Origin of the sequence: Novosphingobium sp. G106 (assembly GCF_019075875.1) — a bacterium.
GTDB lineage: Bacteria > Pseudomonadota > Alphaproteobacteria > Sphingomonadales > Sphingomonadaceae > Novosphingobium.
Map to the genome: position 1 here is coordinate 1,872,465 of NZ_JAHOOZ010000001.1, position 56,356 is coordinate 1,928,820.

At 63.1% G+C, this 56,356-nt stretch carries 53 protein-coding genes and 2 pseudogenes (2 of these 55 only partly in view); 20 read left to right on the forward strand and 35 right to left on the reverse strand.

Translation table 11 applies throughout. From position 1 onward, the window contains the following. The 4 genes from KRR38_RS09000 to KRR38_RS09015 form a co-directional block, all read right to left on the reverse strand. Positions 1-2,245, reverse strand: partial view of a TonB-dependent receptor gene (locus KRR38_RS09000; protein WP_217400701.1) — the 5' portion only. 230 nt of this gene lie to the left of the window's left edge; only the first 2,245 of its 2,475 coding nucleotides appear in the window; the start codon lies at positions 2,243-2,245; the stop codon falls past the left edge of the window. A gap of 457 nt (positions 2,246-2,702) precedes the next feature. Beyond that, positions 2,703-3,479: an SDR family NAD(P)-dependent oxidoreductase gene (locus KRR38_RS09005; RefSeq protein ID WP_217400703.1), complete on the reverse strand. Its 777-nt coding sequence runs from the start codon at positions 3,477-3,479 to the stop codon at positions 2,703-2,705. Positions 3,480-3,636: 157 nt separating this feature from the next. Then, on the reverse strand, positions 3,637-3,894 hold the full coding sequence (locus KRR38_RS35925; protein WP_254514709.1) for a response regulator transcription factor: 258 nt from the start codon (positions 3,892-3,894) through the stop codon (positions 3,637-3,639). A 197-nt stretch (positions 3,895-4,091) separates the two neighbouring features. Continuing rightward, positions 4,092-4,982: a phasin family protein gene (locus KRR38_RS09015; RefSeq protein WP_217400707.1), complete on the reverse strand. Its 891-nt coding sequence runs from the start codon at positions 4,980-4,982 to the stop codon at positions 4,092-4,094. Between the two features lie 29 nt (positions 4,983-5,011). On the opposite strand from KRR38_RS09015, the gene KRR38_RS09020 reads away from it, so the two are divergent. Continuing rightward, on the forward strand, positions 5,012-5,167 hold the full coding sequence (locus KRR38_RS09020) for a hypothetical protein (protein WP_217400709.1): 156 nt from the start codon (positions 5,012-5,014) through the stop codon (positions 5,165-5,167). Between the two features lie 320 nt (positions 5,168-5,487). Here the strand turns inward: KRR38_RS09020 and KRR38_RS09025 are convergent, their stop codons facing one another. Both KRR38_RS09025 and xth read right to left on the reverse strand, forming a co-directional pair. Continuing rightward, entirely contained in the window at positions 5,488-6,051 is a 564-nt protein-coding gene (locus tag KRR38_RS09025) for a GNAT family N-acetyltransferase (protein ID WP_217400711.1), read from the reverse strand. 236 nt (positions 6,052-6,287) lie between these two features. Then, a complete protein-coding gene (gene xth / locus KRR38_RS09030; RefSeq protein WP_217400713.1) occupies positions 6,288-7,106 on the reverse strand; it encodes an exodeoxyribonuclease III in 819 nt (272 codons plus the stop codon). Positions 7,107-7,280: 174 nt separating this feature from the next. Here xth and KRR38_RS09035 point away from each other — a divergent pair, with 174 nt between their 5' ends. From KRR38_RS09035 to KRR38_RS09045, 3 genes are read left to right on the forward strand one after another with little or no spacing between them, the layout of a single operon-like run. Beyond that, on the forward strand, positions 7,281-7,457 hold the full coding sequence (locus tag KRR38_RS09035) for a DUF3606 domain-containing protein (protein ID WP_217400715.1): 177 nt from the start codon (positions 7,281-7,283) through the stop codon (positions 7,455-7,457). Between the two features lie 42 nt (positions 7,458-7,499). Further along, the gene (gene dinB, locus KRR38_RS09040; RefSeq protein ID WP_375293415.1) at positions 7,500-8,606 is read left to right on the forward strand and encodes a DNA polymerase IV; all 1,107 of its coding nucleotides are present in this window, start codon (positions 7,500-7,502) and stop codon (positions 8,604-8,606) included. After that, positions 8,606-9,901, forward strand: a complete 1,296-nt coding sequence (locus tag KRR38_RS09045) for a DUF763 domain-containing protein (protein WP_217400725.1) — start codon at positions 8,606-8,608, stop codon at positions 9,899-9,901. Before dinB ends, KRR38_RS09045 begins: the two co-directional genes overlap by 1 nt. On the opposite strand, the gene KRR38_RS09050 is transcribed toward KRR38_RS09045, so the two are convergent. Then, positions 9,898-10,398 (reverse strand): alpha/beta fold hydrolase, encoded by a 501-nt coding sequence (locus tag KRR38_RS09050; protein WP_254514712.1) that lies wholly within the window; start codon positions 10,396-10,398, stop codon positions 9,898-9,900. The genes KRR38_RS09045 and KRR38_RS09050 overlap by 4 nt on opposite strands. Here KRR38_RS09050 and KRR38_RS09055 point away from each other — a divergent pair. After that, the gene (locus KRR38_RS09055; RefSeq protein WP_217400735.1) at positions 10,375-11,532 is read left to right on the forward strand and encodes an IS110 family transposase; all 1,158 of its coding nucleotides are present in this window, start codon (positions 10,375-10,377) and stop codon (positions 11,530-11,532) included. The genes KRR38_RS09050 and KRR38_RS09055 overlap by 24 nt on opposite strands. 255 nt (positions 11,533-11,787) lie before the next feature. On the opposite strand, the gene KRR38_RS09060 is transcribed toward KRR38_RS09055, so the two are convergent. The 6 genes and pseudogenes from KRR38_RS09060 to KRR38_RS09085 form a co-directional block, all read right to left on the reverse strand. Next, positions 11,788-12,312 carry an alpha/beta fold hydrolase gene (locus tag KRR38_RS09060; protein WP_217400737.1) on the reverse strand — a complete coding sequence of 175 codons (525 nt, stop codon included), beginning with the start codon at positions 12,310-12,312 and terminating at the stop codon, positions 11,788-11,790. Continuing rightward, a complete protein-coding gene (locus tag KRR38_RS09065; RefSeq protein ID WP_217400739.1) occupies positions 12,309-12,584 on the reverse strand; it encodes a hypothetical protein in 276 nt (91 codons plus the stop codon). Before KRR38_RS09065 ends, KRR38_RS09060 begins: the two co-directional genes overlap by 4 nt. A gap of 13 nt (positions 12,585-12,597) precedes the next feature. Further along, positions 12,598-15,871 (reverse strand): annotated as a pseudogene (locus tag KRR38_RS09070) (error-prone DNA polymerase). Beyond that, a complete protein-coding gene (locus KRR38_RS09075) occupies positions 15,871-17,700 on the reverse strand; it encodes a DUF6504 family protein (protein WP_217400741.1) in 1,830 nt (609 codons plus the stop codon). The pseudogene KRR38_RS09070 and the gene KRR38_RS09075 overlap by 1 nt, the downstream one beginning before the upstream one ends. Next, positions 17,618-18,394 carry an ImuA family protein gene (locus tag KRR38_RS09080; protein WP_217400743.1) on the reverse strand — a complete coding sequence of 259 codons (777 nt, stop codon included), beginning with the start codon at positions 18,392-18,394 and terminating at the stop codon, positions 17,618-17,620. Before KRR38_RS09080 ends, KRR38_RS09075 begins: the two co-directional genes overlap by 83 nt. Before the next feature lie 70 nt (positions 18,395-18,464). Beyond that, positions 18,465-19,097 (reverse strand): SOS response-associated peptidase family protein, encoded by a 633-nt coding sequence (locus KRR38_RS09085; protein WP_217400745.1) that lies wholly within the window; start codon positions 19,095-19,097, stop codon positions 18,465-18,467. Positions 19,098-19,153: 56 nt separating this feature from the next. Between KRR38_RS09085 and KRR38_RS09090 the strand changes: the two genes are divergently transcribed. Further along, positions 19,154-19,687, forward strand: coding sequence for an SOS response-associated peptidase family protein (locus KRR38_RS09090; RefSeq protein WP_254514713.1), 534 nt, complete (start codon positions 19,154-19,156; stop codon positions 19,685-19,687). A 208-nt stretch (positions 19,688-19,895) separates the two neighbouring features. On the opposite strand, the gene KRR38_RS09095 is transcribed toward KRR38_RS09090, so the two are convergent. Both KRR38_RS09095 and KRR38_RS09100 read right to left on the reverse strand, forming a co-directional pair. Then, the gene (locus KRR38_RS09095) at positions 19,896-20,891 is read right to left on the reverse strand and encodes a TonB-dependent receptor (RefSeq protein ID WP_217400747.1); all 996 of its coding nucleotides are present in this window, start codon (positions 20,889-20,891) and stop codon (positions 19,896-19,898) included. Continuing rightward, positions 20,842-22,056 (reverse strand): TonB-dependent receptor, encoded by a 1,215-nt coding sequence (locus KRR38_RS09100; protein ID WP_217400749.1) that lies wholly within the window; start codon positions 22,054-22,056, stop codon positions 20,842-20,844. The genes KRR38_RS09095 and KRR38_RS09100 overlap by 50 nt, the downstream gene beginning before the upstream one ends. Before the next feature lie 697 nt (positions 22,057-22,753). Between KRR38_RS09100 and KRR38_RS09105 the strand changes: the two genes are divergently transcribed. Next, entirely contained in the window at positions 22,754-25,225 is a 2,472-nt protein-coding gene (locus KRR38_RS09105) for a TonB-dependent receptor (protein WP_217400751.1), read from the forward strand. A gap of 216 nt (positions 25,226-25,441) precedes the next feature. Here the strand turns inward: KRR38_RS09105 and KRR38_RS09110 are convergent, their stop codons facing one another. Together KRR38_RS09110 and KRR38_RS09115 are read right to left on the reverse strand one after the other, a co-directional pair. Then, complete coding sequence (locus tag KRR38_RS09110) at positions 25,442-26,311, reverse strand: ThuA domain-containing protein (protein ID WP_217400753.1); 870 nt, start codon at positions 26,309-26,311, stop codon at positions 25,442-25,444. Continuing rightward, positions 26,308-26,682, reverse strand: coding sequence for a hypothetical protein (locus KRR38_RS09115; RefSeq protein ID WP_217400755.1), 375 nt, complete (start codon positions 26,680-26,682; stop codon positions 26,308-26,310). Before KRR38_RS09115 ends, KRR38_RS09110 begins: the two co-directional genes overlap by 4 nt. Positions 26,683-26,794: 112 nt before the next feature. Here KRR38_RS09115 and KRR38_RS09120 point away from each other — a divergent pair, with 112 nt between their 5' ends. The 3 genes from KRR38_RS09120 (at position 26,795) to KRR38_RS09130 (ending at position 29,457) form a co-directional block, all read left to right on the forward strand. Beyond that, positions 26,795-27,208 (forward strand): gluconate 2-dehydrogenase subunit 3 family protein, encoded by a 414-nt coding sequence (locus tag KRR38_RS09120; protein ID WP_309141003.1) that lies wholly within the window; start codon positions 26,795-26,797, stop codon positions 27,206-27,208. 12 nt (positions 27,209-27,220) lie between these two features. Beyond that, complete coding sequence (locus KRR38_RS09125) at positions 27,221-28,906, forward strand: GMC oxidoreductase (RefSeq protein ID WP_217400759.1); 1,686 nt, start codon at positions 27,221-27,223, stop codon at positions 28,904-28,906. A gap of 362 nt (positions 28,907-29,268) precedes the next feature. Next, positions 29,269-29,457 (forward strand): hypothetical protein, encoded by a 189-nt coding sequence (locus tag KRR38_RS09130; protein WP_217400761.1) that lies wholly within the window; start codon positions 29,269-29,271, stop codon positions 29,455-29,457. A gap of 30 nt (positions 29,458-29,487) precedes the next feature. Here the strand turns inward: KRR38_RS09130 and KRR38_RS09135 are convergent, their stop codons facing one another. The 3 genes from KRR38_RS09135 to KRR38_RS09145 form a co-directional block, all read right to left on the reverse strand. After that, a complete protein-coding gene (locus KRR38_RS09135) occupies positions 29,488-29,787 on the reverse strand; it encodes a DUF1153 domain-containing protein (RefSeq protein WP_217400763.1) in 300 nt (99 codons plus the stop codon). Positions 29,788-29,900: 113 nt separating this feature from the next. Beyond that, positions 29,901-30,281 carry an EthD domain-containing protein gene (locus tag KRR38_RS09140; protein WP_217400765.1) on the reverse strand — a complete coding sequence of 127 codons (381 nt, stop codon included), beginning with the start codon at positions 30,279-30,281 and terminating at the stop codon, positions 29,901-29,903. 101 nt (positions 30,282-30,382) lie between these two features. Continuing rightward, positions 30,383-31,573, reverse strand: coding sequence for an acyl-CoA dehydrogenase family protein (locus tag KRR38_RS09145; RefSeq protein ID WP_217400767.1), 1,191 nt, complete (start codon positions 31,571-31,573; stop codon positions 30,383-30,385). 106 nt (positions 31,574-31,679) lie between these two features. On the opposite strand from KRR38_RS09145, the gene KRR38_RS09150 reads away from it, so the two are divergent. The 3 genes from KRR38_RS09150 to KRR38_RS36995 are packed head-to-tail and all read left to right on the forward strand — an operon-like array spanning position 31,680 to position 33,970. Then, positions 31,680-32,663, forward strand: coding sequence for a phosphotransferase family protein (locus KRR38_RS09150; protein ID WP_217400768.1), 984 nt, complete (start codon positions 31,680-31,682; stop codon positions 32,661-32,663). 10 nt (positions 32,664-32,673) lie between these two features. Then, a complete protein-coding gene (locus tag KRR38_RS09155; protein WP_217400770.1) occupies positions 32,674-33,831 on the forward strand; it encodes a hypothetical protein in 1,158 nt (385 codons plus the stop codon). Positions 33,832-33,838: 7 nt separating this feature from the next. Next, a complete protein-coding gene (locus KRR38_RS36995) occupies positions 33,839-33,970 on the forward strand; it encodes a hypothetical protein (RefSeq protein ID WP_256449409.1) in 132 nt (43 codons plus the stop codon). A gap of 213 nt (positions 33,971-34,183) precedes the next feature. Here the strand turns inward: KRR38_RS36995 and KRR38_RS09160 are convergent, their stop codons facing one another. From KRR38_RS09160 to KRR38_RS09170, 3 genes are all read right to left on the reverse strand, one after another. Then, positions 34,184-35,113, reverse strand: a complete 930-nt coding sequence (locus tag KRR38_RS09160; RefSeq protein ID WP_217400772.1) for an alpha/beta hydrolase — start codon at positions 35,111-35,113, stop codon at positions 34,184-34,186. A gap of 184 nt (positions 35,114-35,297) precedes the next feature. Beyond that, positions 35,298-35,405 (reverse strand): SDR family oxidoreductase, encoded by a 108-nt coding sequence (locus KRR38_RS37715; RefSeq protein WP_217407180.1) that lies wholly within the window; start codon positions 35,403-35,405, stop codon positions 35,298-35,300. Further along, a complete protein-coding gene (locus KRR38_RS09170) occupies positions 35,395-36,060 on the reverse strand; it encodes an SDR family NAD(P)-dependent oxidoreductase (RefSeq protein ID WP_217400774.1) in 666 nt (221 codons plus the stop codon). The genes KRR38_RS37715 and KRR38_RS09170 overlap by 11 nt, the downstream gene beginning before the upstream one ends. 435 nt (positions 36,061-36,495) lie before the next feature. Between KRR38_RS09170 and KRR38_RS09175 the strand changes: the two genes are divergently transcribed. After that, on the forward strand, positions 36,496-37,713 hold the full coding sequence (locus tag KRR38_RS09175; RefSeq protein ID WP_217400776.1) for an LLM class flavin-dependent oxidoreductase: 1,218 nt from the start codon (positions 36,496-36,498) through the stop codon (positions 37,711-37,713). A 9-nt stretch (positions 37,714-37,722) separates the two neighbouring features. Continuing rightward, positions 37,723-38,517: an SDR family NAD(P)-dependent oxidoreductase gene (locus KRR38_RS09180; RefSeq protein ID WP_217400778.1), complete on the forward strand. Its 795-nt coding sequence runs from the start codon at positions 37,723-37,725 to the stop codon at positions 38,515-38,517. Between the two features lie 47 nt (positions 38,518-38,564). Here KRR38_RS09180 and KRR38_RS09185 read toward each other — a convergent pair whose 3' ends face one another. The 3 genes from KRR38_RS09185 to KRR38_RS09195 form a co-directional block, all read right to left on the reverse strand. Beyond that, entirely contained in the window at positions 38,565-39,389 is an 825-nt protein-coding gene (locus tag KRR38_RS09185) for an IclR family transcriptional regulator (RefSeq protein ID WP_217400780.1), read from the reverse strand. 187 nt (positions 39,390-39,576) lie between these two features. Further along, positions 39,577-41,385 carry an acyclic terpene utilization AtuA family protein gene (locus KRR38_RS09190; protein ID WP_217400782.1) on the reverse strand — a complete coding sequence of 603 codons (1,809 nt, stop codon included), beginning with the start codon at positions 41,383-41,385 and terminating at the stop codon, positions 39,577-39,579. Next, complete coding sequence (locus tag KRR38_RS09195) at positions 41,382-42,824, reverse strand: FAD-binding oxidoreductase (RefSeq protein ID WP_217400783.1); 1,443 nt, start codon at positions 42,822-42,824, stop codon at positions 41,382-41,384. Before KRR38_RS09195 ends, KRR38_RS09190 begins: the two co-directional genes overlap by 4 nt. A 107-nt stretch (positions 42,825-42,931) precedes the next feature. On the opposite strand from KRR38_RS09195, the pseudogene KRR38_RS37720 reads away from it, so the two are divergent. Beyond that, positions 42,932-43,270: pseudogene (locus KRR38_RS37720) on the forward strand (aldolase/citrate lyase family protein); the annotation flags it as partial. A gap of 28 nt (positions 43,271-43,298) precedes the next feature. Beyond that, a complete protein-coding gene (locus KRR38_RS09205; RefSeq protein ID WP_256449410.1) occupies positions 43,299-43,679 on the forward strand; it encodes an aldolase/citrate lyase family protein in 381 nt (126 codons plus the stop codon). Between the two features lie 34 nt (positions 43,680-43,713). Here KRR38_RS09205 and KRR38_RS09210 read toward each other — a convergent pair whose 3' ends face one another. Genes KRR38_RS09210 through KRR38_RS09235 form a run of 6 tightly spaced genes read right to left on the reverse strand, consistent with a single transcriptional unit; the run spans position 43,714 to position 49,271 of the window. After that, complete coding sequence (locus KRR38_RS09210) at positions 43,714-44,823, reverse strand: NAD-dependent epimerase/dehydratase family protein (protein ID WP_217400788.1); 1,110 nt, start codon at positions 44,821-44,823, stop codon at positions 43,714-43,716. Beyond that, a complete protein-coding gene (locus KRR38_RS09215) occupies positions 44,820-46,637 on the reverse strand; it encodes an NAD(P)/FAD-dependent oxidoreductase (RefSeq protein ID WP_217400790.1) in 1,818 nt (605 codons plus the stop codon). The genes KRR38_RS09210 and KRR38_RS09215 overlap by 4 nt, the downstream gene beginning before the upstream one ends. Continuing rightward, on the reverse strand, positions 46,634-47,539 hold the full coding sequence (locus tag KRR38_RS09220) for an SDR family NAD(P)-dependent oxidoreductase (protein WP_309141004.1): 906 nt from the start codon (positions 47,537-47,539) through the stop codon (positions 46,634-46,636). The genes KRR38_RS09215 and KRR38_RS09220 overlap by 4 nt, the downstream gene beginning before the upstream one ends. A gap of 29 nt (positions 47,540-47,568) precedes the next feature. After that, positions 47,569-47,943: a nuclear transport factor 2 family protein gene (locus KRR38_RS09225; protein ID WP_217400794.1), complete on the reverse strand. Its 375-nt coding sequence runs from the start codon at positions 47,941-47,943 to the stop codon at positions 47,569-47,571. Positions 47,944-47,945: 2 nt separating this feature from the next. After that, positions 47,946-48,740, reverse strand: coding sequence for a phytanoyl-CoA dioxygenase family protein (locus tag KRR38_RS09230; RefSeq protein ID WP_217400796.1), 795 nt, complete (start codon positions 48,738-48,740; stop codon positions 47,946-47,948). A 9-nt stretch (positions 48,741-48,749) separates the two neighbouring features. Continuing rightward, positions 48,750-49,271 carry a hypothetical protein gene (locus KRR38_RS09235; protein ID WP_217400798.1) on the reverse strand — a complete coding sequence of 174 codons (522 nt, stop codon included), beginning with the start codon at positions 49,269-49,271 and terminating at the stop codon, positions 48,750-48,752. A gap of 501 nt (positions 49,272-49,772) precedes the next feature. Here KRR38_RS09235 and KRR38_RS35930 point away from each other — a divergent pair. Continuing rightward, positions 49,773-51,395 carry an alpha/beta fold hydrolase gene (locus tag KRR38_RS35930; RefSeq protein ID WP_254515229.1) on the forward strand — a complete coding sequence of 541 codons (1,623 nt, stop codon included), beginning with the start codon at positions 49,773-49,775 and terminating at the stop codon, positions 51,393-51,395. Between the two features lie 131 nt (positions 51,396-51,526). Here KRR38_RS35930 and KRR38_RS09250 read toward each other — a convergent pair whose 3' ends face one another. Continuing rightward, positions 51,527-51,937, reverse strand: a complete 411-nt coding sequence (locus tag KRR38_RS09250) for a VOC family protein (RefSeq protein WP_217400800.1) — start codon at positions 51,935-51,937, stop codon at positions 51,527-51,529. Then, positions 51,934-52,374, reverse strand: a complete 441-nt coding sequence (locus KRR38_RS09255; protein WP_217400802.1) for a nuclear transport factor 2 family protein — start codon at positions 52,372-52,374, stop codon at positions 51,934-51,936. The genes KRR38_RS09250 and KRR38_RS09255 overlap by 4 nt, the downstream gene beginning before the upstream one ends. A 185-nt stretch (positions 52,375-52,559) precedes the next feature. Here KRR38_RS09255 and KRR38_RS09260 point away from each other — a divergent pair, with 185 nt between their 5' ends. Beyond that, a complete protein-coding gene (locus KRR38_RS09260; protein WP_217400804.1) occupies positions 52,560-53,717 on the forward strand; it encodes an epoxide hydrolase family protein in 1,158 nt (385 codons plus the stop codon). A 65-nt stretch (positions 53,718-53,782) separates the two neighbouring features. Further along, positions 53,783-54,997: a cytochrome P450 gene (locus KRR38_RS09265; RefSeq protein ID WP_217400806.1), complete on the forward strand. Its 1,215-nt coding sequence runs from the start codon at positions 53,783-53,785 to the stop codon at positions 54,995-54,997. A gap of 194 nt (positions 54,998-55,191) precedes the next feature. Here the strand turns inward: KRR38_RS09265 and KRR38_RS09270 are convergent, their stop codons facing one another. Further along, positions 55,192-56,356, reverse strand: partial view of a thiamine pyrophosphate-dependent enzyme gene (locus KRR38_RS09270; protein WP_217400807.1) — the 3' portion only. 860 nt of this gene lie beyond the right edge of the window; the window shows 1,165 of its 2,025 coding nt (coding positions 861-2,025); the start codon falls outside the window, past its right edge — the gene reads right to left on this strand; its stop codon occupies positions 55,192-55,194.

The window sequence follows — 56,356 nt, forward strand, 5'->3', positions numbered from 1 at the left end:
CGGCGAGGAGCGCCGTATTATCCGGCGTATAGCTGGGATTAGCCGTGTGCTTGGCGACGTAGTTCGGATCGCCGCCCCAGACCGAAGGGTCCGTCACGACATAGCTGGTCGTATATTTGAGGTTTGCGGCAAAGCGCAGACCGCCATCCTTGTTGGGTATGTTGAAGTCGAAACCGACGAATCCCGAGAAGTCGGGAGCCCGCGGCATCTGGAGGCCCGACAGGTCCTGCGCCACGCTTGCGACATTAATGAAGGTCTTGAGGGGATTGCTGTTGGTGTTGAAGCCAACCTGGTTGGGATTAACTCCGGTCCCGGTATAAATGAAACCGTCGCCATAGCGCGCGTGCAGCCAGGTCCCGCCCATTCTGATCTTGAAATTATCAGTTATATCGTAGTCGAAATTGGCTTCCGCGCCGTAGATCTTCGCCTTTGGCGCGTTCTGCAATGTCACGACGGTCAGGGCGCCGATGAAGGTCACCGAGCTTACCTGGAGGTTCTTGTAGTCGTAATAGAATCCGGACAGGTCGTAGTGGAAACGGCCGCCTCCGGATTTCAGGCCGATTTCATAGGCATTGATCGTTTCCTGCTTGGCATCGCGCCAGAGAGCGGGATTGTCGTTGGGCAAGGTCGAGTTCCACTCTCCGCCGCGGAAGCCTTGCGAGTAGCTGGCATAGATATTTGTGTGCGGAGCGATCTCGTAGCGGATCGAGGCGCGCGGCGTGAACTTGTTGTAGGTCGAACTGCGCGCAGTGGTAGCGATGGTATAGGGCGTCGAGGTGATGCCGCCTATGGGAACGATCGCGCCTCCCACGAGACAGCCGCCGGTGGTGGTGCAGTAATTGTCTTTAACCGCCGACACGTCCTGCGTCTCACTGCTGTAACGTCCGCCCAAGTTGATGCTGAGCTTGTCGGTCGCGTGAAAGGTGACGTCGGCAAAGACCGCCCAGGCCTTCTTCGTGCGGAAGAATCCCGAGTGCGATGACTTGCGGTAGTCGGACAACGGGACAATCGTCGTCGCGGGATCGGGGTAAGTGAACGGCGCGTAGCTCGCCGGTCCGAGATAGACCACGTTGTCACGCCCGGGCTGATAGTCCGTTTTGATGTTGTAGTAGTTTCCGCCAACGATGAGGTCGACGTTCTTTATCGCGTTGATGTTGTAGTCGACGGATTCCTGCCAGGTCCGATCCCGCACGACAGAATCGATGTAGAGATCGGGGACATAGTTACCGTTGGAATCGTAAATGGTCTCGTTGTTGCCGGCTGTGTAACCGGTGATCGAACGCAGCGTTCCGATACCGGTATCGAGACTGAGGTTTAGGTAGCCCTCGTGCTGCTTGAAATCGAGGACGATGGCATCGCCCGCGACCTCGCCGAGGCCTCTCGGCCGCGTATTGCGACCGGGCACGGTGTAGCTGTTGGCCACGTTCTCGATCGGCGTGAAAAATACGCCGCGAGGATCATTGGCGCGCGTGAAGTTGTAGCCGGCGGTCGCGGTGAAGCTGTCAGTGAGCTCGGCCTTGACCTTGGCACGAACCGATTCCTGCTCCAGTCCCAGCGTGCGCCCGTCGAACTGGCCCGGTGTCGTGCGGCTGGCCTTCTTGTAGTAGCCGTCGGTCTTGCGGAACGTGCCCGCCAGGCTGACGCCAATACGATCGCTCAGCGGACCGGCGACATAGCCTCGCGCACGCTTGTCGTCGAAGCGGCCGTAGCCTGCCTCGATATTGCCTGCCCAATCGCGGCCCGGGTCGATCGTATCGATGAGGATCGCACCGCCGGTCGCGTTGCGTCCGTAGAGCGTGCCCTGCGGCCCCTTGAGGATCTGGATGCTCTGGACGTTTGGCAGATCCATGTTGAGGATCTGAGGCGTGGTCTGATAGAGACCGTCCACGAACAGCGCGACGTTGTTCTCGTACGCGCCGGCGTTCGTCGTAGTGACGCCGCGGATCGCGGGCTGCGGATAAGAACCGCTGTTGTTGACCTGAAAACCCGTCGTGACATTCGCAAGGTCGCGGACAGAATTAACGCCGACACTGCTCAGCGTTTCCTGCGGGATGACTGCCACGGACATAGGCACATCCTCGAGCGCTTCGGAGCGGCGCTGCGCGGTAACGATGATCGTGTTGCTATCCACGCTGGCGTCCGCCGAAGCCTGCGCAAAAGCAGGATTGGCCGCGAAGCACAAGGCAAGCCCCGTTCCGGCGAGCAGGGCCCAGCCGCGGGTTCGATTGCTAATTTGATATGTCATATTACCCTCCCATTTATTTATGTGCTTCAAGCGGTTGCCGGTCGCTTCCCGGCCACTTCAAACGCCGCCTTGCAAACCCTCATTTGCTCGCGAATGCCCCCCGGCCCGAAGACCAAAAGACGTGATCGAAGACGCCAACGCGGCAATCGCCACCATTCCCCGCGCGTGCAGCAGCCTCTCGGAGCGGTCTATTACAACCTTCACATTATTGCAATCGCTCACGTGCATTCCATAAATCGCCATTCATCGCTGGCTTGACCCGTACGCACAGACAGGTTCGACGAAAGAATTCGCCGGCGCTTCATCGCCTCGAGTGATGGCGCACCTGCCCGGTGCAGACCTCCCGGCGATGCCCGCCGCCAACAGGCAAACGCCCGTGATTGATTTGGCTGATGAAAGCGTCTCAAGCCTCGGGCGCGGTCTTGATCCGCCGGGCTGGAAGGCCTTGGCGCCGCGCCTAGCCGCGGAGCTTGCGCTGCCTGATCCGTTCCGGCGCATTCGGCTGCCCCGTGTGTGCCGTCACCCCGCCATCGGCAGCCAGGATCGCGCCGGTCACGTAGGACGCGTCATCCGACGCAAGAAAGGCTGCCACTGCCGCCATTTCCTCAGGCCGTCCCGATCGTCCCAGAGGCACGCGGTCGAGCCAGAAAGCACGATCGATCGGGTCGGCGACTGCGGGCGCCGCCATTTCGGTTTCGATGAGACCGGGGCACAGCGCATTCACCCGGATCCCGTCGCGCGCGCAATCGAGCGCCAACGAGCGGGTGTAGTTGATGACAGCTCCTTTCGAAGCATTGTAGGCCCCCATGGCGAAGTCGCCGAGCAGTCCGGAAATCGAGGCGACATTGATGATCGCCCCGCCGCCGCCGTCGCGCATTACCGGAATTGCGGCCTTGCAGGTCAGGAAGATGGCTCGCGTATTGATCGCAAACACCCTTTCCCAGACCTCTTCTTCCAAGTCCGGAGTTTCGCCGAGCGACCCGATGCCCGCATTATTGATCAGAATGTCGAGCCGCCCCCATTTCTCGCGGGCCGCGGAGACGACCGCTGCGACATCGGCCGAATTGGTCACGTCGGTCGTCAGGAAGGCGATATGCTCTCCAGTCTGGTCAGGCGCGTTCACATCCGCGACCATCACTTTAGCGCCCTCTGACACCAGCCGGGCGACCATGGCGGCACCGATACCGCGCGAGCCGCCCGTCACGATCGCGACCTTGCCTTCGAACCTTGCCATCTGCGCTCTCCCTTCGGCCGCCGACCGAAGGTCGCCGCTTCACTGCATAGCCCCGGGAGCGCGCTAAATGGAATAGGCTTCGTGCATTCCTTTCATGCTCGCCCCCCTCAGCGAAAGCGAGTGCCTCAGCCAAGATGCGCTTGCCGGGCGGCGACACCTATTCTTCGATTGATGGGGAGGCCGCCAGCAAGAAGTTTGAACGCGGCAGCAGGGCCAAACCAATGGCAATAGCCACCATGTGCGTGCGGTTGCGCGCCCGTAGCTTCAACCGCATCGTGTCGAGATGGCTTTCGACGGTGCGCGGCGCGATCTTGAACCTTTGCGCCACTTCTTTCGCTGAACTCCCAAGTGCGATCAGCTCCAGAATCTGCAGCTCGCGGCTCGTCAAAGGCGGACACGATTCGATCGAGCTCAAAGGCTGCCCCGCTGAATGGCTATGGATCGATGCAGCGGGCCCCTTCCCTCTCCATCTTCGGTAACGCTGTTTGACTGCCAGGTCGCTCGGCGATCGGGTAGAGACCGCTCGTTCCCGCCTGGAACGGGAGCTTACCAGGATCGACATCGGTGAAGCTGGCAGGTGCCCGCCAGCCTCACCGATGCGAGAGAGACGCGTTACTTCGCCGGACGCAAAGTGGCAGCGACCTGCGTGAAACGCGCGGCCACTGGCGCCGCCGAATCCTTAGCCACCTTCACGATCGCCTCGCGGTTCTTCGACGAGAACTTCAGAAGCTCGCGGACATTTCGCGTCAGGATCTGCGTGTTGAACGCCAAAAGTCCAGCGGGTGAGCGCAGCGCCGAAAGCTCCTTGGCATCGGCTTTCAATATTCCGAACGCCGCGCGCCCATCGGCTACGCAGCCCGTCGCGAGTTCGGCAAGGCCGCCGCCGAGGATCTTGCCCGATTGGGCGATCGCCGCGGCATTGCCTTTCGTGAGCGCCGCGACCTGTCCCAGCGAGCCGACGGTCTTTTCAAAAGTACCTTCGACTGCCTTCTCGACCTTTGTCGTTACTTTCTTCTTGGCAGCCGGCTGCGCCGGCGGATCGATAATGTCGCCGAGGCGATGGGCCGGAGCGGTGGCAGCTGCTGGCTTGGCCTTTGTAGCGCGGCTCTTTGCCAGCGTCTTCGTCCGGGAAAGCGGGCTCGGCTTCGCAGTTTTGGCGGGAACCTCCGCTACCCCTGATTTAACCTTCTTCTGAGCCGTGCGAGGCGCAGGAGATTTGGCGGTCCCGGCCTTTTGCCTGGGCAGCTTCACGGACGCGGCAGCCGCGCTCTTCCGCGCTACTGCCTGTGCCTTTGCAGTGGACACATCGGTCGACGCGCCCGAAGGCGCTTTTTCAGCAGTCGCGCCAGGAACGGGCGAGACGTCCTTGCCCGCAACTTTCTCGCTGACGGGCTCCGGCGAACCGGCGGCCGCAACGCCCTCCTGGACCAGCGCATCGCTCGCGGGAGCGACTTCATCCAATGATTTGGCCGAATTGAAATTCATTTCACTGCGTTCGGTCATCTCGATCTCCTAAGCCGGCTGATTCGCCGATGTATGCTGCACTGCACAAAACATCGAGCGGCGGCGCAGTCAACAAAATGCTGCATTGCAACATGAAACCTTTAATATGCAGCGCGCTGGTCATCGAAGGCATGGCCCGCAACCGCGAGAGCGATAAAACGCTCATGGTCTCGAAGAAGATCTGATATCAGATAATTCTTCCAAGTCGTTTATATTGATGGCTTTTATGCGACCGATAGCTGGGGATTCTGAGGATGGCCGATTGCGGCAGGCCGCAGCAATTGCCTGTTGCGTTGCCGGTTTCTTACCTGAAATGTGAGCCGTTATCGACCGGCATTCCGTATTCTTGCGCACTCGCACGAAGATTGATTTGAGCGCGGATCGCAGATCCCTAATGCCCGATCATCCCGCAGCCACTGATTTGAGACCCACTCGGACGTGTTTGGGGCATAGATCAAGGAAGCAGGATTCACCTGCGAGGCCGATACCGATCCGACCGGCGACGTCAGAGCTGCTTGGTCTGCCGTGCGAGCGGAGCATTGTCTTCCAGTTCGATGGAAGCGCTGAGGTCCACGAGGAAGGTTTGCGAACTCGGCATTCCGGCGCCGGCCGTAGCCAGACGTGAACGCAGCTCGCTCGTCGGCTTGAAGCCTACCTTCTCGAGAACGTGGGCCGAAGATCCATCGCCGGGAATGTGGCTGGCGATGATCCGGGTATGACCCAAGGTGCGGGCCATGCTCAGCACGGCGCTGATCGCCTCGGTCGCATAGCCATGGCCGTGATGCGCCTTGATGATCCAGTACCCTAGCCCGACCTCGTCGCCATCGGGTCCAAGTCCGATCCCGCCGATCAGTTCGCCGCCGTTGATCCTGGGCAAGGTTATGAAGAAGTGCGGCAGGCGCTTGTCGCTCGGCCGCTCGATGAATCGCTGGGCGTCTTCTGCGGTCAGGGGCCACGGAAGGCCGCTCGCATTGGCCGCAAGGGGCGCCTCATTGATGAGGGTAAGCATTTCCTGCCGATCTTCCGGCCAACATGGTCTGAGGAACAGTCGCGCAGTACGAATGAACATTGTGCCAGCCCTCACCAGTCCGACCTGTGTGCAATAGAGCACGCGCCTGAGACTTCGACTGTTTCGTCCGGCGCTGCAAAACCGGCATAGCTCTAAAGACTTAAAGTCTGACAGGCGCCCTCTATAATGCCAGCAATTGAGCGCACGTAAAGCGCGGTATCAGCCCTCAAGACGAATTTGTCGCCGCCGCCTAACGGCGCGTGGGACTTCAAACGGCAGATGGCGCCGAACTCGGCTCATCCCGACCGCTTTGCGACCTTGGACTGGCGGCGCGCCCGCGGTTTTTCGGCAAGCTCGATCCATACCGGAGCATGGTCGCTCGTCTTTTCCCATCCGCGAACATGGGCGTCGACTTCTGCCGCGACCAAACGGCCTGCAAGCGTGGGGCTCAGCAAAAGGTGATCGATCCTGAGGCCTGCATTCCGGGCATAGGCGTTCCGGAAATAGTCCCAGAACGTGTAGATCGCCTCCCCTGGATGCAGCTCGCGCAGCGCATCGGTCCACCCCTGGTCCAGCAGGCGAAAATAGGCGGCTTTAACCTCGGGCGCGAAGAGCGCGTCGTCCTGCCAGCGTTCGGGTTTGTAGACGTCTAGATCGGTCGGCATGACATTGAAGTCGCCAGCGAGCATGACCGGAAGGCCGGTCTCGATCAGGCCTGCAGCGTGATCGATCAGACGTTCGAACCAGCGCAGCTTGTAGTCGAACTTTGGCCCGGGACGCGGATTGCCATTGGGAAGATAAAGGCCGCCGATGATAATGCCGCCGACGGCGGCCTCGATATAGCGGCTGTGGGTGTCGGCAGCGTCGCCTGGAAGCCCCCGCCGGGTTTCGTGAATCTGGCCGATGCGGCTCAGGATCGCGACTCCGTTCCAGCTCTTCTGACCGTGCCAGATAACGTCGTAGCCAAGGGCCCGGATCGCTCCTTGCGGAAACTTGTCGTCGGGGGCCTTGAGCTCCTGCAGGCACACGACCTCGGGCTGCTCCTCCTCGAGCCAGCGCAGCAGCACCGGGAGGCGCCCATTCACGCCGTTCACGTTGTAGGTCGCTATCTTCATGACCTGCGGTGATGAAACGAGGCATTCGCCATACGGGCAGAAGAGTTTGCGGCAGGACTCGTTCCAGCGCGAATTGGACTCGGTTTGGCTCTGGCGTGCGAGCTTGCGCGCTCCTGCACGAAACCCGACCCAGGAAGGTGCGTTTGGCCATGCATCTGCCAAGGAGAAAAGACTGTGTCGGACAACAAGACGCTTCGCGCTCCGCAGGACGCTTCCCGCATTTCCCTCAGCGAAGATTACGAGGTCGACTACTGGACCGGGAAGTTCGGCGTGAGCCGCGACAAACTTGCGGATGCGGTGAAGGCCGTCGGCAACGGTGCGAAAGCGGTAGAGCGGTATCTCAAGGGCTAATCTTCGTTCCCATTTTGTTCAAAATCCGCTAGCACCATGTCCATGGTGGATTCGGCGCCCCGCAAGATCATCCACGTGGACATGGACGCGTTCTTCGCGTCGGTGGAGCAGCGCGATGATCCTAAGCTCCGCGGACGCCCAGTGGCTGTGGGGTACGGTGCCGCGCGCGGGGTGGTTGCCGCTGCAAGCTACGAGGCTCGCAGGTTTGGCGTGCGATCGGCCCTGCCGTCGGTGACAGCGATGAAGCGCTGCCCCGAGCTCATTTTCGTTCCGCCGCGCTTCGAGGTCTACAAAGCGGTGTCGCGCCAGATCCACGGCATCTTTGCCGACTATACCGATCTCATCCAGCCGCTCTCACTCGACGAAGCTTACCTCGACGTCACCGACAACCGGCGCGATCTTCCGACGGCGTGGCTCACGGCGAGGGAAATCCGAGCGCGGATTTTGGAGGAGACCGGTCTCACGGCTTCGGCCGGCATCTCGTACAACAAGTTCCTGGCAAAGCTCGCCTCGGACCAGCGCAAGCCCAACGGCCAGTTCGCCGTGACACCCGACATGGGCGAGGCGTGGACCCAGGGCCTCCCGGTCTCGCGCTTCCATGGTGTCGGTCCCGTCACTGCGGCCAAAATGCAACGCCTTGGCATCGAGACGGGAGCTGATCTTCGCGCAAAATCGATGGACTTTCTCCAGCAGCATTTCGGCAGCTCGGCCGCCTGGTATTACGAGATCGCACGCGGTATCGACGACCGGCGCGTCAATCCCGACCGGGATCGCAAGTCATCTGGCTCGGAGACGACTTTCGAGCGCGACCTGACGGCAAGCCCGGAAATCGAGAGCGGCGTGCTGGGTCAGGCCGACGAGGTTTGGGCCTGGTGCGAGAAGGCCCAGGCTTTCGGGCGGACGGTCACGGTCAAGGTCAAGTTCGCCGACTTCCAGATCATCACGCGCAGCAAGTCGCTCCCCCAGGTCGTGAGCACCCATGCCGATCTTCGCGGTGCAAGCCTCGCGCTCATTCGGCAGGTCCTCCCTGCCCAGAAGGGTGTTCGGCTCGTCGGCGTCACAGTGTCCAACTTCGAAAAGGCTGCGGCGATCATAGAGCCCGCCCTTCCCCTGTTCGGACAAGCACCCAAACAAGGCGCTGCCGCCTGATGGGACGCCGGGCAGGCAGCGCCGACCTTCCGCTCCATGGCGGCCGCGTGCCGGCTTGGCTCGGACAGCGCATGACCAAGCTTGGCGCGGTCATTACAGAGGCCATCGTCCTGGAATACGGGCGGGACGAGTTCCTGCGCCGCCTTTCCCACCCGTTCTGGTTCCAGTCCTTCGGCGCTGTCATGGGCATGGACTGGCATTCCTCTGGCATTACGACGAGCGTCATCGGGGCGCTCAAGCGCGGTCTCGCACCACTATCCGGAGAGCTTGGTCTTCACGTTTGCGGCGGGCGCGGAAGGCACAGCCGCAAGACGCCTGCGGAGCTCATGGCTGTCGCGGACCGCACCGGCATCGATGGAACGGGCCTCGCGCAAGCGAGCCGGCTCGTCGCCAAAGTCGACAGCGCAGCCGTCCAGGATGGTTTCGATCTCTATCTGCACGGTTTCATCGTCGCCGACGACGGCCGCTGGGTCGTTGTCCAGCAGGGCATGAACGGCGAGCGCAGGCAGGCGCGGCGCTATCACTGGTCGAGTGAAGGCCTCGAGAACTTCATCGATGCGCCCCATGCCGCGATCGACGGCAGGAACCAGGGCGAGATCGTCAATCTGGCCGACCGCCGTGCCGCGTCTTCGCGCGACCGCCAACTCCAACTACTCGCCGATATCGGACCTGGCGGCATTGTGCGCGAGCTCGACCGTCTCGATCCCAGGCGAGCGCCCGACCAGGCTATGCTTCCCCATCTCGTGATGCCAGATCACCACGACGTCCGCCCCGAGAACGTAGTGATGCGCCGCCTGCACGGCGCGCTGGCGGCCGCGGCCGACCGAGGCCCCGAGGATTTCGCCGAGCTCCTGCTCGTACCCGGTGTCGGCGCTCGCACGGTCCGGGCCCTGGCAATGGTTGCCGAAGTCGTTCACGGCACACCGTGCCGCTTTAGCGATCCGGCGCGCTTCTCACTGGCGCATGGCGGCAAGGACCGGCACCCCTACCCTGTGCCGACAAGGGTCTACGACCACACGATTGCCGTCATGAAGTCTGCGGTGGTGAAAGCTAAGCTTGGCCAGGGCGAGGAGCTCGCGGCCCTGAAGCGGCTCGACGAACAGGCCCGGCGGCTCGAGGCTTCCGCCACGGGACCTTCGCTTCCCGACCTCATTGCCGAGGAAATGGCCTATTCGCAGAGCTATGGCGGGCGCAGCGTGTTCGGGTGGGAGCCTGCGCAAAATTACGAGCCAGACGCGGATACCCTGGGGTCCGAAGGAAAGTCGGCCCATGTGCCGGCCCGCGTCCCGCTCTAGAGGCTGCAGAAGCTGACTATTTCAGCGGTGATGCGCTCTGGATGCTCGAGATGGAGCCAGTGAGTGCCGTTAGCGATGACCGCGAGCGATCCCTGGCCGCATCTTGCCAGGCTCGCCTCCATCAGAGCCCGCCCAAGAAAGCGGTCCTTGTCGCCCCAGATGATCTGCACGGACGGCCGGATCGGCTGTGCAGTCGCGCGCTCCCACGGCCGGCGAAGCGCGCGGTAGTAGGCGAGCATACACGACAGAGCCCCTGGCCGAGCCCAGGCTTCGACATAGGGCCCGAGCGTCCGCGACGAGAACGTGCCCTTGAGCGCACTGCGGCGCAGCGCCGCTTTCAGCCTCGCGAATTGAAATGCGCCCAGGACTTTCTCGGGAAGCCACGGAAGCTGAAAGATCCCATGGCGAGGGTGGATAGCGGCTGACACTCTGGCAGAGTTCGGTTGCTGACCCCTAACTCCGTGGAGGCAACCATGCTTGCAGCAGATCGACCCCATGCGCCCGCCGCTATCCGTATAGATCTTGGCGCGATCTTCGTTTCGATGGAACTGTCTAAATCAACGTGGCTGATCACGTCTTTGTCGCCGGGCGCCGGCGAGCGGATGTCGAAGCACGTTGTGCGCGCCGGCGATGTTGCCGGGTTATTGGAGCGCTTCGCCCAGCTTCGTGCGAAGGCGCAGGCGCGAACCGGACAGGAGTTCGGCTTCATTGTCATCCAGGAGGCCGGTCTCGATGGTTTCTGGATCCACCGGGTCCTGGAAAGCGAAGGTATCGAGAGCCATGTCGTTGACCCGGCGTCGATCGCGACATCCCGCCGACGCCGACGCGCGAAGACGGACAAGATCGATGGCGAAGCGTTGGTCCGTGCCTTGCTCGCCTACAAGCGAGGCGAACCACGCGTCTGCGCGATGGTCAGGCCACCCAGCGTCGAGGAGGAAGATCGGCGTCGCATCTGCCGCGAGCGCCAGGTGCTGATCATCGAGCGCACCCAGCATATCAACCGGATCAAAGGTTTGCTCTTCACCCAAGGCATCACCGGATATGAGCCGCTCCGTCGGGATCGCAGAGGTCGCCTCTCAGACCTCAGAACAGGCGATGGACGCGTTCTCGCGGCTCATGTCAGGTCGCAGATTGATCGAGAACTCGATCGTCTCGAGCTGATCATCGAACAGATCAAAGCCGTCGAGGACGAACGCGCTTTGCTCATCGCTGCACAGGCGGACAATACGCCCGCGGCGATGCTCCTCAACCTTAAAGGTATCGGACCCGAGTTCGCGACAATCCTTTATTCTGAGGGGCTGTTTCGCCATTTTGATAATCGGCGTCAGCTGGCAGCCTATGCTGGACTGGCACCCACGCCCTGGCAAAGCGGTTCGATCAGACACGAGCAGGGCGTCTCCAAGGCTGGCAACGCCAGGCTTCGAACGACCATGGTGGAGCTGTCATGGCTCTGGGTCCGCTATCAGCCGGACTCTGCACTGGCGCGCTGGTTCCAGGAGCGCGTGCAACACAACGGTGGTCGGCACAAAAAGCCGGCAATCGTCGCGCTTGCTCGCAAGCTCCTGATCGCCCTGTGGAAGTATGCGACCGCTGGCGTGGTCATCGAAGGAGCCATTATGAAGGCAGCTTGACCCGGCACCTTCCACCCATCCCCGGAGCCCGATCAGCTTCGTGGATCCAGGAGGCGAACCGAAACGGCTGTTGGCTTCAAAAGCCGCCTGAAAGACTGGTCTCGCCCTCCTGAGCCCGTGCCCGCCGCAAGCGGGATAATGGTGCAGCCGTTCCGGACGGCGACCGCATGTGAGCTGGATATGGGTCGATCCGTCGATCCGCGTCATGCAACGGGCAAAGCCTGGATCCGATCGCCAAGGAGACGACCAATGCTGTCACCAAGTTAAACCTTGACCGACGTCCTCGTCATGTGAGAAGCCGATGTACCAGCTGCGCAGGAGCTGCACCGGGCTTCTGAAAATCTGCTCGATCCAGGCCTCGGGATGCGGTCCGCTGATCAGCACGGCTTTCCTGACACGTTCGGGATGGCGGGCCGCTACGCACCAGCCGATCACCGCACCCCAGTCGTGCCCGGCGAGATGGAAGCTTTGCGAGCCCAGCGCGGCGGCAAGACGGACGATGTCTTGCGCCAGGACCTCGAGCCCATAGGCCGAGGGCTCCTGCGGTGCGCAGCTCAGATTGTAGCCGCGCAGATCGGGCACAACGACATGGAAGCCGGCCGCAGCGAGCGGCGTGATCTGGTGACGCCATGCCCACCAGAATTCCGGAAATCCGTGCAGCAGCACGAGCATGGGATCGCCGACGCGGCCGGCTTCGACCACGTGAAGCCTGGCATCGCCAACCTCGCACCATTGCTCGCGCCAACCGGGCTCCAACAAGGCAGCGTCGTCTGAGGTCATTTAGGCTCCGAGCCGTCCTGGTTGCCTGCGTTCCGCGCGGCGGCTTGTGATCGAACCTGGCGAACGATGCCGTTGTAGGCGGCGTGCAGGCCTTGGCTACGGCCGATTTCATGATCGGAACCGGCCGCTTCCCAGAAGGCGACGAGCCAATCGTCCGGGCATCGGCCGCGCAGCACCCATAGCGCGAGCGCAACACCGCGCGTCTGCACCAGTTCCCTCGCGGCAGCTGCCTCGCGCAGCACATTGAGCGCGCGCTCGATCGTTCCCGCCACGCGCGCGTGGGCTTCAGTGGAAGTCATGGCTGCGAATACGCACGATTTCCTCGGCTTCGGCTGCCGTCCCAAACGGAGGCGAGGAAAGCGTTCGGCCGCGCGGCGGCCAGGCCGGATCGCGCGGGTCCGGGCCGCCGCCATTGCGAGCGCCGTCGCCTCGGCCTGGCTGAATCGCAAAGTCCATGCGCGCGACGGAGCGCAGCATCTCGTCGTGATCCATTATGCGGTCGGCGATGATATGGATCACCTCGCCTTCCTTCTGTAGCCGCCCCCGGATCGCGATCATCGATGCCGACATCACCTGGCGGCGATAGATCTCGAACTTGTTTGGCCAAAGTATTCCTTGCGCAACGCCCGTCTCGTCTTCGATTGTGACGAACAGCACGCCTTTTGCCGAACCTGGTCGCTGACGCACGAGGATGACACCGGCAACCTCGACGTTGCGGCCGTCACGCACATTCGCAAGATCGGCGCAGCGAACGATGCGCATGGAATCGAGTTCGTCGCGCAGGAACGCGACCGGGTGACCGCGCAGCGATAGTTGCAGCGAGCGGTAGTCCTCGACGACCTCACGCCCCGCAGTGAGCGGCCGCAGCGCCACCGATGGCTCGGCGCCTTCCGGACTGAACTTCGCCTCGCGCTCGTCGGCCGCGGCGAACAGCGGCAGCGGGGCTTCGCCCAGCCCCTTGACCTTCCAGAGTCCCTGGCGCCGATCGTGTGCAAGCACATGGAAAGCATCGGCTTCGGCCAGGCGCTCGATCGCCGCGCGCGGCACGCCGGCGCGGCGCCAGACTTCCTCGACGCTTTCGAAGGAAGCCTCGCCCCGCGCCGAGACGATGGCCGCGCCGTGGAGATTGGCGAGCCCCCTCACCTGCCGAAAACCCAGGCGCACGGCCATGCGATTGCCGCTCGGCTCCAAGGTGCAGTCCCAGCGGCTATGGTTGATCGATACGGGCCGCACTTCGACGCCGTGGGCGCGCGCATCGCGCACGATCTGCGCGGGCGCATAGAATCCCATGGGCTGAGCGTTGAGCAGCGCCGCGCAGAAGACGTCGGGATGGTGGTGCTTCATCCAGCAGCTGGCGTAGGCGATCTTGGCGAATGAAGCCGCGTGGCTCTCGGGAAAGCCGTAGGAACCGAACCCCTCGATCTGCTTGAAGGTACGCTCCGCGAAGTCCTTGGGGTAGCCGCGCTCGACCATGCCGCCCACGAGCTTGTCGTAGAAGTGACTGACGCCTCCGGTAAGCTTGAAGGTCGCCATCGCGCGGCGAAGCTGGTCGGCTTCTACAGGCGTGAACCCAGCGCCGACGATCGCGACCTTCATCGCCTGTTCCTGGAAGAGGGGCACGCCCAGCGTCTTTTCGAGCACGGCGCGCAGCTCGGGCCGCGGATACTCGGGCTTTTCCTTGCCCTCGCGCCGCCGGAGATAGGGATGGACCATGTCGCCCTGGATCGGGCCGGGTCGGACGATCGCGACCTCGATGACGAGATCGTAGAATTCTTTCGGCTTCATGCGCGGCAGCATCGACATCTGCGCGCGGCTTTCGATCTGGAAGACGCCGAGCGTGTCGGCCTTCTGGATCATGGCATAGACGGCAGGGTCGTCGTCCTGCAGGTCCGCCATCGTGATCCGGATCCCCTTCTCCTGTTCGAGCAGATTGAAAGCACGGTTCATGCAGCCGAGCATGCCAAGCCCGAGCACGTCGACCTTCATGAACTTCAAGGCATCGATGTCGTCCTTATCCCATTCGATGATCTGGCGGTCGGCCATGCGTGCGGGCTCGATCGGCACAAGATCGTCGAGCCGCGCCTCGGTGAGGACGAAGCCGCCCGGATGCTGCGAGAGGTGCCGCGGCGTGTCGATGAGCTGCTGGGCAAGATCGAGCGTCAGGCGCAGGCGGTGATCCTCGGCATTCAGATTGAGCGCTTCAATCTGCTCGTCGGGAATACCGTCGACCGACCAGCCCCAGACGAGCCCGGTCAGCATTTTCGTCAAATCGCGCGGCAGGCCCAAGGCCTTGCCGACTTCGGCGACGGCGCCGCGCGTCCGGTAGCGCGTGACGACCGCGGTCAGCGCCGAGCGGTCGCGGCCATAGGTCTCGTAGATCCACTGGATGATTTCCTCGCGCCGCTCATGCTCGAAATCGACGTCGATATCGGGCGGCTCCTTGCGCTCGCCCGAGACGAAGCGCTCGAAGAGCAGCTCGTGCTTGATCGGATCGATCGAGGTGATCCCGAGCATGAAGCAGACGCATGAGTTCGCGGCCGAGCCCCGCCCCTGGCACAGGATCCCCCGGCGCCGGCTTTCTGCGACGATGGCATTGACCGTCAGAAAATAGGGCGCGTAGCCGAGCTGGTCGATGAGCCTGAGCTCATGGTCGATCTGCTTGCGGTAGACCGCAGGCATGGCTCCGCCAAACATCCGCGATGCCGCTTCCTCTGTCAGCGCCGCGAGGGGCTTCCTGGGCCGTGCGGCCGGCGATCACCTGCTCGTAGGGGTACTGGTACTGGATCTCCCCGAGATCGAAGCGACACGCCTGCGCGATGTCGGCGCTCGCGGCAATCGCATCGGGAAAGGCGGCAAATCGGCGCTCCATCTCCTCAGGCGACTTCAGATTGCGGTCCAGGAAGCGCTCGCGCCGGAAGCCGAGCGCATCGATCGTCACCTTCTCGCGGATCGCGGTCACGACGTCCTGCAGCGGCCGGCGCTCGGCGGCATGGTAGAGCACGTCTCCGGTCGCAACGCTGCGAATGCCCACCTTGCGCGCGAGCGCGTCAAGATCGTAGAGCCTCGCAAAATCTTCAGGCCGGCGGCGCAGCGACAGCGCAAGGTGGCCGCGCGGCCCGAACAGATCGGCGAGGTCACGCATATGCGCCTCGATAGCGGCGCCCGGCATATCGGGCAAAAGAATGGCGATCAGTCCATCGGCATGGGCCGCCACATCGCTCCATTCGAGGATGCAGCGTCCTTTGCCGCCGCGCGCCTTGCCGAGGGACAAAAGCCGCGTCAGGCGCGACCAGGCGGCGCGGGTCATCGGATAGAGCAGCAGAGCGCGGCCATCGACGAGGTCCACTCGCGCACCGGCAATCATGCGAACGCCGGTGGCCTTCTGACCGTCCCAGCCGCGCACTACGCCTGCGACGCTACCCCAGTCGACAAGACCCAGCGTCTCATGGCCGAGCAGTTTGGCCGCCGCGAACAGCTCTTCGGGCGAGGAAGCGCCGCGCAGGAACGAGAAATGGCTCGTCACCTGAAGCTCGACGTAGGTCGCTCTGGGGGTCGCCATCAGCCGAACACCCCGTGCATGTACCAGGTGAGATCGCCGGTCGGCGCATCGACACCGTCGCCGCGGCGGAACAGCCAGAAGCGCTCGCCCCCTTCCGCCTCGACGCGAAAATAGTCACGCACCGCCCACATCTCGCGGGCACTGCGCCACCACTCGCCGTGGACGCGCTCGGGGCCATCGCCGGCGACGACCTGGTAGGGCTTGCCCCGCCAGGCGAAGCGCCGCGGCGGATGATCGGGCAGTAGCGCGATCACGCCCGAGAGAAGCTCGGGCCGGCGCAGCAGCCGGGCTGGCCGTTTCCAGCACGGCCAACCGGTCGGCTTCGCCATCACATCGACCCGCTCGACGGCGCGCTCGGGAACGTCGCTCTCGACCGCGCTCACGCGGAACAGTGCGTCCTCACCGATGCGGCCGGCGATCTGGTCGGCGAGCGCGGCGACATCGGCCGCCCCGCGATGTTCACCAAAATGCGCCCCCAGCGCGACTGGCTCAAGCGCCTCCACCCTTGGGGCGACGAGCTGCATCTCCTCGATCCCGAGGCCCGGCTCGATGCGCTCGATACGCATTGCCAGCATGCGCGCGAGATGGGCTGCCTCGCGCGTCGCCTTGGCCGTGCCGAAACCGATGCGCTGCTCGTCGCTGTCGACCCGCCGGCAGGTAAGCGTCAGCGCGCGGGCGCCTAACCCTCGCGCCTGGAGCTGAGCCACGAGGTCAAGGACGAGATCCCGGATTACCTGGAGGATCGCTTCAGCGGTCACGATCGGCTCGAGCAGGCGCCGCTGGGAAGTCGGGGTGTCGAAGGGAACCACAGGTACGATCGGCTCGGCCACGATTCCGCGCGCCTGATCGAGACGTTCGACGGCGGCCAGACCCAGCCGCCGCGCAAGCGGCCCGCGCGGTACCGGGTAAAGATCGCCGACGCGCTCGAAGCCGAACCGCGCCGCCGAGGTCAGAGCTCCAGGTGCCAGGCGCAGCGCCGCGATCGGCAGATCGGCAATCGCCGCAGTCTCCGTTCTCGCGGGTAGAACCGTAATCGGCGCCCCAGAATAGCGCGCCAGGGCGTGGGCCGCGCCTGGCGAGCCCGCGATGGCCATCGAGGCGGTGAAGCCAAGACGCTGCAGAAAGCGAAGCAGCCGCTGGCAGAAGCGCGCCTCACCGCCGAACAAATGCGCGGCGCCTGAGAGATCGAGCCAGAGGCCGTCGGCACCCGAGATGCTTGCGATCGGCGTCCAGTGATGGACGGCATGAAGCGCCAGCCGGTCGAGGAATGCGTGGTCCGCTTCGGGCTCTGCGTCGCGCACGACCAGGTCGGCGACGAGTGCCCGCGCGTGTGCCGCAGCCATCCCCGGCCGCAGCCCCAGCATGAGCGCTTGCCCGCAAGCCGCGACGACCGTGTCCCGCTGGCCGGAACGCTCGATCAATATCTTCGGGCGCGCCCATCCCGCCTGGACGGGCACGCGCGCATGACCTCCTCTGCCCGGCGCGCCGTCGTCGGCCCGCATCGCCTTGAAGGGATGGTCGGCGCCTTCGCTGCGCCGTCCCATCTCGCGCATGGTGGGGCGCTGGTGGGCCGGCAGCGCGTCGATCCTGGCCTGGGTTGCCGAGCTTCGTGAAGCATCGCCCCGTGCCCAGCGCGCGCCCGGGCGCCAACCACCGCCGCGCGGTACCGAGCAGGCACCTGGGTCATCGTCGATCGCAGGTAAGATGACGGCAGGCTGCGCGCTGCCGGGCCGGGGCAATTGCGGCTCAGGCGGCGAAGCTGGCCGTTCCGGCCTGAACAGGCGCTCGATGGCCAGTTGCGGCAGGTAGAGCGAGGCGACCCGTGTCATCGCATGCTTCCAGCTCGAGGGAGAAAGGATTGCCATTGCGCTGGCGGACAAGCTCGACCGACCAATGGCCTCGGCCGACACCGGGCAAGGTAAGCCTTGCCGAAGGAAGACAGCCGATCCGCCAGCGGGTCATTGCGGCCGATGGTTGCCCGAGCGGGCACTTCTCCTTCGAGCGGTGGCGCCGGTAGAGCAATATCGGCGTACCGCTGTCCGAGGCTGCAAGCTGAAGGCGCCGCGTGGCTGTCCGGTCGGCACCTTTGACCTCGGCGACCACACAGGCCAGCGACCCATCGCGCAACGCATCTTCGGCGACCGCCAGCACCTCGCTGTCCTTGCGGGCCTGCGCGTAGAGAAGCTTGCCTGGCCCCAGCCCCACCTGCTCGAGAGCCGGTGCATAGAGATCGAACTTGGTCAGGGCCCAAAGCACGGTGAGGTGGTGTTTTCCGGCAAAGCGCGCGGCGATACCGGCGATGAAAAGGGTTGCGGCCGCATCGTCGGTCAGTGTCGCCGTCGCAGCCGCCACTTCGTGCAGGGCTGCGCCATCGAGACCGCCTCCGTCCAGGCGGCTATCGAGTTCGGAAAGTCCGAAGGAGAGCGCCGGCCCCCGCGCGAGGTGCGAGGTGCTGATCTGGGCGCGCAGCGCAGCTACGTCGGCGGATCCTGTCCGCGGTAGCTCGGATCGAAGGGGTGTCATATGTCATCGACTCGTTTGTTCCCATTATGTTCCATTGAGTCGAGAGATTCGTCAAGCGCGCTACTCGGGGTCAGACATCGAGGCTGATCTGCTGGGGGGCATTTCCCGGTGGTGGCCAGACCTGTGTGGGGATCAGGCTCCCTGCAGGTAGATGCCGCAAGACCTCGCCCGCTGGCACCGAAGGATCGAGCCAGTCGGCCCAGAGGTCGCGCGTGAGCGGAATGATCTGGCGGTCGTGATAGGGTGCGATGTCGGGTCCGGCGTCCATGGTGAGCAGGGAAAAGGCCTCGCCGACCCCTTCGTGCTCGCGCCAGACACCGGCCATGCAGAACCAGTCGTGGTCTTTCAGCGTGAAGAGCCACTTGTCGAGGCGCTTCTGCTTCGGGATCACCGGATCTGTGGTCTCGTAGAAACCGTCGCAGACGATGAGGCAGCGATGCGATGCGAACTCGCGCCCGTCGGAGCGAAAATTGAAAACGGGCTTCCCCCTTGGGCCCGGCCAGCTCCACCTTCGGTTGACCAGCTCTCCTGCGCCGCGCTCTCCAGCAATGCCCTTCACGATCGGCGCGACATCGGTGATCATGATGTCTTCGCGCGCAGCCACGTTGGGCTTGCCTTCGGGCAGCTTGATCTTGATCTGCAGGTCATCGAAGTCCTCGGCGATCGAGGCGATGTCGACGAGCAGGCGGTAGTCGTTACACATCGCGCTAGCCTCTCACGAACCTTGTCATGTAATCAAGTTCCCATTATGTTCTCATCATGGACTCGCGACCAACCCCGTTCGACTCCGACGCTCCGCTGGGTGAGCAGCGCGCTATCATCCGGCGCAATCCCGACGATCTCACGGAAGTGGAGATGATCGAGGCGACCTGGGGTTCCAATCCCCAGTTCGCCGATGGCCTGACCTATCGGTTCGTGCGCTCGGAGGGAAAGAGCTTCCCCATCAACCGCTGCCTGATGCCGGCATCCGAATTTCACATGCGAGTGAGCGGCAAGCGCTACCGGGTCTCGCTCGACAGCGGAAATTTCTTCTATCTTGCGGGGATCTGGGAGCCGGCGGCAGGCGACTGGCCGATCTCGTTCCGGATCATCACGGTCTATGCCAATTCCGATGTCGTCGATTACCAGGAGCGCCACGGCGCGATCATCCATCGCCGCCAGGTCATGCAGTGGCTCGATGAGACGGTCCGCGAATTAGACCTGCTGACGACGCCGCCGGCGAGAACCTTTGTTGTCGAGGAAATAGGCAAGCGCGGGCGAAAGGAACGACGGCAGGGCCAACTCGCGCTTTGATGTCACGTCTGCCAAGTGACGGAGCAACGGTGGGACCTACTTGTGAAGCAATCGCCGACGATAGCGATAAGATTAACGTTCCCAAGGTTTGTGTGGCTGGCTGGCTGATCCACTAAAATGAGGCGGCCTGCGGCCGCCTCATAGCATTTCTCAAAACGCATATTCGGCGCGGACGCCGTAAGTGCGAGGCGGGGCGTAACTGGCGAGGTCAGAGAGATTGGAAGCCAGCACCTGCGAGTAGACCGCCTTGTCTGTGAGGTTCTTGCCCCAGACGACAAAACGAGCGCCGCCGAGACTCGATGGCGCAAAAGATACCTCGGCGTCTATCGTCGCATATTTCCCCCTGACGAATGCGGTTGCTGAGTTCCATACCAAACCCGCTATTGTAATAGAGCGAAGCGAAGGCCGTGAATCTGCCGTCGCTCGTCTCGACCGCATAATTCGCGCCAAAGTTTCCGCTGAACTTAGGCGCGCGCAGCAGGCGTCCGCCGCTCAGGTCCTGTGTGACTGAGAGATTGCCCGTGTTGGTAACATTCGGCACATAGATTTGCGCATTCGGGAACCTTCGATATTTCGCGTCCAAGATGGCCGCGCCCCCGGTCAGGCTGAATTCGGGCGTGACATCGAGCGTGAAGTCGAAATCGGCGCCCTTGACCTGCGCTGAAGCCGCGTTTTGGGTGAGGTAGGTTCCGCCCGCGGCGCAGGTTGGGCAATAGCTGACTGCCTGCAAATTCTTGTAGTCGTAATAGAACGCGGAAAGGTTCACTCGCAGACTGTCGAAGATTTTGCCTTTGATGCCCGCTTCCCACGCATCGATCGTCTCGGGCTTGACCAGTTGCTGCGCCGCCGGCGCCGTGGCGTTGAGGACGCCGCTTTTGAATCCTCTACCCCAGCTTGCGTAGACGTTGACATCGTCGGTTACGGCATAGCGCGCAGTCACGCGCGGCGTGAACTTGCGGAAGTGGACGGCACCGCCGGGATACTCGACAATAGGTCCACCAGACGGGCCCGAGAAGCTACGCTGCTTTTCATCGGTATAACGCCCTCCGGCGGTTACGGTAATGGCATCTGATGCTTTTACCGTGACTTCAGCATAGAGAGCGTAAATCTCTTTCTTCACCTGGCTGTAAGTATTGCTGAGATTGAGGCTAATCTTAGCAGCTGGGGGAAGGTTCGGCAGAAAAAATCTCAGATATGTTGCCAACAAACGTCTCTTGTCCTTTGAGATAGAATATACCCGCCAGGAAACTGACCGGCCCGGTACCACCCGAAGCGAAACTCGTGTCATGCACGAAGTATTCGCCCTTAAGTGGCTCGGCACGCGCCTCAAGAATTCGCGGTGAGGCGGCGTCGACGTCGGCAAGATAATTGATCTTATTTTTGAAATAGCCGGACGAGCTAGTCAAAGTGCCGCCCGCGATGTCAAACTCTCCGCGCAGGCTGCCGCCATAGCTGCGGATCTTGGTGAACACGCCAGGCTCTGAGGAAAACTGGTCCACACGCACGGTCCGCGGAGAGGCAGGAACCGGAATGCCTGCGAAGAAGGGACTGAGGCCTGCGAGGTTCGGCGCGAAGGCAATCGAGTTGCCATTTATCGCGAAGCCCGCGTAGTTGGCGGAGTCCTTACGATCAGAATAGAAGCCGGATAGAATTATGCGGGCACTGTCGGAAGGTTCAAGCAGCAGCTTGCCGCGGACCACGGTGGATTTAAGCCCGTAGTCACGCTGGTTCGTCAGGACATGGCGGCGGAAGCCATCGCGTTCCTGGTAAGCGCCGGCGAGGCTGAGTGCTACACCGCTTGCCAATGGGCCGCTGACGAAGCCCCGAAGCTGGACATCGTTGTAATTGCCATAACTGGCGCTGAACTTGCCGGTCGGCGTGAAGCTCGGCGACTTACTGCTAATGAGAATGGCGCCGCCAGTTGCGTTCTGCCCATAGAGTGCGCCTTGCGGGCCTTTAAGCACTTCGATCTGCTCCACGTCGGGAAGATCGATAAGCGTTGCAATCTGCTGCGGCTGGTAGATGCCGTCGATATAGGTGGCAACGTTGGAGTTCTCGCCAATGTTCGCGCCAGTCGATGTGATGCCGCGGATCGCCGGTTGTAGGAAGCCACCGTAGAACGACATAGTGACGCCGGGCGTAACGCGCGCGAGGTCAGTAGTGTTGGTGACACCCGATTTTTCGAGCATGTCGGAAGACAGCGCGGTGATCGCCATTGGGACATCTTGCAGGCGCTCGGAACGTCGCTGCGCAGTAACGACGATATCACCCGTGGTCGAGGCTCCATGTTCGTCGATCGCCTGAGCCCGGGCGTTCGGCGCCAACAGAAGTGACGCCAACGCTGATTGCACAATCAGGTTCTTCTTCATACTCGGCTCCCCGTTACCATAAATGTCTATCGCGGACGCCATACCGCCGCTCGCAACTTTTGCAATGCATTGAACGCATTAATTTATGCCGTGACCACTGTGCAACTCGCGGCTTGGCGCCGGGAAAGTCGCGCCCCAGCGCGCGGACGTTCCGCGCCCGTTCTCACACTTGAGAGCAACATTTTGGCATCAAGCGGATTTCCTGATGGGAACAGGGATTGCGATAAACAGGTTGTCACTGGCGCATTGCAGTCAAGTGAGCGCGAACCCATCCCTGCCATCACCAAAAGGTGCCCTTCAGAGCTTCAGGTTGCCAGATGGCGAGTATCGCCACTGCCGGATAAAGTTCTCGATTAGCGTACTTCCGACGGCATTTCGATGTAGCGCCCGCTCGTATCCTGTGATTCGCCTGCCATCGTTGCGGAACTGACTGGGAACACGCTACAGTCGCAACACAGACCGGCGACGACGGATGATCGTATCGCCGTATCGCAGCCCGCCACACTCCTGCGGCGCCGATCCGATCGCCAGGGTTCCGCTTCATCTTGTGGCGACAAAGCCACAGGCTGCGGCGAAATTGCGCCCCGACATTGCATTTCACATGGTGCATTTGATTTACTCGGGCTTTGGGCTAATGCGCCACAGGCCATTGAACGAGCTGCAGCATCGCTGCGGGAAATGTGAGGGGAGAATACCGATGAACAGGCTGCAGATTCGTGAAACCGCGCTGTTGATGAGTTCAGCATGCGCGGCGAGCGCCTTGATGGCAGGAACGGCTTATGCCCAGGGCGCCAATGAATCGACGGGTCTCGAGGATATCGTCGTCACTGCCCAGAAACGCGAGCAGAGCGTGCAGGACGTGCCCATCGCCGTGACCGCGCTGTCTGCGGATACGCTTCAGGCCAATCGCGTCACCAATGTCGGCGATCTGTCCGGCCTGGCTCCGGGCTTTACAGTCCGCCCAGCGGCCGGTGGTTCTGCAATTCCATCGTTTTCGATGCGCGGTGCCGTAAGCTATGGCGTGGTGCCGGGGTCGGATAAGGAAGTCTCCGTCTATCTCGACGGGGTCTATATTTCGTCGCCGCGCGGTTCGATCTTCGACCTTCCGGACGTGCAGCGCATTGAAGTCCTTCGCGGTCCCCAGGGTACTCTGTTTGGCCGCAACGCCACCGCAGGCGCGGTCAGCGTCACTACCCGTGACCCCAGCGGCGAAGTGGGCGTCAAAGCGACGGCCACTTACGGCAACCAGGACGAGTTTCGCTTCGGGATCGGCGTGGACCTTCCTCAGGTCGGCCCTTTCAGCGCCTATCTAAGCTACATACACAACTATCGCCGGGGTGACATCCGCAACGCCAACGCCGGGATGATCTGGAACCGCACCGCCTCGGCCTATGCGCCGATCGCCAAGGTGAACCGCTCGCCCGAGTGGCTTGGAACACGCGATTCCGATACCTTTTTCGGCGCCCTCAAATTCGAGAGCGGTGATTTCACCACGGTCTATAAATATGACCGCACCCAGGACGATGGCACGCCTGAAGGAACCGGAGCCGCGGGCATCGATCCGGCATTTCCGGGCGTAGGCGCGGTCCTCAGGGCCCTTACGACTACACAGCCGTTCCCGGTCTATTTTGCCGCCGACGGCAAGCGCCCCGACATTGTCAACAATGGATGGGCAATCCCCAAGCGTTTGCGTGTCGAGGGCCACAGCCTTACCAGCACCTATCAGGTCAGCGACAGCTTTTCGGTCAAGAACATTGCGGCGTACCGCAAGTCCGAGATCTTCAGCGCTTCAGCACTCGACGGCTTCAGTGCGCTGCCGCTGACGCCGCAGGCGGCTCTCGCCTATGCGCCGATCGTCGCGGCCTCCACCGTCCCGGGTTTCGCAACCCTTCCGGCCGTCAACCAGGGAGCTATCGTCCAGGCGGTTGCCTCCGGCCTCGTCGGACTGCCGTTCGTCGCGCTGGCAACAGCAGCCCAGAGCCGGAGCAAGCAGTGGAGCGACGAGCTTCAGTTCAACTATACGTCCGACTTCCTCACCGCGACCGTGGGGGCAATGTATTTCCACTCGCAAGACTATAGCGCCGAGCATCTTTTCCAGAATACGCCCCAATTCTCGCCCTTTCCGGGTGGGGTAATTCCGCAACGAAGCGCCGGGCGCGGCTCCAACAAGGCTACCTCCTTGGCAGCCTATGCGCAGCTTGAGTTCCACGTAACACCGCAGCTCGATCTGGTACTCGGCGGCCGTGTGACGGATGACAAGAAGTCCGGAACCTTCGACTACGGCACCCCACCGGCGTTGAAGCATACCGCGTTCTCGTACCACAAGACCAAGCCCAACTATCTGGTCGGCGTGAATTACAAGCCGACGGACGACTTGCTGCTCTACGGCAAGTTCTCTACCGCATTCGTGTCCGGCGGCACGGTTTCGGTAATCACCTTCGAGCCGGAAACCGCAACCTCCTTCGAGGCCGGTATCAAGGCCGAAGTGCTCGACAGACGGCTTCGCGCCAATCTCGCCGTCTACCAGGTGACCTACAAGCACGTGCAGTCGGCCCAGTCGGCGACCAACTTCACCTCGCAGATCACCACGCTCACCGGCGATCCGGCTCTGGCGGGATCGCTCGGCACTCTGGTGGTCGATGCCGGCACAATCAAGGCAAAGGGTTTCGAACTTGATCTCACTGCTGCACCCGTCAGAGGACTGACACTAGGTGGCAGCTTGGGCTACACCAACACAAAGTTCTCCGATGTGCCCGCCTTCCTGCTTTCTGCAAACGGCGGCGCCTATCTGCCGTCTCTGCGACCGGACTGGACCGGCAGCCTGTACAGCCAATTCGACACCAAACCTTTTGGCGCAGGCGAGGCATATCTATCTTTCCGCGGCGACGCGATCTACCAGTCGCGGATGTCGCTCTCACAGAACTCGGCGCTGCCTGAGTATTCAACCTTCTTGCGCAACTACGCCTATGTTCCAGCTTACTGGGTCTTCAATGGTCGCGTTGCGGTCAAGGAGATGAACCTGGGCGGAGTGAATACTGAGCTGGCGTTATGGGGACGGAACCTGACTGACCGGAAATATGCTTCCTTCGCGCTCGATCTAAAATTCGCGGGAGGCGCCAACTATATTCCGGCTCGCTCATATGGCGCTGATCTCACGATCAAGTTCTGAGCCTGTCGACTAGCGAACGCAATGCCCGGGCCGTTGGCCCGGGCGCTACGTTCGTCACAACATCGACGTCAGAATGATATTTCACAGTTCAGACGTAGTGCCACATGGCCGAAAACGGCAATGCAAAGCACGACTTCATTTGTTCCGTGAGGTCCACGCGCAATTCGCCGATTGCACAGTCCGGCTGGAGGGGCTCCGCCTGCCAGGCTAATGCGGTCATTTCCCTTCCACGCACGGGGCCTCGCTCGCAGCCCAGGCCACGGCATTGGTCAGCAAGGCACGGTAGTGCGGTTCCGCGAACGCGGCGGCCTCATGCCCCATGGCGGTATAGAGCACCCGGCCGCGGCCGACGCAGTGGCTCCAGACCACAGGGTGGTCCTTGCCCATGGCAATATCCCTCATAAGTATATCGCGGGGCTTGTAAGTCGTTTCATCTACCGTCGCGAGGACTTGGTACCCTTTGTCCCGGACCGACTTGTGGAACGAGTACCATTCGTCCGCTCGCTTCCACTCGCCCGGCAATCCGCTAGTTACCGGATCCGCGGCATTCTCAATCCGAACAGTCGCCGCCGCGATACCGGGCCAGCCGATATGATTGGCGAATTGCGCGCCAATCACTTGGTCGACGTACCAGGGCAAACGCTGCGAGCCGTCGCCCGCGGCATGGATTCCCACGAAGCCGCCGCCACTTATGAGATAGGTCTTGAACGCTTGCCACTGCAGCGGCGTCAGCATGTTGCCGCTGGCGTTGCTGAAGACGACGACCCGGAAACGCGCCAGCTGCTGGGGATTGAATACGGCACCGTTCTCGGTCTCGTAGATACCCCAACCCCGCTCGCGCGCGACCTCGCGGAACATCGTGTTTGCCCCTTCGATCGCGCCTTCGTGGCGAAAGCCGTTGGTCTTCGAGAAGATCAGAATCGCGGGCGACCTGAGGTCGTCGGGTAACCTCGGCGGGACCGTCTCATAGACATTCACGCCGTGAATCGCGCGGTAGGTTATGGGACCGATCCAGATCACCAGCCCAAGCACGATCAGAAAGAGCAAAATCGCCGCCCAGCGCAGGATACGTTTGAAAAGTTTCATGGCCGGGCCTTTATCAAGAGCACGAAATGGGCGCACACAGCTGAAAGGCGCTGCGCCATAAATGCAGACGACCGACCTGTGCGCAGCATCGCCAACCCCGTTCGCGCATGCACCTGAAATTTGGCGACTGCTGTCAAACGCCGCAAACGGACTTGCGTGATCATTCGGCCCTCGTTAACGCTACCAAAAATAAAATGCAATGAACCTAAAGCAATACTGTCAACGCACTTTGGCGCCGTCCAGGAGAGATGTGAATGGAAAAGGATGAGCTCGCTGATCTGACGGCCGGCGCCGCCGCGGCTCGCATTGAGGGGGGTTGCGACAAGCACTTCCGCAGCCTGGCATGCGGCCTCCAGTCGGCGCAGCTTCATCCGCGGCGCCGTTCTCTCCATCGGCAGCGCAGGCCTCGCATTTCCTGGATGGGAAAAGCTCCTGGCTTCTGCCGCTGGCAAGGCTCCGTTCCTGGGGACGGCCCGCTTTGCCGTGCTCGACGCGGTTGCCGAAACTATCATGCCGCGCACAGATACGCCGGGTGCGCGCGACGCTCTGGTGCCAGCCCGTTTCGATGCACTCATGCGGGCCTGGGCGTCACCGCAAACCCAGTCAGACTTCCAGCGCGTGCTCGACGAGATCGAAGTCGCCGCCCGGCCGGTCGATTCCAAAGGAATTGCAGCCCTGTCGGCACCCCAGCAACTCGAGATCGTCAGCGCCTACGACCGGGCGAAGATGAGGGACCCGGCGTACAATCGGTTCAAGACGCTCATTCTCTCGCTCTATTACATTTCGGAACCGGGAGCGACGCAGGAACTTCGCTACGAACATGTCCCGGGCGCTTGGGAGCCGTCCATTCCCGTGACCGCGGATACCCGCGCCTACGCCATCGATGTCAGCGTTTGAAGGACCATTGAAATGTTCGATGCAATCGTCGTCGGCTCCGGCATCAGCGGTGGCTGGGTCGCCAAGGAACTCACTGAAAAAGGCCTGAAGGTCCTGCTGCTGGAACGCGGCCCTAACATCGAGCACATTACCGACTACAAAGACGGTCTCATGCCGTGGGAGCAGGAGAACGAAGGCCGCGTTCCTGAAGACGAGGCCGCCCGCGACTATGCGATCCAGAGTACGGTCTATCCGTTCAGCAGCGCGAATAAAACGTTTTGGGTCAACGACCGCGAGCACCCTTATTCCACGGCCGAAGGGAAGCCCTTCACTTGGATCAGGGGATTCCATTTGGGCGGCCGCTCTCTGATGTGGGGCCGTATGTCTTTGCGTCTAAGCGACCTCGATTTTAGCGCGAACAAGAAGGACGGTCATGGCTCTGACTGGCCGATTCGGTACGCAGATCTCAAGCCGTGGTACGACCATGTCGAGGCCTTCGCGGGCGTGTCGGGATCGACCGAAGGGTTGGCGCAGCTTCCCGATGGCGATTTCCTCAAGCCCATGGGGCTCAACGACGTCGAAGCGGACTTCAAGAAAAAGATCGAGGCCCGATTCCCCGGGCGCACGGTAATTCCGCCGCGTGTAGCGAACCTCTCGGAGGCGCGCGAACAGCACACCGATCTGGGCAGAAGCCCCTGCCAGTACCGCTCGCAGTGCCATAACGGCTGCAGCTACGGCGCCTATTTCTCCAGCCTTAGCGCGACGCTTCCCGCAGCGCAGAAGACGGGGAATTTGACTGTCGTCACGGACGCCATCGTCGACAGCGTCATCCATGACCCCAAATCCAACCGCGTGACGGGTGTCCGAGTGATCGATGGCAAGACGAAGCAGGGCAAAACCTACGATGCCAGAATGGTCTTCCTCAATGCTTCGACCATTCCGACCGCGCAAATCCTGTTAGGTTCAAAGAGCGCCGCTTTCCCCAATGGCCTTGCTAACAGCTCGGATATGGTCGGGCGCAACCTGATGGATCATCTCGGCGGAGCTTTCGCCATGGGTGTCTATCCAGGCTTCGAGGACCGCTATTATCGTGGCCGCCGGCCGCAGGCGAACATCATTCCCAGGTATCGCAATGTCGACACTCAGGAAGATTACCTTCGCAGCTTCGGCATGGTCGCCATGGCGTTCCGGTCCAACTGGAAGTTCGCTTCCATGGCGCCGATAGGCGTCGGTGCGGCAGCTAAGCAACGGATGCGTGGGCCTGGCCCCTGGATGCTTTTCGCTGGCGGCGGTGCGGAAATGTTGCCCAATCGCGACAACCGGGTGACCTTGCATCCCACCCGCAAGGATCAGTGGGGCATGGCCATTCCGCATATCGAGTGCGCGCCCGGAGACAACGATCGTAAGGTCGTTGCTGCCGCGCAAGCCGACGCAGAGGCAATGCTCACGGCTGCGGGCGCACATATTATCGCCAAGGGTCAGGGTCCGGGCAGTCCTGGCGTGACGATACACGAAATGGGCACCGCACATATGGGCACCGATCCCAGGACATCGGTGCTGAACAAATACAACCAGGCCCACGACGTGCCGAACCTTTTCATCACCGACGGTTCTGCCATGGCCTCCAGCGCGACCCAGAACCCGTCCCTGACTTATATGGCGCTATCCGCGCGGGCAGCGCACCATGCGGTGGAGTTTCTCAAGGCCGGGAAAATCTAGGCTGACCAGGCCAGCGGGAAGTGTGGGACTCGGTTGCGATAGTGCCGAAAACAGCCAGCAGAGCGCTATTTCTCCCACTCTGAAAAGAAGGCCCGGACGTTGTCGTCCGGGCCTTTGAAAGTTTTGGGAGAGGATGCCTGAAAGGCACGTCCCTTGTCGGCGGTTACTGACATTGTTGCAAGTGCGAAATGCGATGCTGCAGTTGCGAAATATGCGAAAGCCTGGACCTCTACATTACCGCGAGTCCGATGCATCACCGTCAATGGCGCCATCAGCGAACCTGCCGGAGAAAAGGAAATGGGCGCCCCCGATTGCAGCCAGGAGACCTCATTCGGCGCGATGCCGGAGACGCTTGGCGCATCTTGTCGATACCGGAAGGCTACGATCGGCACGCCGACCGAGCCGAGTGCCGGTACGAGCGCCAGTCGCTCGGCTCGCTTCAACTCAATGGTACCCGGGCCGAGCCATGGGCCAAAAACGGCCGCATCGAGAACTTCGTGATTGCGGATTTGCGGCCGTTGGATCCCGGGGTGCTGGACGGCAAGAACTAAGGCGCAAGGGGTTCGGCGACAGGATTTCAGTCAGTAGCGCTGCTGGCGCTGGTACATACCGCGGTAGCGCTGAACGTGTGTGGTGCGCAGGCCCAACAAGCCCGAACGATCGACAGCACGCTGCCAGGACGAAAATTCCTCGAGCGTCAGTGCGTAGCGTTCGCAAACTTCCTCGATGGTGAGCAGGCCTCCATTTGCAGCCGCCACCACTTCAGCCTTGCGGCGAGCAGTCCAGCGCGAGATTGTGAGTGCCGGCAGCAGATCCATCGTCAACAATTCGCCGAGCGGCCCGATTACCGTCGCGCGACGGAACGCCTGTTTTCCGTGCACATCACACTCCCCGGGGGAACCTCTGCAGCTGCGATGAGCGCTGCAGATCGGAGGCGGCGATAAACGAATGGTGTTAAGGCGAAGTAAGGCTCGCGCGGCTGGCCGCTACTGCGTCACCGGTCAGGTGCCACCGTCCGCTCGCGATTGCCAGGTAGCGTGTCCGGAGCGCTTTCGCGCTCCTCGACGATGACGATGCGGGTCGCGGCGCGGTCCAGAAACTGTGCTTCGTCCTTCGCGATGATCTCTGCCATTTCGGGCGAAACGATGTTGTCACGGTGATCGCGCCAATTTCCGTCTAGGTCATACCAGACCTCCGTGATGCAATCGCAGTCGGCCAAGCCAACCGACCGATCCACAATGTAGTTGCGCCTGTAACGGATTAGTGGCCCTTCGAATGACGAGGCCAAGGGAACATGGCGGTTCTCATAGTAGTCCTGGAAGTCCTCGAGACTCATTCCGGGCTTGCGACTGAGCAGCAAGATCATCTTGATCATCGTGTCATCTGCCCTTCCTCGTGTATGGGCGCGGGCGCTTTGACAGCCTGAAAGCCCGTCCGCCTGGCCTCGAACGCACCTCGTCTCGTTGGGCTGGGATTTCAGCCCTTCTTGACGATATTGCTCGGCACCAGTGTGGGCTGCCCGTGGAGCAACTGGTTGGCGATGATGGCATAGTGCATCTCGCTCGCGCCCTCGGCAACGCATTGCGCACGGGCGTCGCGCATGTAGCGGTTGACCCCGGTCGAATCCATGATGCCGCTGCCACCCCAGAGCTGGAGCAGCTTGACGCAGACGTCGAAGGCGGTCTCGCATACGAAAGTCTTGCAGACGTTCGACATCGCCGGCTGCATCGTCCCAGCCTCGAAGGCGCGGACCGTATCGTAAAGCAGCGCGCGCGCCGCAGCGATCTTGCCGTGGGCTTCTGCAAGCCAGAACGACACCGGCTGCAATTCGGACATCTCGCGGCCATAGAGTCGGCGCTGCTTCACCTGCTCGAGCGTCTTATCGAACAGGCCCTGAGCGCAACCCACCGAAACCGCACAGTGCGCTAGCAGGTTGGCGGTATTGGCCGCGCGGTGCGAGAAGCCACCGGTCAGGATGTCGCCGAGGATGTCGTCCGCTTCGAGATAGACGTTGTCGAAGGCGATCGGCCCGGTGTTCGTCCCGCGCCAGCCCAGCTTGTGCTCGTAGGGCGCGACCTTGAAGCCCTCGTCCTCGGCCTCGACGATGACGCAGCCGTAGCCTTCGCTGCCCTCGCGGTCCTTGGTCTTGCACATGACGAGGTAGGTCCTGGCCGAACCCTGGGTGCAGAACAGCTTCGAGCCGTCGATGCGATATCCCCCAAGATCGTTAGACTCGTCGGGTATGACCTTGGTCAGGTGCGCAGCGATATTGGCTGCGCCGCCAGGCTCGCTCTGTGAATAGGCCATCAGCCTCTCACCAGAGGCTGCTATCGGCAGGATGCGGCGCTTCTGTTCCTCGGTGCCTAGGATCTCGACCGTCCGCGGGCACAGCACGATCTGCACCGTGAGCATGCCGGCGAAGGAGGGGCTGGCCTTGGCGATTTCCTCGCTGACCAGGCAGACCGAGACCAGATCCGCGCCCGACCCGCCATATTCCTCAGACGTATAGAGTCCGTAGAGGCCGAGTTCCGCGGCCTTGCGGACCAGTTCGTCCGGCGTCCGCTCCTCGGCGTCGATCTGGTTCGCGACAGGCTCGACTTCCTTGCGCGCGAACACTGCCGCCATGTCGCGCAGCGCGCGCTGGTCGTCGCTCAGCCAATCTAGCATTACCGGTTTCTCCCCACGTACATTTGTGGCAAGCGTAGAAATGAATCGGGGGAAGTGCAATTCATTGATTGCGATATCGCCGCCGTGTAACCGACGTGGGAGTGCAATGATCGCCGATCTCGACCGTACCGCCGCGACTCTGCGGGACCTGCTGCCGGGCGGCAAGGCGATCACCGGTATCCGGCCGCTGACCACGGGCTTCTCCAACGAGACCTATCTGATCGAAGGCGCTGACCTGATCCTGCGGCTGCCACCCTCGGCCGGCGCCATGCTCGACGGTCACGGCGTGATCGCCCAGGCGGCGATCTACAGCGAGCTCGGCTCGGCCGCGGGCGCTCCGCCCGTGCCCGATATCGTGCTGTCCTGCGAGGATGCTTCGGTGCTCGGCACGCCGTTCTTCGTCATGGCGTGCGTGCCGGGCGAGTCGATCCACGACATCGATCTGCAACCCTGGTTCACCGCGGGCAGCGACGATTTCCGCCGCGGGATATGCCGGCGCTGGGTTTCGGCCTTCGCGGGTCTGGCGAAACTGGCGCCGCTGGAGGTGCTGGGCAAGGTCGTCTCGCCCGAGGACGACGCGCGCATGTGGCAGGCCTTCGCCCGGGCCGCGAACTGCGCGCAGCTTGTCGAGCAGTACGATCGCCTGCTGGCCGTCCCCGCCCCGCGCAGCGGGCCGCCGGCGGTGGTCCACGGCGACACCAAGCTGTCCAACCTGATGTGGCGGGATGGCGAAGTCAGCGCCGTGCTCGACTGGGAGATGGCGCTCAACGGCGAGCCGCTCGCCGACCTCGGTTACATGCTCTATGGCTTCGAGGGCTCGTACCACGGATCGACGACGCCGCAGCAGCAGCCGGGCATGCCGGGGCGCGATCAGGTGATCGCCTGGTGGGAGGAAATGTCCGGGCGCTCGGCCGAAGGGGTGTTCTGGCACGAGATCGCGCAGATCGCGAAGATTACCGCGATCATCGCCGAGGGTACCAACATGTGGGTCACCGGCCGCAGCCAGGACCCCAAGCTCGCCTATTTCGCGAAGAATCTCGATTACTACCTCGGCGTCATGCGGGCCATGCTCGACGGCGGCGGGTTCTGAGAGGATGTCCATGATCCCGACCATCGCCCCGCTGACCGATGCGGACGAGTTGCTCAACCACCAGATCGTCAACACCCACGCCACGGTCGGCTCGGCCGATCGCGCCTGGACCGAGAAGGTCTGGTTCGCCCTCGCCCGCAAGGACGGCGGGCTGCAGGCAAGCTTCGGGCTGGGCAAGTACACCAACCGCAACGTGCTCGATGGCTTCGCCGGCGTGCAGATCGGCACGCAGCAGCGCACCGTGCGCGCGAGCCGGGTGCTGCGGCCGCAGATCGAGGACCTGAGCGTCGGTCCGCTCTCCTACGAGGTGATCGAGCCGTTCAAAGCCATCCGCATCACCCTGGCCGCCAACGCCGCGCAGCCGCTCGCCTTCAAACTGACTTTCACCGCGACGATGCCCGCCTTCTTCGAGAAGCGCGATGCCGTCTATGCCGCCGGCCGCGCTGCGTCCGACGTCATCCGCTACCACCAGGCCGGCACGGTCTCAGGCTGGATCGAGATCGACGGCACCCGCCACGCGGTCGATCCCGACGAATGGTTCGGCTTCCGCGACCACAGCTGGGGCATTCGCGAGCATGTCGGCAAGGACCCGACCGACCTCGTCCCCGGCAACATTGGTGCGACGGGCGGCAGCAAGGCGGGCCCGGCCTATCACTTCAATTGGCTGGTCTCGCGGATCGAGCGGCCTGACGGGTCGTCATACGACCTGGCCTATTACTTCCGCGACTTCGGGGGTGAAGGCCCGCCCGAATTCTTCAGCGGCTATATCAACGAGAGCGATGGTACGCAGATCCCGATCCTACACCTCTATCCCGAGATCGCCTATCGCAAGGGCGACAGGGGGGCGATGTCGGGCCGGGTCACAGCGATCGTCGCCGGCAAGGGCAAGTCGGTGGTCGAGCGCGTATTCGAGATCGAGGCGCTGAACCCCGAGATGGGCTTCCGGCTGCTGCCGGGCATGTACGGACCCTGGAAGGACCAGATCCATGGCAGTTTCAAAGGCGAGGACTTTCTCGACGGCGAATGCGTCGACGACGTCAACAGCCGCGACAAGACCGCGGAGAACTACCGCTGGCAGATCCGCGACCGCCCGATCCGCATCCGCGAGGGTGCGAACAGCGGCTACGGCGACATGGAAGCATCATCATCGGTGAATATCCGGGCGTGACGCTGGTTTGATCAAACCGTTAGCTCTGACCGACGCCGTGCCCGGTCTGAGCGGCATCGCGCCGCAGAGCGAAATCCTGCTCCTCGACCGGGTCGACGGCCTAATTATTCAGTCGGGAGCCCGCGCGACGCTGTCCTGAGCCGAGGTTCGCAGCCGCTGAGGTCCGCCCTTCTCCGCAAGAACGGCGAAGCCCCCTCGCCCCCAACGCGCCCTCAGAGCCAGGCATCTCCCCTCGAATGGACGCGCGACGCCTTCCACCGTTGAGCCAATTTGGGTTGAAGCGCGGCCTTCACGCCGGGGCCGAGGTCATCTTCGGCGCCGGAGTCCATGGCCCTCCAGGCAAGACCGCTGATCAGCCGGCTTCCCTGAGGCGCGCCTTCATCCACCTTGCCGCATCGCGCAGTGCTTCTCCGGCCGCCGGGACCAAGGCTGCGGCCGCGAGATAGCCGTGCAGCATGGACGCGTCGCAGCGGACCGAGACGGTGACACCGCCTTCCGCCAGACGGCGGGCATAGGCCATTCCTTCATCGCGAAGCGGGTCGAACTCAGCGAGGACGATCATCGCCGGCGGCAAGCCGGCCATCGTTTCTAGGTGCAAGGGCGAGATTTCCGGCAAGTTGCGGTCCGTCCCAGGGGGGCAATAATGATCCCAGAACCAATGCATGTCTGCTGCCGACAAGAGCCAGTTACGGCCTCCCACCTGGCGGTAGGACGGAGTTTCAAAATCATGATCGGTGACGGGATAAGCGAGGAACTGGCCGGCCAGGGCCGGACCGGCGGCATCGCGCGCGCGGATGGTGCAGGCAGCGGCCAGGTTGCCGCCTGCACTTTCGCCGGCCACCAGCAGGGGGCCGGGAAAGGCTTCCGCCGCCCAGTTGAGCGCAGCCCAGCAATCGTCGAGCGGTTGCGGATAGCAACACTCGGGCGCCAGTCGGTAATCCACGCTGACGATTGTGCTGGCCGACAGGCCGGCGAGACGACGGCAAGTGGCATCGGTCTGGTCGAGGTCACCGATGACCCAGCCGCCGCCATGAAAGAACACGCAGGTTCCCAGCGGCTCGACCGCGGGATGATAGATACGCAGGGCGATCGGGCCATGCGGCCCCTCGATGCTCCGGTCCTCTACCGCGCGCAAGTCTGGCAGGTCGGTCGGCGGCGGGGCGGCCGCGATGCCTGCCCGGAGGAGCTCGCGCGCGTCGTTCGCCGAAAGCTGGTGGAAGTAGGGGCGTCCGGCCGCCTCGTTGGCGTCGAGAATGGCCTGGTAATAGGAATGGGGTTTCATCGCCGGTTCCTGCTTGGCTCAGACTAAAGTGAATGCATAGGCCTGCACATCGGGATCGAGGAACTCGATCCCGATGGTGTGATCGCCAAACCACGCCGATACACCCACACGTTGCCTAAGCGGCGCTTTATTGAAATGCAACGAAGCAATAGCGTTATGGAAGGGCAACCCTGAGGCCGAGGCTCTAGCCGGTCGCCAGGGCACCACCGTCGACCGGGAGACAAACGCCCGTCACATAACTTGCCGCCGGGGAAGCCAGAAAAACGGCGGGTCCCGCGATCTCAGGGGGGATTTCCCGCGCGCCCGAGCGGCATCCTCGTCTTGAACATCCGCTCCATCTCTGGCGTCTTCAGGTTCTCGTTCGTCTCGGTGAGGAAACCTCCCGGCATGAGCGCGTTGCAGGTAATCCCGAGCGGACCGAACTCGGCGGCAAGGCTTCGCGTCATGGCATTCATCGCACCTTTGACGATGATATAGGCTGCGTCTCCTACCCGGCCGCGCAGCGCCGCGATCGAACTGACGTTGATGATCCTGCCGTAGCCGCCCTTGCCCATGACGGGCGCGGCGAGCTTTGCCAGCGTGAAGGCGGAGACCAGGTCTACATCGAGCATGCGGCGCAGTTCTGCGCTCCCGATATGCTCCAACGGCTCGCGCATGCGCACGCCGACATTGTTGACGAGGATATCGAGCCTGCCGGTCTCGCAAGCGATCTTGTCCAGCGACCGCGCCGCGAGAGTTTCGTCGGTTACGTCAAAGCAAGCGACCGCGACTTCGACACCGAGCCCTTGGAGGCGCCTGGCAGCAGCCTCCAGCCGTTCGTCGCTCGTGCCGTTTATGTAAACGCGGGCGCCTGCCGCTGCCATTCCTCGCGCGATCTCGAACCCCAGGCCCCTTGCGGATCCCGTTACCACTGCAACCCGGCCGTCCAGCCGAAACTCTTCCAACATTTTGCCTTTCCTGCCGCTCTCTTGCCGCCCTCGCCAATCAAGACGGGATCGGCCTCACATGCCAGCCTAGCATGCCAGCCTCACATGTAAGCCCCACAGGCAAGCCTTGCATGCTGGATAGCTGCATCCCGGCAGGCTGCGACCAATCTGCGGCTTGCAGCCTGCTGCGGCAAAACAGTGTCGCAGAAACGTTTCACTTGGCCAGCAAGCAGGATCCATGGGCTTGCAAATTTGGATCGCTTCGCGGTTCAAAAGCCGAGACTTTTCAGGAGATGATGGCGCGCTTTGCCCAGTAAGCGCCTCAGACCAAATCCGTATATACGCAGATCAACATGCGTAATCATGGATTTGAGCGTCGATCGCCACTTTTGATTGCTCCGGGGAGCCAGAGAACACTAGACCAGCTTCAGCAACTTGTAAGATCAGGAATTCACCATGGAACTTGGTTTACTCTACGAATTCGACGTACCGCAGCCTTGGGCCGGCGAGCATCCGTGGGGCCAGCGAACTGAAGAACGCCGGGTCTACCGCGAGAACATCGAGCAGATCGTGCTTGCCGACAAATTGGGCTTCGAGGCAGTCTGGCTGGTCGAGCACCACTTCCGCGAGAACCGCAGCCACATGCCGAGCAACGAAGTCGTGCTGGGCGCGCTTTCGCAGATTACCGAGCGAATCAAGCTGGGCTTCGGCGTCGCTCTTATGCCGCACGAGTTCACCCATCCCGCGCGCGTCGCCGAGAAGGTCGCGACCGTCGACCTGCTGTCTCGTGGCCGCGCTATCTGGGGCATGGGCCGCTCGACGCCAATGGAGCAGATCGCGTTCGGCGTCGACATACCCGCGAGCAAGGAGAAGATGAAGGCCGCCGCCCGCACGGTCGTCGGCATGTGGCGGGAGGAATATTACGAGGAGCACTCGGAGTATCTCGACTTCCCCAAGCGGATGGTCACGCCCAAACCCTACCAGTATCCACATCCGCCCGCCTGGATGGCCGCGGCGACCGCAGGCAGCGCGGCTATGGCCGGGGAGAACGGCCTGGGTCTCCTGTGCTTCTCGATCATGCAGCCGCTCGACAAGCTCAAGGAGGTGATCGACGCCTATCGCGATGCCCAGAAGACTGCCGTGCCCTTGACGGCGGTTCAGACGAACAAGGTCGGCGTCTACACACTCGTCCACTGCACCGACACGCGCGACAATTTCGATACGGACCGCGTCTGGGAGTCGATGTGGTGGTGGTACAAGGGGATCGCCGAATTCCACCTCAAGTGGGAACTGGCGCATCTCACTCCCGAGCAGCAGGCAGCCGCCTTTCCGCTGCTGGAATCGCGAGCACGCGGTGAATTCGACATCACCGAGTTCGACCGCGAAGACATGGTCATCGTCGGAACGCCCGACGAGGTTCTCGAAAAGCTGATGCGCTACGAGGAGGCCGGGGTCGACCAGCTGCTTTGCTACCTGAACTTCGGCTACCTGCCGCACGAAGCGGTCATGCGCTCGATCGAGCTGCTGGGCACCAAGGTCATTCCGGAGCTGAAGCGGCGCGGCGCGGTCCGCCTCGCGCAAGGCCTGGAGGAGCAAATCCGCAAGGCCGAGCACCGGACCGACACCGAAGCCCTTTGGGCGGAAGACGTGAAGCTCGATCACTTCCCCGACTGAGAGAACGTCATGAGCAATGCACTCTTCGGCCTGGCCGATAAGCACGTCCTGGTCATCGGTGGCGGCCAGGGAATGGGCGAGGCCGCGGCGCGCCTCCTCTATGAACTCGGTGCCAAGGTAGCCATACTCGATCTCGAACTGGAACGGGCCGAGCGGGTGGCGGCCAGTCTCGGCGAAGGGGCGAAGGCAGCCTTCCCTGTGGCCGCGGACGTGACGGACGAGCAGTCCCTCGTTGCCGCCATTGCTCTTGTCGAGCGCGAGCAAGGTCCGCTTGACGGCATGGTGTCCGTGGTAGGCATGGCAGGGTGGAGCCCGATCGTGGACATGACCGCCGAGGTTTGGGACCGCGACCACGAGCGTAACCTGCGATACTTCTTCATCGCGGCCCGCGAGGTAGCGCGAGGCCTCATCAAACGCGGTGCGCCTGGGACCATGGTCGCCGTCGCATCGGTCGATGGCATTCGCTCTGCTCGTAACCACGCGGCTTACGGCGCCGCGAAGGCCGGCCTCATCAATCTCGTCAAATCGATGGCGTCGGAATGGTCCGAGCACGGCATAAGGGTCAACTGCGTGGCGCCGGGCGGCATCGTCACCCCGCGCATTCCAGCAGGAGACGCCGCGCGCGAGCGCGAGATCATGGCGCTCGTACCGATGCAGCGCCGCGGCAGCGTCGAGGACATCGCGAAAGCGGCCGCCTTCTTCCTCTCCGACCTTTCGCCCTATGTGACGGGGCAGACCCTGGCGGTCGACGGCGGGGCGACGGCGTTCGGGGACTTCAGCGCGAGACCGCTTACTCCGCTTTGAAGATCACGCGCAAGAAGCGTAGCCGGAGCACGGCCCTGACGGCGCGATCAGGGGCCTGCGTGTGCGCCGCCGGGAGGTTCCTCGCAGACCGGGCCGCCCAGCAGCCTCGTCACGGATTCTTGCATGATCGCGACCAGTTCGCCGCATCGAGGCCGAATCTCCTCGGGCGATCCCGCGATGCCCAGGACCGTGGGAACCCGCAGTCCGGACATGGGCAATGGCATGGCGATCGACCAGACCTCCCCGTCGGTGCTCGGCCCATCGGCAAATCCGTCCTCACGGATCCGGGCCACCCCTTCGAGCAGGGCCTTCAGCTGGGTGTCGGGAACGCGCGCCCGGTTGGCAAGGCGGGAAACGCCAGCGTCATCCAGCATCGAGAGATAGGCGCTGCCGATCGCCGAACCCAGCAATGAGACGCGCAGGCCCCGGGAGGCCGTCTTGCCTTCGGGGATGGCGGAATCGATGATCTGCATGAAGAGGTCGTTGGGCGTGGTTACCGTGACGACGAGGCCCGTCTGCTGCTGGATTGCGCCGATGAGCTTGCGAAGCAGACCGCCCGCCCCATAGGTCTGTGCGATCCAGCCGCTGAATTCGGTGAGCCTGGGCGATGGCAGATAGGTCTTGCACTGTGCGTCGAAGACGAGATGGCCGGAATCCACCATCGTCTTGAGAAGCTGGTTGGCCGTCGAGGGATTCATGCCCAGCACTTTGCTGATCTCGATGGCCCTGAGCGGCCGGCGCTCGGCGCCGAAATACTCCAGCACGTCGAGCGCGCGCGTCGCCGAACGCGACATGCTCCGCCTTTCGCTGGGGTGCTTCACCTTTACGACCGAATTGGGTCCCCGGATCGAACTGGTTCCTATGAGGCTCATGGATTAGCACTCCTCGTCAGCGTCAGCGCGACCGCGCCGCCCGGCCGCCCGGATCGACCACGATACATTTCCCCCGCCCCCGAGGCGCCGAGCTGGCGCGGGGGTTCCGCTTTGCCCGGCCCGCGACTTCCCGCCCGGCCAGCCCAGGCCGAGGAGCGGAGCTGAGTGTCCCTATCCTGCGTCAGCTTCATCCAAGGCTTGCCTTCATCTGGGAGGACACGGACACCGGAAACTCCAGCAGAATCTGCGCCATTGCTTTGGCCAGGGGATCGATGCGCGCGCAGAGGCTTCCGCCTCCGCCAAGAGAATCGTGCACGACGAAGTTGAGCGCGCGCGGGCCCGGCATCAGGTAGCGGTCGACCCTGGCATGTTTGGGATCATCGACGAGGTGCGCAAACCACTCGGCGACTGCCTCAGCGCTCAGCGCTGCACAGATGTAGGGATAGTACGCCGGATTGCGCGCGATGACGCCGGCGTTGAAAAGATTGCCCTTGTCGCCGCTGCGCGCCCAGGCGAGCTTCACCAATGGGACAGTCGCTTCCGCTTCCCGGTCGGAGGGGACTGGAGGTTCGCCTGGCCGTGCGATCATGGCCGCCGCGAATGTCTGGTCCGCCTGCGCCCCAGGAAAAAGCTCTCGGCCGCCGACCGTGACGCGGGGCGTGAACTCCACCTTGGGCAGCAGGAAGCTGAAGATGTGCATCAACGGCCTCGCGCCCCGGCCGAGGTTACCGGCGAGGCCTATGGCTGTGCCTGGCGCCATGGCCGAGATCGCGCAGACCTGTTCCTTGAGGAACACTTCGACGCCGGCAAGATCGTCGTGATCGACCGACATCATCGCTACGACCTCGCGGGCGTCCTGCGCACGCGAACGGGGTCCATAGCTCGTTTCCGCGCCGATCACTTCCACATGCGCTGCTCGCAGGGGCGGCGCGTTGCGATCGCGCAATATGCGATTGGAACGGGCGAACAGGAGCTCGGCCTGGCGCCGCGCCTTTGCCGCAGCCCCCATGCCGACGATCGGTTGATAGACCTGCGCGCGCCAGCCATCCGCATAGGTTGCGCAGACCTTGTAAGTGTCGGTGGGCGGATAGCCCCTGACACCTTCCACGAGCACGCGATCGGGCCCGTCCTGGCACAGCGAGACGCCGCTGAAGTCGCAGACCGCGTCCGGCACGAAATAGGCCTGCGGGTCGCTGACCTCGTAGACCATCTGCTCGGCAACCGTCCCGATCGAAACGAGACCGCCGGTGCCTTCCGGCTTGGTCACGACGAAAGTCCCGTCGGCGCGGCATTCGGCTATGGGATTGCCGATATCGGATGGATCGGGAATGTCCTCCCAGTCCGTAAAGGTGCCGCCGGTCACCTGCGTGCTGCATTCCATCAGGTGGCCGACAAGGGTGCCGGCCGCGAGACGATCGTAGTCGGCAGGTGTCCAGCCGAACTCGTGGATCAACGGTCCGAGCGACAGCGCGCTGTCGACGACCCGGCCGGTCAGCACGATGTCCGCACCGGCCGCGAGAGCGGCTGCGATGGGGAAGCCTCCGAAATAGGCGTTGGCGCTGGAGATCTGATGTTCGGGAAGCGGCGCTCCGCTGAACATGTCGCGGATCCCTCTCGATCGCAATTGGCCGAGCCGGGGGCGCAGGTCGTCCCCTTCGACAACGCCGATCCGCGCGGAAAGAGCAAGGCGGTCCAGCATGGCCTGGAGGGCGCAGGCGGCGCCTTGCGGATTGAGGCCGCCCCAGTTGGTAACGATCTTCGCACCCGACTGGAGAATGCCCGGAAGGTAGGCCTCGATATCGCGCAGGAAGTTCGGGCTGAACCCACCGGGATTGGCGGCGCTGTTGCTTGCGAGCGACGCCATCGTCAGTTCGGCGAGATAGTCATAGACCACGTAGTCGACGCCCGCGGCGATGAGCGCCGGATGGCCGTAGAAGCTATCGTCAAAGAAGGCCGTCCCGCCTCCTATGCGAACGACCTTGCCTGCTGTGTTCATCTTTCGCGCTCCTGGCCCGTGCTGCGGAATGGCTCGTTCAGTTCGGCCGGCTCGAACAGCTTGCCAGGATTGAGAATGCCCTTGGGATCGAGCGCGAGCCTGATCGTCCGCATCAGTGCGAGCTCGCTCGGCGAGCGCGTCCAGCCAAGGTAGGCGGCCCTGGTCGTGCCGATGCCGTGTTCGGCAGCGATCGATCCGCCAACCCCGCGCACCGCGCCGTAGATCGCGTCGTTCAGAGCCTGCGCTGTGACATCGTCCATCGACCCGGTGCTGACGAGCACGTGCAGATTGCCGTCGCCGGCATGACCATAGAAGAGAACTTTCGCCTCGGGATAGCACGCCAGGACACCGGCGCGCGCGTCATCGACGAATGCGGGCATGTCGGCGATTCCCATCGAGACATCGTAGGCGGCGAAAGGCCGCAGCGGCGCATAGCCTGGTCCGAGGTCTTCGCGCACGGCCCACAAGGCATCGCACTCGCGCGCCGATTGCGCGACGACGGCATCGGCGATGAGCCCTTCGGCGACGAGCGACGACAGGGCCGCCTCGAAGTGATCCCGATCGGCCTCCTGGTTGCCGCCCATCGCCTCGATAAGGGCGTAGACCGGATGGCCGAGCGGCATCGGGCGCGGGCGCTGGGGCAACTGCGCTTCGGTATGGATGCGGTAGAAGTCCTCCCACATGATCTCGAACGAGGAAAGCTGACCCGACAGCGCGATCTCGAGCTGGCGGAGCACAGCTATGGCATTCTCGAAGGACGACGCGGCGACCAGCGCCGTCTGGCGCGTCGTTGGCAGCGGGCGCAGCCTCAGCACGGCGCGGGTGACGATCCCCAGAGTTCCCTCGCTACCGATCAGCAGGTGCTTCCAGGCATAGCCCGCGTTGTCCTTGATCATTTTGCCGAGCGAAGAGACAACGGTTCCATCGGCCAGCACGGCCTCGAGGCCGAGCACCATGTCGCGCATCATGCCCCAGCGAAGCACGCGATTACCGCCAGCGTTGGTGCCGATGACGCCGCCGATGACGGCTGAACCGCGCGCACCAAGATCGAGGGGCAATAAGGCGCCTTGCTGCTCGGCGGCTTCCTGCGCGCGCTGAAGGATACAGCCGGCCTCGAGCGTCATCGTCATCGACAGCCTGTCGATCTCGACAATGCGGTTCATGCGCTCGAGCGAAAGCGCGAGGCCCCCGTCCGAGGGAAGCGCGCCCCCGCAGGTGCCGGTCTGGCCGCCGACCACCGTGATCGGAACGACAGCAGCGCCGCAAAGCCGCACGACGGCGGCGACCTCCCCGGTATCGGCAGGCCTCGCCAGCCATCCGGGCGTCGCCCGACGCTTGACGCCGATCGCCGTGCGATAGCGCTCGTCGATGCCCTCGCCCTCCTCGACGAAGGCTTCACCGACGATCGCGGCCAGGTTTTTCCCAAAACTTTCGCTCATCGGCGCCGGTCTGATCCGGCAGGCAGATCAAGGCAATGAAAATGTTATTCGCAAAGTGCATTTTATCATTTAGCGATGGCGACCGGCCAAAAAGCGGACCTCGACATATGAACGATGAGACACGGGCAGCGGCGCAAGGCCGCGAGAGCTACGGCAGCTGGATCACGATCGGCGACAGCCTGTCTGCCGAGTTGATGGCGCGTGCGGGCTTCGACTGGCTGATCCTCGATGGCCAGCATGGCGGCGTGAACGAAGCCAACATGCTGCCCTTGCTGCAGGCGGCGGCGCTTGGCGGAACGCCTGCGCTCGTGCGCGTCACATGGAACGACGCCGCGCTCATCATGAGGGCATTGGACCTCGGTGCCGCAGGCGTCGTCGTTCCAATGGTATCGACGGCAGAGGAAGCCGCGCAGGCGGCGCAGGCGGTTCGCTATCCGCCCGCGGGGATCCGCTCCTATGGCCAGGTGCGCGGCTATGCCGCTGCGGGGGGAAGCACCCCGAGGCGAGCCGCTCTGCCTCGTCATGATCGAGACGCGCAGCGCGCTCGGCAACCTCGATGCCATCGCCGCGACACCCGGTGTCGACGGCCTTTTCATCGGACCCTTGGACCTTTCGATCTCGATGGGGTTCGGTCCCGCCATGACGACACCCGACGAGGTCCTGGATGCGATCGCCGATATCGCCGAGGCCTGCATCAGGCACGGCGTCATCTGTGGCGCGGCGAGCCTGGGGCCACAGAACGCCGAAGCGCTGCGCGCTCGCGGCGTCCACTTTCTCATTCTGGGGAGCGACGCGGGCTTCTTGCGCCGCGGCGCGGCGGCCGAAGTCGCCCGGGCGAGGGAATGGACGATCTGAGGTCGCTCCGGCCGCACGAGCCCGGCCGGTTGGGCTAGGCGAAGATGGGCGGCAGGAGGCGAAGCGCGATCATGCGCTCCAGCTGCAGCAGGAGCGATTCCAAGCTGTCGCGGCATCTGTCAAAGCCGGCCTGGCGCAGCTTGATCGTGCTCAGCAGCACTGGGCTCGCCTTTTCAGCGATCTGCCGGCTGCCCAGCAGATCGAGATAGACGTCGGACTGGCCCAGCAAGGCCGCCAGCGAATGCTCGGCAAGGTCATGCCGTCTGGCGATCGCTTGCCAGGCCGCCTGGCTCTCATGCGCTGCGAAAAACGCGCGAAAGGCGCTAGGCGCTGGCCCCTCCTCGCCCAGCCCGCATCGGCGCGCGAGGTCCGGCCAGGCGTGGCGCAAGACGAAAGTATCGCCATTGGTGATATTGAAGATCTCGCCGGCGGCAGCGGGCGTCCGCGCCGCCCAGGCCATCGCTTGGGCAAGCAAGCCGGCATCGACCATTTCCCAAAGCGCATTGCCGCTCGCCGGCAAAACAAATGGAAGGCCAAGTTCGCGGCAGAGCGCTGCATAGGCGCCGATCGCAGCCACGGGGTTCATCGCCGCTCCCGGTGCCCAGCCCAGCAGGATCTGCGGCCTGAAAATCGTGAAGCCGAACCCGTCCCTCGCAGCTGCCGCGCGAAGCCGGTCCTCGTGCAGCCAGTAGAAATTGGCATGGGGATCGCGCGGGCTTTCCTCGCGCAGCGGCACGGTGACGGGATGGACATGCGCGCCGTATGCCTTGGCGCCTTGCAGCAGAGAGACGTGCTCAAGGCTTCCCCTGCCCAGTAGCGGAGTCAGCAGGTTCGCGAACATCGCATCGTTCTGGGCCATACGCTCGGGATCGCGCCACCCCGGTGCGAGGTCCGGGGCTTCGGAAACCGCCGCGTAGATGAGATGGGTGACCGGCGGCAGCCTATCCACGAGGGTGGCGCAGGCCGCCGCATCGCCTAGATCGACGGCCGCATGATCGAAATCGCAGCCAGGGTCCACGACCGGGCGCCGCCGCGACAGTGCGGTCACCCGCCACCCTGACATCTGCGCGAAATGCTCGGTTGCGGCACTGCCGATGACGCCGCTCGCCCCCGCGACCAGCAGGTGAGATCGCTCGGAGCTCATTGCGTCAACTCGAGCCCGGCAAGGCCTCCCGCCGCGCGCCAGGCTGCGATGATCTCGTAAAAAGCGAGAGGGCCGCCGCCATAGGCGCTGTTGCGGGCATTGAGGCGGCTGACATCGCCTTCGTGATTGAAGTAGCTCGGCGTGCATTCGCGCAAAGCCTCGACAACCGGGACGGCTGCCCGGTCGATCTCGGCGACCCAGGCTTCCTCGGCCGCCCTCGATGCCTCGATCCTAGCCGCGCCCCGCTCCCGCGCTTGCGCCAGGATGTGGGCGATATGGCGCGCCTGCTCGCCGATCATGTGCGGGAAGTTGAGCGAGAGGCCCGTCTGCACGTGCGACATGATGAAGAGGTTGGGAAACCCGTGCGTCGCGTAGCCATGGAAAGTCTGCGCGCCATTGGCCCACTTGTCCTTCAAGGTCAGCCCGCCCCGCCCCGCGATGGCGAAACTGATACGCTTGGCGAAGGGACTGCTCGCATCGTAGCCCGTGCTGTAGATCAGGCAGTCGACCGGAAATTCGCGGCCGTTCGCGACTGGCCCACGCGCGGTGATCCGCTCGACCCCCTCTCCCCGCGTGTCGACCAGCGTCACGTTGGGGCGGTTGAAGGTCGGCAGGTAGCCGTCGTGGAAACAGGGCCGCTTGCAAAAGCGGTCGTACCAGGGTTTGAGCGCTTCCGCCGTCGCAGGGTCGCCGACGACCTTCTCGACCCTCTGGCGGATCTCTTCCATCTTCAAGAGATCGGCGAGCGGCGCGACTTCATAGGGATTGGCGATCTCCAGGCCGAGATCACGAGCCTGGACGAGGAGACTTCGCATGTTGCGCGGGATCGAGGTCCAGCCATCTCCCACCAGATCCTCCTCGAGAAGGGCGCCGCCCACCAGGGCCGTGAAGTTCTCCATCCGCTTTTGCTGCCAGCCCGCTTCCAGGCCCTCGAATTCCCCAGGATCGAGCGCGCGGTCGTCGCGCCTGTCGATCGAGGAAGGCGTGCGCTGGAACACATAGAGATGCTTTGCCGCTGCGCCGAGATGCGGAATGCATTGGACCGCCGTCGCCCCCGTCCCGATGATCCCGACGACCTTGTCGGTAAGACCCGCGAGCCCTCCCTCGGGAGAGCCGCCCGTGTAGGCATAGTCCCAGCGGCTGGTGTGGAAGGAATGGCCGCCAAAGTCGCCCAGACCCGGCAAGTCGGCCAGCTTCGGCCGATCCATGACGCCGGCCGAAACGACGACGAAACGGGCCCGCATCGCGTCGCCGCGATCGGTGCGGATAGTCCAGAAACCGGCGGTCTCGTCCCAGGCGATGTCCGTCACGTCGGTGTGGAAACAGGCGTCGCGGTGAAGGTCGAACCGATCTGCGATCAACTGGCAATGCGCGAAAATCTCAGGCCCTGTGGCGTACTTGCGAGGAGGCAGCACGCCCAGCTCCTCGAGGAGCGGCAGGTAGATCGGCGCTTCGGTGTCGCAAGCCGCACCCGGGTATCGGTTCCAGTACCATACGCCGCCAAAATCGCCGGCGCGGTCGATGAAGCGCAAACCCTCCAGGCCCGCCTTGCGCAGTGCGGCGCCAAGCAGAAGACCACCGAAGCCCGCGCCGATGATCGCGATATCGACCTCGTCGCTCAGCGGAGCCCTTGCGGGACCTGTATCATCGGCCGGGTCCCGCTCGTAACGATGATGATGGGCGCGGTCGATCCGGACGAACTGCCCCAACCCTTCCGGGCGCAGACGCCTGTCGCGCTCGGCGCGGTATCTTGCGCGTAATGCGGCGGGATCGATGCCGCGGGCTTGGTTGAGCGGTTCGAGCTTGTCGCTCATGCCAATCTCGCCAGCATTTCACGCACGGCGAGGGCTTCATCGTAGACGCTCATGGGTTCTATAACCGCATCCGCATCGCAGATCTGCGGCCAGTGATCGGCGATGTGCTCCGCGCTCGGGAGCACTGGCGCGAGCCACCCGTCTGCCACGGCGATCGCGACGCGAGCGTAGCGCCCGCTGCAGGCCGAATATGTGCCGTGCGTCGCCGCGCAGTCCTCGCTGACGAGATACATCGCGAGCGGCACGGTCCAGTCGGGATCGAGCCGCTCGCCCCCGCCCGCCGGCAAGGCGATCAGCTTGCCAAGCGCCGCGCCGACCTCCTTCACTTCGTTTCTCCAGGCAAAGTCCACTCCGTCCGCCATGCGGGTGCGCGCGTTGGGGGCGATGACATTGCACAGCACGCCGTGATCCTTGCCTTCGAGAGCGACCGCATTGGCCAGCCCGACGATGCCGGCCTTGGCGGCTGCGTAGCTAGCTTGCCAGGGATGACCGAACAGGCCCGACGACGAGGCGGTAAACAGCAGGCGGCCGTAGCCTTGCTGCTTCATCGCGGCGAAGGCGGGCTGACCTGCATGGAAGGCGCCTTTGAGATGCACATCGATGACATCGTCGATGTCGTTCTCGCTCATCTCATCGAAGCGCGCCTGGCGCAGGATTCCCGCATTGCTGATGAGGATATCGATCTTGCCGAATTCTGCGATCGCCCGATCGACAATGGCTCTGCCGCCCGCCCGCGTAGCCACGCTGTCGGAGTTGGCGACAGCATAGCCTCCTGACGAGGTGATTTGGGCGGCGACCTCGTCCGCCGCATCGCCGCCAATATCGTTGACCACCACGCAGGCGCCGCGGCGCGCCAGCTCGAGCGCATAGGCCCGGCCAAGACCGGCGCCTGCGCCCGTCACGGCAGCGACCCTGCCTGCAAAGGATAGCATTACCGCTCAGATTCCAGGCTGAAACTGGCGGCGCGGTCGATGTACTCATCGAGGCGCCGGATTTGGCCGCCGTCCATGACGACGACGACGCAGACTTCCCAGGACAATTGCTTTCCGCCGGCAGTACGCACGGTCATTACGTGCTGGCGAACGAAGCCATTGGTAGTTGCCTGGCTACGCACGTCGGTGAAAGTCCGTTCCGGAAAGTTGGCGACGAACGCCTTCCATTCACGCTCGGAGCCCTCGCGGTCATGCGCTATGCGATCGAAATTATGCCAGATCTGGGCGTCTGGTGCGAGCCACTCCAGCGCGGCGGCAATCTCGCCGGCAGCGAGATGCTCGAACACCCGGTCGAGCGGGTTGATATCGCTCATGTTCAGAGTGTTTCCCTTCCGTTGACCCTGCCCATGACCTGAGGCCGGAAGCCCAGCAGAGTCTGCAGGGTTTCTGACCCGAACTGGCGCACGGCCGGGTTCAGCGAAAGGAACCAGTTCTCCTGCGGCATGAACGTCGGCAGCGTGTAGACGCTGAAGATCCCGGCGCGGCGGCTGGTGCCCCGATTTTCGCCGCTCGTATGCCAGGTCCGCCCATCGAGCACGACGGCCGAACCGGCTGGAACTTCCACCGACACCAAATCCATGGGATCGCCGGCTTTCGGCTGGCGGTTGTGCCGGTGGCTACCGAACGCAACTCGGGTCGCGCCGTTCGTCACCGTGAAGTCGTCGATGCAGAAGCCGATGTTGAGAACCATCGGTCGATCCCAGCCCCAGGGTTCGGGGAGCACGCCCTGGTCGGCATGGATTACCATGCTCGATCCGCCCGGACCGGTGATGTTTGCTGCCATGCTGGAGAGCAGCGCTGGCCACCCGAGCGCCGCCTTGACGATCTCCAGGACGAGCGGAAGCTCGGCGAGATGGCAGAAGACCGGGTCGCGGCTCGGCAGGTTCCAGATGCGCTGGTTGATCCCGTCGTCGTTGCCGTACTGGTAGGTGTCCCCCCACTTGTATTTCTGGTCGTTCTGCGCCGCGCGGTAGACAGCCGTCCGGATTTCCGAAAGGAGCGCGGGATCAAGCGCTTCGGCGATCACGCAGCCTCCGTGACTGGCGAGATCCGCCAGACCCTGCTCGAGGCTCGTGGTCGGGCTCGGGGCGGTCTGGAATGTCGTTGCCATACGGGCGGCTCAGACGTTCAGCGACGGACGTTTTGCGACCTTCCAGTCCGCCAGGTTCGCAGCAACGGTCTCTGCTGCCTTGGCGTAGAACGCTTCCCCCTTCGAGAGATTGAGGAAGCCAAACGTGCCGGCGTGACGAAACTCGAGAACCTCGACGCCGTTGGACCCTGGACGGTAGGTATAGGGCACATCCTTGGGCACGAAGAAACTGTCGCGCGGGCCGAGTTCTTCCGTGCCGATCCTGAGGTTGCCCGAGATCACATAGTAGAGACAATCCGAGTCGTGACTGTGAAGGGTCAGCGGATAGCCGTTCTTGAGCCACGCATGGGCCAGGCTGAAACCCGGCAGGTCGACGAGGATGCGCACGTCGTCCCCCTCTAGGTAGCCTGCCTCGACGAGCTTGCGCATTCCGGCGCGCTGGACGTCGCTCATCGGCGCCATTTCCATGCAGCCGGCTTCGACGAGTCCGGGTGCATCCGCGCCGCGAAAGATCGTAAAACCCCCGGACACCGCGGCTTCGCTCTTTGCCATCAGACCATTCCTCTCAGAAGGGCGTGACAGTAGTCAGCCACCTATTGAAATGCAACGCGGCAATATCGTTCTTTGCGCGGCGACAGAAAGCCATCGCCTGCTCGGCAGCCCCCCCCCGGCTCCCCCGGCTCCCCCGGACGGGGTGCCCGCCACGGCTCAAATAGGACACCGCCCAGGTGAAGCGGCGCGCCGGCGCATCGGCATCTGGCCCGCGACCCATCTATCTGCAACTTTAGGCCAATTCGTTGGAAAGGGGGGGGGACCAGATCACTCGTCTCCCGTGAGCCCTGGCGTTCGATGCTGCTCCTCCACGACACAGGTCCGTCCGTCATCATCCGGCAAAGGCCCGGCGATCTATTTATTTCAATGCACCTGATGCATAAAATTGCTAAACGGTAGCGGCCGGGTGAGAGATGAAAGCGCTGCGATGGAAAAGCTGATATTCGAAGGGTTCGGCGGCCTTGCGCTGGCGGGGGATGCGTTCGGATCGCAGGAAGCGCCCTGCGTCCTGCTTCTCCACTCGGGAGGCCAGACAAGAAAGAGTTCTGGCATGGATCGGCCCAGGCCCTTGCCCAGGCAGGTCGCCATGCCATCTGCGTCGACCTTCGCGGTCATGGCGAGAGCGGTCATGCCGCCGACGGCCGCTACGATCTGGACGCCTACATTCAGGACCTGCGCGCAATCCTCGCCAGCCTGCCAAGCCGCGCCGTCGTGGTGGGAGCCGGGCTTGGCGCGATCATCGCGCTGGCCGCGGTAGGCGAAAGCGCTCCCCACCTCGTATCGGGACTGGCGCTCGTCGATATCAACATCTGGTTCGAGGAAGGCGTTCTCGAACGGCTTCACGCCGCGCTGCTCGAACGAACCATGGGCGCGCAGCTGCCCGAACAGATTGCCGATGCCGTGTCGGCTGCGCACCCTGGCGAGCCGGCACCGGGCGTGAAGCGCCTGCTGGCATCTTTTGACCAACGCGGCGATGGACGCCTCGCGTGGCGTGGCGATCCCAAGGCGCTGGAGGGCTCCGACCTCTTTGTGCAGCAGGACAGGCTCAGCGAAGCAGCCTCGCGTATCGCCGCCGCCGTCGTGCTGATGCGCGGCGCGCTCAACGCGACGATTTCGAACCAGGACCTGCAGCGCTTGCAGGCGCTCATCCCGGGCGCGGAACTCGCGGAAATCGAAGGCGCGGGTCATTTCCTCGCGGCGGAGCGGGAAGACCTGTTCGACGCGGTCCTGCTCGATTTCCTGGAACGTCATACGCCTCTGCGGCCGCTGGAATATATCGGCGGATCGGAGCCGCGAGTGCTGCGCGATGCGCTCGGCTGCTTTGCCACGGGCGTGACCATCATCACCACGCTGAGCGAGACCGGAGAGCCCATCGGCCTGACCGCGAACTCCTTCACTTCCGTTTCCCTCGATGAAACCATTGGCCTGCTGCGCGAGGCCGTAGCGCTTGGTCATCGCACGGTGAACATTCCAGCTTTTCCGCAAGCCGCGGACGGGGTGAGCACCAGCGCCAAAGTCGGTACGATCCAGATGGCCCAGGGCGCCGCGCTCTCAGGCGATCCGAGCAGCAGCAAGGCCTATTGGCATCCGGAATTCGAACCGCTTTGGGCGGAAATCCAGAACCTCGACGTCACGGTTACCTTTCACCTTGGCGGCCGCATGGCGCGTTTCGGCGACAAGGACAATTTCCTGGCGGATCTCGTCATGACGAAGGTGGCGATGGCGGAACCCGTTGCCATGGCGATCTATGGCAACCTGTTTGGGCGCTTCCCCAAAATGCGCTGGGCGATCATCGAGAGCGGCGTGGGCTGGATACCATGGATGGCCGAATACATGGACCGGACATGGGAGAAGCAGCGCTTCTGGACCGAAAGCAAGCTTGCAAACCCACCGAGCTATTACATGGATCACAACATCTATGGCTCATTCATCAATGACCGGATGGGCTTCCTCAACTGCAATCTGCCCGGCGGCAGGAATGTCATGTGGTCTTCCGATTTCCCGCATTCGGAAACCACCTTTCCCAACTCGCTGTCGGTCATAGCCCGCGATACCGTCGGCGTCGCCGAAGAGGACGTGCGTAGGATCGTCGGCGGCACCGCCGCCAAGCTCTTCAAGATCTGATCTTGAGCGGCCTGACCCGGCGGATGCTTCGGGTGAGGCCGCTCCTGCATTTCGCGGAGACGGTTGCCGGGAGCATGCGCCCATCGGAGCGGACAAGTTCGCATGCTTCCGCTTCCGCGCCCCTATCGCCTTTAGTTTGCGGCCATGAGCTCGATCAGATTGCCGTCCGGGTCGCGGAAATAGACCGAATGTGCAGGCAAGCCGTCGAGAGTTCGGCGCGGGGACGGTCCGTCGACAATGGCGACGCCATGACCCGCGAGATGGGTCTGGGCCTCATTGATCGAGCCGCCCCAGCGAAAGCAGATGTCCGCCGATCCCGGCGTCGGCAAGGCCGCGACCAGGTCGACGCCGTTTCCCGCCTGATGAACGCTGAGCCTTGCACCGCCGCCCAGCAGGAAGACCCGCACCGCGGGCCTTCCGCCGGGAGCATATTCGTTGATGATCTCGGTTCCAAAAAGGCGCTCGTAAAAGGCCCAGGTAACTTCGACATCGGCAACGGTTATCGCGACGTAATCGATCCCCAAAAGGACAGATTGCTTCATCCCAGCGACACCGGAAACGCCAGTCCTCGTGCTTTCTCGTCGGACGCCAGATCGCCAGTCCTGGCGATCTTCACCTTGGTGTGGGCAATCTTCCAATCGCCTCCGGCTCGCACCAAGGTCCTGAGATACCAGCCGGCGTTCCAGCGATCGTCGTTGGTCGGCATGAACAGATAGCTCTGGACGGTTTCGGCCCGGTCTCCCTGAAGATCGATCCGCGCGGCACCAGGAAGATGCACGCCATGCGGCGCCTGCGACAGCATCGCGGCGACCTCTTTACGGCCGCGCAGACTTTGGCGAAACACGTCGTAGACCGTGTCTTCGGTAAAGAGATCGAGCCATTCTTCGAACCTGCTTATTGCAAGACGAAGGCAGTACTCGTCGAGAACCTGGCGAATGGCCAGCTCGTCTGCAATCCTGTTCAACCGGTCTTCCGACATGCCAATTCCTCGCTGCTGTCCGGCGCCCGCTTCCCGGCGCCATTTCGGCGTTTCGCGTGCCCGCCACTTATGCAATAGTCGTAATGCAAATCGAAACAAGCCGGCGTCCTCGTTCTGGTCGGGCCGAAAGATCGGGCGTCGCTCTCGGGCCGAACCGAGGGGCGACGTGACATTGGGATATAACGATGACCTCACTTCTCACCCCATTCCAGTGCCACATATCCGACGAGGTCATCGCCGACCTCAAAGCCCGCTTGCAACGGACGCGGCTGCCGGATCAGCTGGAGGGAGCCGGCTGGGACTACGGTACCGAACTCACCTATCTCGACGAACTGTGCACCTACTGGCGCGACGAGTTCGATTGGCGCGCTGCCGAGGCGCGGTTTAACCGCTTTCCCCAGTTCACCACTCAGATCAATGACGAGAACGTCCACTTCTATCACATCCGCTCGCCCGAACCCCACGCCCTGCCCCTCATCATCACTCACGGTTATCCCGGTTCGATTGCCGAGTTTCTCGATATCCTCGGGCCTCTTTCCGATCCAGCAAGCCACGGCGGGGACCGGCGCGATGCCTTTCATGTCGTCGCTCCGTCGATCCCAGGATTCGGTTTTTCAGGTCCAACGCGAAACAAGGGATTCAACATCGGGAAGGCAGCTGCGGTGAACACGCAGATCATGGAAATGCTCGGATATGACCGATACGTCGTCCAAGGCGGCGATTTTGGCTCGGCAATCTCAGGTGCGATGGCCATCGACCATCCAGAGCGCGTTATCGCGCTGCATCTCAATTTCATCCTCGGTCGCCCGGCGGATCCCGCCAATCCGATGGCCGGCTTGAGCGACGGGGAAATCGCCGAGCAGGAATGGAAGCGCAACTATGACCTGCACGAGAGCGGATACCAGGCGATCCAGGGCACCAAGCCGCAATCGCTCGCCTACGGCCTGACGGATTCGCCCGCGGGCCTGGCGGCGTGGATCGTCGAGAAATTCAAGACGTGGAGCGATTGCGGCGGCGACATCGAGCGGTCCTTTTCCAAAGACCACCTGCTTGAAAATATCATGCTCTACTGGGTGACGGGAACGATCAATTCGGCGATGCGGCTCTACTACGAATCCATCGGCCCGGGCCGTGCCCCGGCCGGGGGTTGGCCGCGCATCGACGTGCCGACCGCCCACGCCCGCTTCCCGGCGGAAATTCGTCCCATTCCCCGCGCATGGGCGGAGCAAATGTACAATATCGTGCGCTGGACCAAGCAACCGAAAGGCGGCCACTTTGCGGCCTTCGAACAGCCGGGCCTGTTTCTGGACGACTTGCGCGAATTTTGCCGCGACTATCGCTGAATGCTGCTCGGCACCCGGCTTCAAAAAGCAGGGGTCATCGAAGTCCGTCCCAGGGAGAAGATGCCATGACCGAACGCGGCCCGCCGTTGCCCGACATTCCGCCGCACGTGGACCCGGCTCTGGTAGTGGATTTCGATTATCTGCGCCCGGCCGGTATCGAGGACAGCGACGTGTTCACGGCGCTCGGACGGCTCCACGAAGGGCCTGATATCAGTTGGACGCCGCACCATGGGGGACACTGGATAGCGACCCGCGGCGAAGACATTCAGTGGATCCAGGAAAGGCACGATCTTTTCTCCAACGCAGAAAAGAATGTTCCCAAGGGCAGCTTTCCCTCGATGCCGCCGATCACCGAGAATCCGCCGGACCACACGCGATATCGAGCTGTCCTCAATCCCTACTTCGCCAAACGCCGCATCGAGGAGAACTACGAAGCCAAGGCGCGCAATGTCGTGGTTTCGCTCATCGAGGACTTGAAACAAAAGGACCGATGCGAGTTCGTTTCCGAGTTTTCGACGATCGCCCCCTTGAAGATATTCTGGGATTTCGTCGATCTGCCTTACGCCCGACGCGAGGATTTCCTGCGCTGGGGACGTAGCTTCGCGGTCAGGGCATCGTCCGAGGAACGCATCGAGGCGAACAGGGCCTTGGTCGAATATCTCGGCGAGTTGCTCGACGAACGGCTCGAACATCCAGGGACGGACGTCTTTACAGGCATCTCGCAGTGGCGCGACAATGCCCGGTACAAGCATCGCGGCGAACTGCTTGGCATGGCGCAGCTCGTGTTCCTCGGGGGGCTCGACACGGTCGCGGCGATGATGGGTTTCTCCATGCTTCGCTTGGCCGAGCGCCCGGAACTGCAAGCGCAGCTCAAAGCTGATCCCGCCATCATCCCGGCAGCCGTCGAGGAACTGCTACGGCGCCATGGGCTATCGAACACGGGCCGGCTGCTGCGACAGGACGTCGAGCGCAAGGGGGCATCCATGAAGGCCGGCGACATGATCATGGTCATGAACAGCCTGTCGAGCATCGACGACCGCCTCTACGAAAAGCCCTACGAGGTGGATTTCAAACGCGGCGCTGTTCATCACAACAGCATGGGCAATGGTCCTCACAAATGCGTGGGTCAGCATCTGGCGCGCATGGAGATGCGCCTTCTGCTCGAGGAATGGTCACGGCGCATGCCCATCGTTCGGCTGGATCCAGATGCTCCCGCGCCGCTTTCGCGTGCCGGCTCGGTGATCGGTATGGAACACCTTCATCTTTCTTGGGTGAGCTGAAAGGGACCTGACAAGTCACGCGCGGCGCGGCTCCTTCCCGACAGACCTATCCGGCAGGGACAGGCGTGACGCCGCCCACCCAAGATCGCCGGCGAGTTCGGCTCAACCCGCCTGCCGCTAGCTACGAAAGGCTTTTGCGATCGCAGCGAACTATTCGCCCGCGCCCCGTTCCGGCAGGCCAGAGGCGCCCTCGCCTATTTGACGACAGCTCGGACGCGGGCGGCAATGGAGGCCGCATGGGGAACCTGGTTGGTCTCGATAATCTTCGAATAGGCGATGGGCGCATATTCGGCGCCAAGTCGGACAGCCGGGCCCTTGAGCTTGTCCCAAAGCTCCTCGTTGATCGTCGAGCAGATCTCTGCGCCCATGCCGCAGAACTCGACCGCGGCATGGACAACGACCGCGCGGCCGGTCTTCTTCACCGACTGCAGGATGCGGTGGTAGTCGATCGGCACCAGCGAACGCAGGTCGATCACTTCGGCGTTGATGCCTTCCTTGGCCAGTTCCTCCGCCGCAGCGAGGCACTGTCCAACCTGCCACCCGTAGGTGATCAACGTGACGTCGGTACCCTCGCGCTTCACCTTCGCGACGCCCAGGGGAATGCGATAGTCGCCGATCGGAACCTGATCCTTCTGGGTGAAGAGAAGCATGATCGATTCCAGAATCACGACGGGATCGGGATCGTTGATCGCCGAAAGCAACAGGCCCTTCGCGTCGACCGGGTTGCTCGGGAAGGCCACTTTGATGCCAGGGGTATGTGTGAGCCATGCCTCCAGGCTTTGCGAATGCTGGGCACCGAACCCGCCCATGCCGCCGCCAAGCTGCATGCGGATCGTCATCGGGGCATGAGTAGCCGAACCCGACATATAGCGCTGCTTGGCCGCGTGATTGGCGATCTGGTCGAGGCAGACGCCCATGAAGTCGGAAAACATGATCTCGGCAATCGGGTTCATGCCGGCGATCGAGGAGCCGACTGCGGCGCCGATGATTGCCTGCTCGGCAATGGGGGTCGCCCGGACGCGGCGGTCGCCAAATTCCTCCTCAAGGCCCTTGTTGGTGCCGAATGCGCCGCCGTGAGGATCGCCGACATCTTCACCGAGAAGGAAGACTTCCGGGTTCTGCGTCATTGCGGCCTTTTGGGCGCTCTGGATCGCCTGAGCCATGGTCATCGTCTCGGTCGGACCCGAAAACTCGCCCTCGGCTTCGCGGACCGGATAGTGGCTGCGCTTCGGGACCGAATCAACATCGGCGAAGACGTCGACCAAGGTCTCGGTCGCGGGCGTGACCTTGCTTTCCAGCGCACGGGCGATCGCGTCGTCGACTTCGGCCTTGGCAGCGGCCTCGAGCGCAGTGAGCTCG

Excerpts from the sequence above, each read along its gene's own strand:
- KRR38_RS09140 (WP_217400765.1), bottom strand. The coding sequence starts at position 30,281 with ATGATCAAGATGATCTTGCTGCTCAGTCGCAAGCCCGGAATGAGTCTC.
- KRR38_RS09085 (WP_217400745.1), bottom strand. The coding sequence starts at position 19,097 with ATGTGTAACGACTACCGCCTGCTCGTCGACATCGCCTCGATCGCCGAG.
- KRR38_RS09075 (WP_217400741.1), bottom strand. The coding sequence starts at position 17,700 with ATGACACGGGTCGCCTCGCTCTACCTGCCGCAACTGGCCATCGAGCGC.
- KRR38_RS09115 (WP_217400755.1), bottom strand. The coding sequence starts at position 26,682 with ATGAAGCTGCGCCGACTGGAGGCCGCATGCCAGGCTGCGGAAGTGCTT.
- KRR38_RS09080 (WP_217400743.1), bottom strand. The coding sequence starts at position 18,394 with ATGACACCCCTTCGATCCGAGCTACCGCGGACAGGATCCGCCGACGTA.
- KRR38_RS09205 (WP_256449410.1), top strand. The coding sequence starts at position 43,299 with ATGCCGCTGCGGGGGGAAGCACCCCGAGGCGAGCCGCTCTGCCTCGTC.
- KRR38_RS09055 (WP_217400735.1), top strand. The coding sequence starts at position 10,375 with ATGCTTGCAGCAGATCGACCCCATGCGCCCGCCGCTATCCGTATAGAT.
- KRR38_RS09215 (WP_217400790.1), bottom strand. The coding sequence starts at position 46,637 with ATGAGCGACAAGCTCGAACCGCTCAACCAAGCCCGCGGCATCGATCCC.
- KRR38_RS09180 (WP_217400778.1), top strand. The coding sequence starts at position 37,723 with ATGAGCAATGCACTCTTCGGCCTGGCCGATAAGCACGTCCTGGTCATC.
- KRR38_RS09190 (WP_217400782.1), bottom strand. The coding sequence starts at position 41,385 with ATGAACACAGCAGGCAAGGTCGTTCGCATAGGAGGCGGGACGGCCTTC.
- KRR38_RS09175 (WP_217400776.1), top strand. The coding sequence starts at position 36,496 with ATGGAACTTGGTTTACTCTACGAATTCGACGTACCGCAGCCTTGGGCC.
- KRR38_RS09235 (WP_217400798.1), bottom strand. The coding sequence starts at position 49,271 with ATGGCAAAGAGCGAAGCCGCGGTGTCCGGGGGTTTTACGATCTTTCGC.
- KRR38_RS09050 (WP_254514712.1), bottom strand. The coding sequence starts at position 10,398 with ATGGGGTCGATCTGCTGCAAGCATGGTTGCCTCCACGGAGTTAGGGGT.
- KRR38_RS09110 (WP_217400753.1), bottom strand. The coding sequence starts at position 26,311 with ATGAAACTTTTCAAACGTATCCTGCGCTGGGCGGCGATTTTGCTCTTT.
- KRR38_RS09100 (WP_217400749.1), bottom strand. The coding sequence starts at position 22,056 with ATGAAGAAGAACCTGATTGTGCAATCAGCGTTGGCGTCACTTCTGTTG.
- dinB (WP_375293415.1), top strand. The coding sequence starts at position 7,500 with ATGGTGGATTCGGCGCCCCGCAAGATCATCCACGTGGACATGGACGCG.
- KRR38_RS09225 (WP_217400794.1), bottom strand. The coding sequence starts at position 47,943 with ATGAGCGATATCAACCCGCTCGACCGGGTGTTCGAGCATCTCGCTGCC.
- KRR38_RS09145 (WP_217400767.1), bottom strand. The coding sequence starts at position 31,573 with ATGCTAGATTGGCTGAGCGACGACCAGCGCGCGCTGCGCGACATGGCG.
- KRR38_RS09230 (WP_217400796.1), bottom strand. The coding sequence starts at position 48,740 with ATGGCAACGACATTCCAGACCGCCCCGAGCCCGACCACGAGCCTCGAG.
- KRR38_RS09155 (WP_217400770.1), top strand. The coding sequence starts at position 32,674 with ATGATCCCGACCATCGCCCCGCTGACCGATGCGGACGAGTTGCTCAAC.
- KRR38_RS09015 (WP_217400707.1), bottom strand. The coding sequence starts at position 4,982 with ATGACCGAACGCAGTGAAATGAATTTCAATTCGGCCAAATCATTGGAT.
- KRR38_RS09125 (WP_217400759.1), top strand. The coding sequence starts at position 27,221 with ATGTTCGATGCAATCGTCGTCGGCTCCGGCATCAGCGGTGGCTGGGTC.
- KRR38_RS09005 (WP_217400703.1), bottom strand. The coding sequence starts at position 3,479 with ATGGCAAGGTTCGAAGGCAAGGTCGCGATCGTGACGGGCGGCTCGCGC.
- KRR38_RS09170 (WP_217400774.1), bottom strand. The coding sequence starts at position 36,060 with ATGTTGGAAGAGTTTCGGCTGGACGGCCGGGTTGCAGTGGTAACGGGA.
- KRR38_RS09160 (WP_217400772.1), bottom strand. The coding sequence starts at position 35,113 with ATGAAACCCCATTCCTATTACCAGGCCATTCTCGACGCCAACGAGGCG.
- KRR38_RS09250 (WP_217400800.1), bottom strand. The coding sequence starts at position 51,937 with ATGAAGCAATCTGTCCTTTTGGGGATCGATTACGTCGCGATAACCGTT.
- KRR38_RS09260 (WP_217400804.1), top strand. The coding sequence starts at position 52,560 with ATGACCTCACTTCTCACCCCATTCCAGTGCCACATATCCGACGAGGTC.
- KRR38_RS09045 (WP_217400725.1), top strand. The coding sequence starts at position 8,606 with ATGGGACGCCGGGCAGGCAGCGCCGACCTTCCGCTCCATGGCGGCCGC.
- KRR38_RS09150 (WP_217400768.1), top strand. The coding sequence starts at position 31,680 with ATGATCGCCGATCTCGACCGTACCGCCGCGACTCTGCGGGACCTGCTG.
- KRR38_RS09255 (WP_217400802.1), bottom strand. The coding sequence starts at position 52,374 with ATGTCGGAAGACCGGTTGAACAGGATTGCAGACGAGCTGGCCATTCGC.
- KRR38_RS09210 (WP_217400788.1), bottom strand. The coding sequence starts at position 44,823 with ATGAGCTCCGAGCGATCTCACCTGCTGGTCGCGGGGGCGAGCGGCGTC.
- KRR38_RS09060 (WP_217400737.1), bottom strand. The coding sequence starts at position 12,312 with ATGACCTCAGACGACGCTGCCTTGTTGGAGCCCGGTTGGCGCGAGCAA.
- KRR38_RS09090 (WP_254514713.1), top strand. The coding sequence starts at position 19,154 with ATGGACTCGCGACCAACCCCGTTCGACTCCGACGCTCCGCTGGGTGAG.
- KRR38_RS09020 (WP_217400709.1), top strand. The coding sequence starts at position 5,012 with ATGTATGCTGCACTGCACAAAACATCGAGCGGCGGCGCAGTCAACAAA.
- KRR38_RS09025 (WP_217400711.1), bottom strand. The coding sequence starts at position 6,051 with ATGTTCATTCGTACTGCGCGACTGTTCCTCAGACCATGTTGGCCGGAA.
- KRR38_RS09105 (WP_217400751.1), top strand. The coding sequence starts at position 22,754 with ATGAACAGGCTGCAGATTCGTGAAACCGCGCTGTTGATGAGTTCAGCA.
- xth (WP_217400713.1), bottom strand. The coding sequence starts at position 7,106 with ATGAAGATAGCGACCTACAACGTGAACGGCGTGAATGGGCGCCTCCCG.
- KRR38_RS09185 (WP_217400780.1), bottom strand. The coding sequence starts at position 39,389 with ATGAGCCTCATAGGAACCAGTTCGATCCGGGGACCCAATTCGGTCGTA.
- KRR38_RS09195 (WP_217400783.1), bottom strand. The coding sequence starts at position 42,824 with ATGAGCGAAAGTTTTGGGAAAAACCTGGCCGCGATCGTCGGTGAAGCC.
- KRR38_RS09265 (WP_217400806.1), top strand. The coding sequence starts at position 53,783 with ATGACCGAACGCGGCCCGCCGTTGCCCGACATTCCGCCGCACGTGGAC.